Here is a 57,075-nt window from a genome sequence, read left to right on the forward strand (position 1 = left end):
CACCCTGGAAATGGCGCCACTTGAAATCCGTCATCGCTCCATCCGTTCAATCTCCGCCAAGCATGCTCAAGCTTCACGATTTTTGCAACAGAGCCGACCGATCTATGCGGAATGGACGTGGGACGGTGGCATTGGAAGTCCGATGTGGTCGATGTGGCGCACCGGAAGGCCTCTGTGCATTGTAGGGACACGGATTCACGGTAGGCATCGACGTCAGGGGTAGCGAACTATTTGCGCAGGTTCTCGATGCCAAGTTCGCGCCATATCCAAGTGAAGTCGTAGGTGGCCATCGGGTCGTTCGCGTCGAGTTGGCTGCTGCGGTTTTCGAGATGCTTGAGCCACCCGGCTACTCGGTGCCGGCCTGCGGCAGTTTGAACGGCTGCGCGCGGGGTGATGTCGCCGAGCATGCCGACGGGTTCATCGAGCGTCGCGCGGTACTGACGGTCGAGCATGGCATGGATGAGCGGGGTTGCAACCTCTGGCGCAATGGCGGGTGCCGGTGCGGATGATGTCAGCCCCTCGGCCCGCGCCGCCATGGCCTGTTCGACCGTCTCAATCGTGGTCAGCGGCGAGCCGACCAACCCGGCGAGCGCATCGTTGATAAGCGCGGTGCCGCGTTTCGCTCGCTCGGCCGAGGTGACGGCGAGCATCAGGGCGCGGCCTTTCAATTCGACATTGCCGAGCACCGGGGTGCCGTCCGCCATCGTCACACCCCACGCCATGCGCCCGGTGCTTTTCGCTTTTCCGTTCGGTTTCTCGCCCAGCCAGTTCCAAAAGTGCGTGGTTTCCCGCTGAAGCGCAGGGAGAGTATCAAGCCGCTCGCCGACCAGCGCCTGGGTCACGCCGCGTGCGAAGGGAAAGCGCACGCGGTGGAACATCACCTCCTCGCCATCACTGTTGTGCAGCGTGGGGATGGACGCCGGTCCCATGGTCCTGGGAACGACATCGAACAGCCATGCCGTGCTGATGAGGGCCGGAAGTGCAGCCAGATCGTCGGCGTCTAGGTTCAACGCGGTTTGCGGGCTGCGCTTGCCCTTCGAGCGCCGTAGATCGGCGACGATCGCCTCGGCCGCCTCCATAGTGAACGACAGCACGCCCCCCGACAGGAGGTGCTTGCCTCCGACCTGCACGACGCGGGCACCGATCCTGTCCCATTGCTTCAGCGTCTGCGAGGCGCTGCGCTCGGATACTCGAAGCGGCTCGCTGCCCTGGATCAGGTCACGCACAAGGAAGCCGCTCCCGGGCTCGACCTCGCTCACCTCGTGGAGGCTCATCACCGACGATCGGAGGGCACGCAGGTAGATTTTGGTCGGGCCGCTCTCGTTCCAGCCCCGGCGCCGAATATAGTCATCAACGATGTTCCGGTCCCCGGGTTCGATGGTGCGCGTGAGCAGATCCTCGAACGCGCATCCCCACAACACGCCGGCCCAATGATCGCCGACGATGTCCGCCAGCTCGTCCGCTTCGAAGTCGAACTCCTCCATCGCCAGCCCGAGATGATCGCCGAGCGCCTCGCCCAGATGCTCGCCCCAGGCCGGCGAGGTGGCGAACTTCATGACGCCGGACAGATCGTGACCACGCTTCATGCCTGTTCCCTCTGCTGCTGACTGAATTGCTGGCGGTGCGCGGCGACGATGCGCGAGACGGTGGGTTCGCTGACGCCGTAGAGCCGCGCCATCTCGGCACCGGACTTGCGGCCGGACGTGACGGACTCGGCGATTTCGCGGCGCTGCTTGTCGCCGAGCTTGGGCCGACGCCCGCCGATCCGTCCTTCTGCGCGAGCCTGGGCAAGGCCGGCGCTGGTACGCTCGCGGATCATGGCCCGCTCGAACTCGGCGAAGCTTCCCACCATCTGCATCATCATCCGCCCTGCCGCGGTGGTGGTGTCGATCGCCTCGGTCAGTGAGCGGAAGCCCGCGCCTGCCAGCTCGATCCGCTCCATGATGTGCAGCATATCCTTTAGGCTGCGCGACAGCCGGTCAAGCTTCCAGACGACGACGACGTCTCCGTCGCGCAACTGGCCGATCATCTCCAGAAGCTTGGGTCGGTCCCACCGCCCACCGCTGGCGGTCTCCTCGAACACCCGCTTGCAGCCGGCCGCATCGAGCGCGCGCCGCTGCGCGGCGTTCGACTGGTCGTCGCCCTTCGACACGCGGGCATAACCGATCAGATAGGGTTCGCGCGTCATCTGCGTCTCTTTCACAAACGGCCGTATCCGGAGGCCAGTGCGGCATGAACGGATTCCTGCGGCCTCTTGTCTTTCACAATCCTCTTTCAGAATCATGCCGAAAGGCAAGTGGTTTTTGGAGGTTCAAAGATGCCCGGACGGATTCCGATGACGACGCGGCAGCGCGCTGCCCTGCTGATGTTGCCCGACGACGAGGCGGCGATCGTGAAGCACTATAGTCTGTCAGGTGAGGACATGACCGCGATCGACACCGCGCGCACGCCCGCCACCCGACTCGGCTACGCCCTGCAGCTTTGTTGCCTGCGCTACCCGGGCCGGCATCTGCGCCACGGGGAACTGCTGCCTGCGGTCATGCTCGACCATATTGCCGAGCAGGTCGGGGTGGATGCAAAGGTCATAGCTGATTTCGCCAGACGCACGCCCACGCGCTACGATCAGCTCGCCGCGATCAAGACGCGCTTCGGCTTCAGCGATCTGAGCCGCCCGCACCGCGTGGAATTGCGGACATGGCTGACAAACGAGGCGGCGAGCATCATCGACGGACGCGCGCTGCTCGGCCGGCTTCTGGATGAGATGCGCGCGCGTCGGATCGTGATCCCGGGTGTCAGCGTCGTGGAGCGCATGGCGGCCGAGGCGATACATCAGGCGGAAACGGATCTCGTGGCCGCGATCGATGGCGGCCTTGGCCATGAGATGCGTCAGCAACTCGACGCGCTGATCGATGACAAGGTGCATGACCGGCAGAGCCGTCTGTCCTGGCTGCGCGAGCCAGAACCGCGTGTCGCATCCGCTTCGCTTTTGGAAATCGTCGAAAAGATCACGCTGATTCGTGGGACGGGCATATCGGCTTTCTCCCCTGATGTTCGCCACGAACCGCGCCTGGGGCAATTCGCCCGGGAGGGTGTGCGCTACACGGCACAGGCTTTCCAGCAAATGCGCCCGGCCCGCAGGCGGGTCGTGCTGCTCGCGACGCTGCGCGAGCTGGAGGCGACACTGACCGATGCGGCGATCGATATGTTCATTGCGCTCGTGGGGCGGGCCCATCTGCGCGCCCGCAAACGGCTCGAACAGCGCGTGGCCGTTTCCGGCCGCGAGGGCCGCGAACGGATGTTACGCATCGCCAGGGTTCTGGAAGCGATCAGCCAGGCGGCCCGGGCTGGCGGCGATGTCGCCGCGGCGGTCGATGCCGTGGCATCCCTCGACATCATCGACGCCGACGCCGCTATCATCCGACGTACCGCCTCACCGCACCGGAACGAGGTTCTGGACGAGATCGCGGCGGAATATCGCGCCTTCAAGCGGATGGGGCCGTCGTTCGTGCGCGCTTTTGATTTCCAGGGCCGGGCCGGAATGCAGCCGTTGCGCGATGCGATGGCGATCCTCGCCGATCTCGACGGAGACTGGCGCAGGGCGTTGCCCGATGACGTGCCGCTTGGCCATGTCGAGCACCGCTGGCGTCGGCATGTCATGACCGCAGGCGGGATCGATCGCACCCATTGGGAGATGGCGACTTACAGCGCGCTTTCCAATGCTTTGGCATCCGGTGGTATCTGGGTGCCGACCGCGCGCGTCCATCGCGCGCTCAGTGTGCTGCTTGCCCCACCGGCCAGCCCCGTACCGAAGCCCGCTTTCTCGCTCGGCGATCCGCACGCCTGGCTCGACGAGAGGGCGGCAAGGCTTGATAGCGCCCTGCGCGAGGTCGCCCGCGATCTGGACAAACGCGATCCCCCCCTTTTTGCCGGCGAGCGGCTGCGGTTTCCGAAAGACCCCAAAGAAGACCCTGGTCAGGATGAAGGGCGGCAACTTGCGCTCACCTGCTACGGCATGGTGCCTGCCACCCGTATCACGGATGTGCTGTCGCAGGTTCAACGATGGACCGGCTTCATCCAGCATTTCGGCCATGTCTCGACCGGTCTGCCTCCCGCCGACGAACGCGCCTTTCTTGCCACCTTGATCGCGGAGGCGACCAACCTTGGTCTGTCGCGCATGGCCGAAGTTTGCGGTGTCGCCTCGCGTCGCGCACTGTTGCGTATGCAGACGTGGCATATGCGCGAGGAAACGTTTCGCGCCGCGCTCGCCAGCCTGACCGACGCTATCCATGCCGAACCGCTCGCCGCCTGGTTTGGTTCGGGGCATCGCGCATCGGCCGATGGGCAGGCTTATTATCTCGGCGGTGCCGGCGAAGCCGGAGGAACGGTCAACGCACATTACGGTCGCGACCCCGTGGTCAAGATCTACACCACCATCACCGATCGATACGCACCGCTTCATCAGACGGTCATCGCCGGGACGGCGGGCGAGGCGATCCACGCACTCGACGGCATCCTCGGCCACGAAAGCAGCGCGGACATCACCGCCCTCCACACCGATGGTGGCGGCGTCTCCGATATCGTGTTCGCCGTCATGCATTTGCTCGGCCTCGATTTCGAGCCGCGCATTCCGCGCCTGTCGGATCGACAACTCTATGGTTTCGAGCCCGCGCGGCGCTATGGTCGGCTCGCACCGCTGTTCGGGCGCCGCCTCGGTCGGGACCTGATCGTCAGCCATTGGGCCGAAATTGCGGAGGTCATCGCGGCGATGCGCGACCGCACTGTCACACCGTCGCTGATTTTGAAGAAGCTGTCCGCCTATCGTCAACAAAACAGTCTTGCTGCGGCACTTCGGGAGGTCGGACGGATCGAGCGCACACTGTTCACGCTGCGCTGGTTCGACGACACCGATCTGCGCCGGACGGTCACCGCCGAACTCAACAAGGGCGAGGCACGCAACAGCCTGGCCCGCGCTGTCGCCTTCCATCGGCTCGGGCGGTTTCGCGACCGTGGCCTGGAGAACCAGCAGACCCGCGCGGCAGCGCTCAACCTCGTCACGGCCGCCATCATTCTTTTCAACTGCCGCTATCTCGGTCGTGCCGTCGATGAACTGCGGCACCGCGGCACACCTGTCGATCCCGCCATGCTGTCCCGATTGTCGCCGCTGGGATGGGACCGCATCAATCTCACCGGCGATTATATCTGGTCCGAGAGCCTCGACCTCGATGCCGATGGCCTCATGCCGCTGCTCATCAAGCCGCTACCGTGAATCTGTGTCCGAATAATGTACAGAGGCCCGGAAGCGAGCAACTGCCCGCCTTCGACGTCGCGCTGGGCGGCGCTTCCCTGCCGACGGTGTTCTCAGTGCCGCCCATGAAGGTGGGTGTCTCTCCTGACGATATCCTGGCGACGCAACTGCGTTACCGGTTCCCGGGGTCAGAGGCAGCAATCTACAGCCGCGCAGGTCCGTTCCAAACGAGCGCCTGGCAGGACATCGCAATGCACTCGGCCAATCTCGATGGTTTTTTTGCGCACGGTGGCAAGCTGATGGTGCCACACGGTGTGTCGGATCCGGTGTTCTCGGTCATGGACACGCTGGCATGGCGCGACCGCGTCGTGCAGCGCTACGGCGCACGGACCGATGATGGTTTGCGCGTGTTCCCCGTTGCCGGCATGGCCCACTGCATGGGTGGGCCGGCGACGAGCCATTACGATGCCTTGGGTGCGCTGGTCGCCTGGGTGGAACAGCACAAGGCTCCGGACAGCCTGCTCGCCACGGCGGATGCGCACACGCCATGGCCGGGCCGCACGCGCCCTGTCTGCGCCTGGCCAAGGATCGCGCGCTATCGTGGCGGCGACCCCGAGCGTGCCGACAGCTTTGCCTGCGAATGATCGCCGACACGCCCAGACACCACTGCAGGATCAGCGAGTGAAACCGGAAAACGGCGTGAGATAGATCGCGCCGAAGCCGTCAAGCACTGCGCGCACTTCGGGCGTCGTCTCACCGTAGACGTAAAGCTTCTCGATCCGCACCAGCGCCAGGAATTGCTCAGCGAAGGGCGAGAAGGTCTGCTGTACATGAGGCAACAGGCCCTCGATGCGATAGCGCTCAACGATATGGACTTGCGTGCGGGCCTCATTGACCACGTACTCATACGTAAGCGTATCGGCTTCCTTTGCCGTCTCGGCCACGATCTTCGCGACAAGCTCCTTGAAAGCCGGAAAGTCAGCCGGTTCGATCGCGCAGTGATAGATGCTGTAAAGTTCGCCCTGCATCGCGGTTTTCCTTTGAATAACTTGAGATCAGACACGTTCGATAAGCAAAGCCAGCCCCTGGCCTACGCCGATGCACAGGAAAGCCAGACCATAACGCCCGCCGGTGCGCTGCAGCTCCTCCACCGCAGTCATAGTGATGCGTGCACCCGACATTCCGAGCGGATGGCCCAGTGCAATCGCGCCGCCATTGGGGTTGACGCGCGTGTCTGTCAGCGGATCGATCCCAAGATCGCGCAGCGTAGCAATTGCTTGGCTGGCAAAGGCTTCATTGAGTTCGATAACGTCCAGGTCGCCAACACCGAGCCCGGCGCGGGCGAGCACCTTACGCGCGGCTTCGATCGGGCCGGCTCCCATAACGCGCGGAGCAATCCCGGCGGCCGCCATGCCAATGATGCGTGCGCGCGGTGTCAGCCCGTTGGCCTTGGCAGCGGCGTCCGAAGCAATGATCATCGCAGCGGCGCCATCGTTCAGGCCCGAGGCATTGCCCGCCGTCACGGTTCCATCAGCACGCACGACCGGCTTGAGCTTGGCCAGCGCCTCAAGGCTCGTCGCGCGCGGATGCTCGTCACGTTCGAACAGCTTGGGCGGTGCCTTGCCTTGCGGAACCTCGACCGGCTCGATCTCCACGTCGAAACGGCCCGATGCGATGGCCGCAGCAGCCTTTTCCTGGCTTGCCAGCGCAAAGCGATCCTGATCCTCGCGGCTCACCTGCCACTGGTCGGCGACGTTCTCGCCGGTCTGCGGCATCGTGTCGACGCCATAAGCTGCCTTCATCGCCGGATTGATGAAGCGCCAGCCAAGTGTAGTGTCCTCGATCTTCTGGGCCCGGTCGAAGGCACTTCCTGCCTTGCCCATGACGTAAGGCGCGCGAGTCATGCTCTCGACGCCGCCGGCCACCATCAGGTCGGCATCGCCCGAGCGGATTGCCTGCGCAGCAATGCCGACGGCATTCAGCCCCGACGCGCAGAGGCGATTAACGGTGACGCCCGGAACCGTTTCCGGCAGCCCGGCTAGAAGCACAGCCATGCGCGCGACGTTACGGTTGTCTTCTCCCGACTGGTTGGCGCAGCCGAGGATTACATCATCCACCTGTGCCCAATCGAGGTCCGGATTGCGCTTTGCCAATGCGCGAAGGGGCAGCGCGGCCAGGTCGTCGGCGCGCACGCTGGCCAGCGATCCGTTGAGCTTCCCGACAGGGGTGCGGATGGCATCACAGATGAAAGCGTCGGTCATCGAGCGGTTCAATCCTTCAGAAATTCGAGCATGGTCTCGGCCAGAAGCCGCGGCGCCTCAAGCGGCGCGAGGTGCGCAGCGGGCAAGGCCGCGTGGTTTGCTCCGGGAATCTGGGCAAGCAGGTATTCACCGTGGCCTTCAAAGGGCGTGGAGGTGTCACGGTCGCCCGTCACTACCAGCGTCGGACAGCCGATCTGGCCAATCCGTGATGCGAGATCCATATCGCGGATGGCTGCCGCGCATCCGGCGTACCCCGAAGCTGCCATATTCACCAGCTGGCGGCGGATCGTCTGCGCCACTGCAGGCTCGGCGGCAATGAATTCGGGTGAAAGGAACCGCCCCATGGCCAGATCGACGATAGCGGCCATGCCTTCGCCGCGCACCTTTGCCACGCGGTCGCTCCACGCGGTCTTGTCCATCTTAGCCGAAGTGCAGACCAAAGACAGCGCGGCGACGCGATCGGGCCGTGCGAGCGCCATTTCCATCGCAATCATTCCGCCCAGCGATACACCCGCCACCGCTGCAACTGTGATCCCGGCGCCATCCATGGCGCCAAAGATGTCCGCAGCAAGGCCTGCCATGGCGTAGTCCTCGTCTGCGACATCCGATGCACCATGCCCCCGCGTGTCAACGCGCAGGAGCCGGTGGCTTTGCCGCAGCAGCGGTAGCGCGCCGTCCCACAAGTCCATGTCCGTGCCGATGGAATTGAGCAGAACCAGCGCGGGCACATCGTCACGCCCTTCGAGCTTCCAATAGACGCGCTTTCCCTCTTCCCCGCTGAAAGGCATCAGCCCTGCGCCCCTTCGACAAAGGCCGAAACATCGAGCGGTGCGCCGGTCTTGGCGACGACCTCGGCAACTGTAACCCCCGGCGCCAGTTCGACGAGCGTCAGTCCGCCCGCCTTGCGGTCAACCGCAATGACAGCGAGGTCCGAGACGATCAGGTCCACCACCCGCCGCCCGGTCAGCGGCAGGCTGCACGCCTCGAGAATCTTGGGCGCACCGGACTTTGACACGTGGTCCATCACGACGACAATGCGCTTGACCCCGGCGACGAGGTCCATTGCCCCGCCCATGCCCTTCACCATCTTGCCGGGAATGGTCCAGTTGGCGAGGTCGCCGTTTGCGGCAACTTCCATCGCGCCCAATACGGCCATGTCGATATGACCGCCCCGGATCATCGCGAAGCTGTCGGCCGAAGAGAAGAAGCTCGACGTGGGCAGCGCGGTGATGGTCTGCTTGCCCGCGTTGATCAGGTCCGGATCGGCCTCGCCATCATAAGGGAAAGGGCCGATGCCGAGCATGCCATTCTCGCTCTGCAGCGTAACCTTGATGCCTTCGGGCACGTGGTTAGCCACCAGCGTCGGTATGCCGATGCCAAGGTTGACGTAGTCGCCATCGCGCAATTCCTGCGCGGCGCGCGCGGCCATCTGGTCACGATTCCACCGCATCAGGCGCTCTCCCTTTCGCGTACGGTCAGCTTTTCGATGCGCTTTTCATTGATCGTCGAAAGCACGATGCGGTCGACGTAGATGCCGGGTGTATGGATGCAGTCGGGGTCGAATGTACCTGCGGGCACGATCTCCTCGACTTCGACCACCGTTACTTTGGCCGCCGTTGCCATGTTCGGGTTGAAGTTGCGCGCAGTGCGCCGGTACATGAGGTTGCCCTCGGGGTCGGCACGCCACGCCTTGATGATGGCAAGATCGGCGCGCAGCCAATTCTCGCGCACATATTCCTCGCCTTCGAACACCTCGACCGGCTTGCCCTCAGCGACGACCGTGCCTACGCCGGTGCGGGTATAGAACGCCGGAATCCCCGCGCCCCCCGCCCGGATGCGCTCTGCCAGCGTCCCCTGCGGCGTCAGCTCGAGTTCAAGTTCGCCCGACAGGTACTGCTCCTCGAACAGCTTGTTCTCGCCCACATAGGACGAGATCATCTTCTTCACTTGGCGGCTCTTCAACAGCATCCACAGGCCGAAGCCATCGGCGCCAGCATTGTTGGAAATGACCGTTAGGTCCTTCACGCCCGCCGCGCGGATTTCGGGAATCAGGCTTTCCGGATTGCCGGACAGGCCGAACCCGCCAGACATCACGGTCATCCCGTCGAACAGCACGCCGTCCAGCGCCGCCGCGGGACTTGAATAAATCTTGGACATTGGTTGGCCCTTGCGTTCAGCCCAGGTCACCGCCCGCAACGGGCAGGATGGTTCCGGTTATGTAGCTTGCCTCGTCCGAGGCCAGGAAAAGGATTGGTGCGATCTGTTCGTCCAGGGTGCCATAGCGCTTGAAGAACGTTGATCCCGTCACCTGTTCGACCGCCTGCGCCATCCACGCCTGTTCCTGCGCATTGTCGCCGGCGGCATTTCGCGGCACCCTGCGCGGCGGTGCGCTGGTTCCCCCCGGCGCAGTCGCCACGACGCGGATACCTTGTTCGCCATATTCCATCGCCAAGCTCTGCGTCAGCGCGTTGATCCCCCCCTTGGCCGCCGAATAGGGACCGCGCCGGATGCCGCGCGTGGCATTGGACGATACGTTAACAATGGTGCCCGAACCTTGCGCCAGCATCGCGGGCAGCGCCGCATGGCAGCCATAAAGCGTCGGCATGAGCGAGCGGCGGATTTCCGCGTCGATCTGCTCGGGCGTGAACTCGGCAAAGGGCCGCATGCGGATAGCACCGCCGACATTATTGATGAGAATGTCGATCCGGCCGAAATGGGCAACAGCCTCTGCCATGGCCGCTGCTGCGCCTTCATGCGTTTCGAGATCCGTCACGAATGCCCGCGCCGATAGCCCGATTTCGGCGGCCACGTCGGCAACGAATTCGGCCCGGTCGACCAACAGGACCTGCGCGCCCTCTGCCGCGGCCCGCAGCGCCACACCGCGTCCGATGCCCTGCGCAGCGCCAGTCACGACCATCACCCTGCCGGCAAACCGCCCCGCGAAATGCGCCACCGGATCAGACATGATAGACGTCGATCACCTGGTTGATGTAGTCGTTCTTGAGCACGATCTTCTTCGCCGAAATCTTCAGTTCGCCGCCGACCCGGCGCAACGTGCAAAAGGTCGCACCAAAGAACTGGCTGGTCATCTTGAAGCGATGGCTGAGCGTATGCCAGTTGTAACGCACATCAAGCTCGTCGCCGCGATCGTCCATCAGTTCGATGTTGGCGATCATGTGCGTGGTGCGCGGTTCCGGCGTGCTCGCGCTCGAACGCTCGGTCTCGAGCCGGTACACGCGATCTTCCAGACCTTGCCTGTTCGCGTAATAGATCAGCGAAATCTGGCTCTGCGGATCGGTGACGAGTTCGTCGTCGTCGGTCCACGCCGGCATCCAGTAAGTGCAGTCAGGCGTGTAGCATTCGAGCCACGCGTCCCATTGCCGGTCGTCGAGCAGGCGCACCTCGCGATTGAGGAAAGCGGTAACTTCAATGAGCACGCTCACGCCATTTCCTCCGCCCGCTGGTCACTCTGCGCAAGGCCATCAAGCAGGGCCTTGGCCCAGTATTCGTGCTGACGGACGAACAGACCCTCGTCCTCGCTGCGCTCGCTGCTCAGCAGCGGATTCATGCCCATCTCGCGCGCATTCTCGTCGGGTCCGTTGATCCAGCGCTTAGCACCACGACTGAGGTCGTTCCACAATTCGCCCGCGCCCGCATAGGAGGCCTGGCACGTGCGGAACTCCTCCAGATCATCGGGTGTGCCCATGCCGGAGACGTTGAAGAAATCCTCGTACTGGCGGATGCGGATAGCGCGCAGTTCGGCGCTCTCGCCCTTCGGCGCAAAACAGTAGATCGTCACTTCGGTGTGATTGACATCGATCGGTCGCACCACGCGGATCTGCGTGGAGAACTGGTCCATCAGGAAGACGTTGGGATAGAGCGCCAGATTGCGGCTCTGCTCGACGATGAAACGCGTGCGCTCCTTGCCGAGCCGCTTCTCAAGTTCTTCCTTGTGCGACCAGACGGGCCGCACCTCGGGATTGAGCACCTTGGTCCACAGCAGGATATGCCCGTTGTCGAAGCCGTAGACTCCGCTTACGGCCTTGGACCAGCCGTTGGCATCGACCGCCTTGGTGCCGCCTTCGGCGCGCCGCCCCATGGTCTTGGCGTAGTTGTAGTGCACCGAGCTGACGTGGTAGCCGTCGCAACCGTTCTCCATTTGCAGCTTCCAGTTGCCCTCGAAGACGTATGACGAACTTCCCGCCAGAACCTCGATGCCATCTGGTGCTTGGTCGACAATCTGATCGATGATCACTCGCGTCTCGCCGAGGTATTTGTCGAGCGGCCCAACATCGGGATTGACGCTACCGAACAGAAATCCGCGGTAGCTTTCAAAGCGGGCAAGGCGGGCGAGGTCGTGCGACCCGTCCTGATTGAACGAAGCGGGATAGGCGCCCGAGCTCTCGTCCTTGGCCTTCAGCAGCTTGCCGTCATTGGTGAAGCTCCAGCCGTGGAACGGGCAGACCATGACGCGCCCGTTGCCCCGCTTGCGCCGACACAGCATCGCGCCGCGATGCGAGCAGGCGTTGATGAAGGCGTTGAGTGCGCCATCCTTTGTACGAGTGATGACCACGGGGGTCCGTCCAACCGTCACCGAGAACCAGTCGTTTGTCGACGGGATCTGGCTCTCGTGCGCGAGATAGACCCAGTTGCCCTCGAAGATGTGCTTCATTTCGAGTTCATAGAGATCAGGGTCGGTAAAGATGTCGCGGCGGCAGCGGAACTGCCCGGTATCCGCGTCATCGACAACGGCCGTTTCAATGCGATTCCTGATGGCACCGGACATCGTCATTTCTCCCAGATTCTTGCGTCAGACTTCAAGGCGCGCGCGGGTGGAAAACTTCTCATCTTCCTGGTCCACGGCACGCTGCATCTCGAAGTCGAACGTGATCGAGGCACTGTCGCCTTGACGCATGGGCACGGGCAGCAGGCCTGCGCGCGTGCCGAACGCAAAGTCGTCATGCGCGAACGGATCGTCTCCAAAGTTGATCTGCGTGGTCAGCTGGCGGTAGCCCGGCGCTTCGATGAAGAAGTGGACGTGGGCCGGGCGGTTTCCGTGACGGCCAACGGCCTTCATGAGAACGTCGGTCGCCCCACCGGGGGGCACGCTGTAGCCCTTGGGCATCTTCGAACGGAATGCATAGCGACCGTCGTCGCCTAGCTTTATGCGACGGCGATTGTTGAACGGCGTCTGCTCCTTCGTCGGGTCGAAGTGCGAGTACCAGCCCTGCGAGTCCGCATGCCACACGTGCATGATAGCATTCCGCACCGGCTCGCCATCGGGGCCACGCACCTGACCCGTCATGTACAGGCTGGTGGTGTCATCGGGATCAACGGTGAGGTTGACGTCCGGCCCTTCGACCAAAGGCGCGCCTGCAACATAAAGTGGGCCTTCGATGGTCCGCGGCGTACCGCCGGCAAGACCTGCCTCGGCATCCTTGGCGTCCATGTAGAGGTCCATGAAGTGCTCGAGGCCGATGCCCGGAACGATCAGCCCGATCTCGCCGGCGCTGTCCTGCAAGTATTTGACCGCGCCCCAGAACTCGCTCTCGGTCACGTCGTGACGCACGATCACGCGCGCAGTCGCCTCCAGCAGATCGCGCATGATGGCTTTGAGGCGGGCATCGCCACCATCACCGTCAAGGCCTGCCGCACGGTCGAGCAGGTTTCGGATCGGAGCGGAATCAACGAATGATTCTTGCATGACGTCAATCTCCCAAGATACTGTTTCAATTACCTGATTATAAAATGTCCGGTTCAGCGGTCATCGTCGTGAAGCGATGAGGGATGCCGGCAGAGCGCAGTCACCTTCATCGTCATGAAAGGGTAGAGCGGCAGGCCGATAAGGATGTCGTGCAGTTGCGAATTGCTCTCGACATCGAAGATGCTGACGTTGGCGTACTGCCCCGCTACGCGCCAGATGTGTCGCCACGTGCCCGCTGCCTGCAGTTCCTGAAACCGCGCCTTCTCGGCGGCCTTCAGCTGTGCCGCCTCGTCCGCATCGAAGCCGAGCGGAATGTTGACCTGCATTTCAACCATGAACAACATGCGTGCGTCCTCTCAGGCGACGGCGTGAATGACGGGGGCCGCACTGTCGCGGCGGAAGCGGGCGATCTTTTCCTCGTCGAGCGTGACGCCGAGGCCCGGCGCATCGGGGACCGCCAGCTCGAAATCGGCATAGCGCAGCGGCGTTGCCAGAATTTCCTCGGTCAGCAGCAGGGGGCCGAACAGTTCGGTGCCCCACGCCAGTTCAGGGAACGAGGCAAACAGGTGCGCCGAGGCAACGGTGCCGACGCCGCCTTCAAGCATCGTGCCTCCGTAAAGGCCGATCCCCGCAGCCGTCGCGATGGCGGCAACCTCGCTTGCAGGATGCAGCCCGCCCGATTGCGCGATCTTCACCGCGAACACGCCGCCAGCCGCCGCAGAGGCGATGCGGAAGGCCGAACGCGGACCATTGAGCGCTTCGTCGGCCATCAGCGGCACCGCCTGGGTTCCGGACAGCCGCGCCATCGCATCTAGAGCATCGCGCGCCACCGGCTGCTCGACTAGTTCGACGCCGACATCGTGCAGCATTGCCATGCCACGCACGGCCTGCGCTTCGGACCAGTTCTGGTTTACGTCGACACGCACGCTCGCGCGTCCGGCCAGCGCCTTGCAGATTGCCCCCACATGCGCAACGTCGTCCGCGACTTCGCGCTTGCCGATCTTGAGCTTGAAGATGCGATGGCGGCGCTGCTCGAGCATGGCCTCGCCCTCCTCGATGTCGCGTGCGGTGTTTCCGCTGGCGAGCGTCCATGCGACGGGCAGCGAGGACCGTACGCGCCCTCCCCCGATCAGCTCGGAGACCGGCACGCCCAGCCGCTTGCCCGCCATGTCGAGAAGCGCCGTTTCCACCGCGCACTTGGCGAAATGGTTGCCGCGCACGCTGCGGCCGATCCGTGCCATCGTGGCGCGCACACGCGAAAGATCGCAGACCTGAAGGATCGGTGCGATATATGTATCGATTGCAGACTTGATGCTTTCAGGGCTTTCCTCGCCATAGCTGAGGCCGCCTATGGTCGTGCCCTCCCCGATGCCTTCGACGCCGTCGCCGTCGGTCAAACGAACAATGACCATCGACTGCGCACGCATGGTCGCCATCGCGAGGACGTGTGGCCGGATTGTCGGCACATCGACAATGAAGGTATCGATCCGGTCTAAAGCCGCCATTATCACACCTCTCCAACTTCACACTGTTATCAGGAAAAGTAGCGTGTCACCGGAGGGCTTTCAAAGATCATTGCGGTCATGACTCCATACCTGTAAGGTATAGCAATGGACCTGAGGCACCTCCGTCAATTCCTTGCGGTGGCAAGTGCGCGGAGTTTTTCACACGCGGCAGCCACTCTTAACATCGCGCAGCCACCCCTAAGCCGAACGATACGTCAAATGGAGGAGGAAGTAGGAGGCCTGCTTTTCGACAGGACTGCCCGGCCGCTAAGTCTGACCCCTCTTGGTCAATTGCTTTACGAGCAAGCCAGGCAAATCCTTGATCGCATGGATGACATGCAGGCCATGATGAGGACCGCTGCCGCAACGGAACGGCGACGCTTCACGATCGGGTTTGTCGCCTCCACGATCTACGCGAGGCTTCCTGAACTGATCCGCGCCTTTCGCAAACGAGCTCCTGACGTCGAGCTATCCTTGGTGGAAAGCACGACACTTGAACAGATAGCCGCTCTCAAGGACGGGCGAATTGATGTCGGCTTCGGTCGCATTCGTTTTGAAGATCCAGACATCAAGCGGACCATTCTGCGCAACGAGAGACTGGCAGTAGCATTGCCGCGCGGACACACGCTCGCGCAGTCTGAACGCGCTTTGACACTTAAGCAGGTAGCTACACAGCCGCAGATCATCTACCCGCGTGCACCACGTCCTAGTTATGCAGACCAGGTGATATCGCTGTTTCGCGACCATGGACTCGAACCGAAAATCGCGCACGAAGCGAGAGAATTGCAGATCGCGATTGGCCTAGTTGCCGCTGAGGAAGGGCTCGCAATTGTTCCTGAATCGATCAGCCGCTCCAGAAGCCACGATGTCGTTTATCGGGAACTGTCAGAGCAGGCGACATCGCCTATCATCATGAGCCAACGGATGAACGAAATCTCACCCGAGCTGCAGCTGATGGCAGGTGTTATCGCAGATGAATATGCGGGATGGGGTTATCCTGTCCCTGAAGCTTTGAGGACATCTGGTTAAGGTGTTCGAACAGTTTCGCCGCAATCAGCAAAAGAAAAAAATCCGGGGCAGTCGCAGACTCGCCTTGCCCACCCCGCAGAAGTTGCCTGAAGAAATTTGTCTGTCCGGTAACAGACATTGTCTTTTCAGGGAGGATCCGGTGGCCCAAACCTTTCTGGTGCGCTTGCGTAAACTTCACAATGCAGACCACGCCAGAAAGCATCCTGCATGGCCTGAACATTAACGGGTGCTAATCCCGCAAAAATGCCCGTGCTGAGTGTTTATGCGAGCATTTCTTTCAGCGGCACGCTGGCGTCGGCCAGCTGCTCAGGTGCGATCTGGGCCCGGGCTTCGACCAGTTTCTTGCCCTGGACGTAGTCCTTGACCATGTTCACGCAGTCGAGCGCGATGACCTTGCCGTTCTTGAGGTAGACCACCGAGAACGAGCGCGTGACCGGGTCGCCGCGGAGCACGGCGTTGTCATGGCCGGTCGACAGGCCGACGGTCTGCAGGCGCAGGTCATACTGGTTGGACCAGAACCATGGCGTGGCCTTGTAGGGCGCTTCGGTGCCACAGATGCACTTGGCGGCAGTGGTAGCCATGTCGTTGGCATTCTGGACGGATTCGAGGCGGATCACCGCGCCGTCGGCAAAGTCGTTCGAGTGAGCCGCGCAATCGCCGATCGCGTAGACATCGGGCAACGAGGTACGGCACAGTTCGTCGACGTCGACGCCGTTGCCACCCGATGCCCCCGCTGCCAGCAGCGGGCCAACACAGGGCACGATGCCGATGCCGACGATGACAATGTCGGCCGGGATGACCGAGCCGTCCTGCATTTTGACGCTGGTCGCCTTGACGCCATCGCCTTCGATGCAGTCCATCGCCGCGCCGGTGCGCAGATCGACGCCGTGGGCGCGGTGCTCGGCCTGGTAGAATTCGGAAAGGGGTTCACCCGCAACCCTGGCCAGCACGCGCGGCAGGGCTTCCAGCAGGGTGACCGAGACGTCGAACTTGGTCAGCACCGCAGCGGCTTCGAGGCCGATGTAGCCGCCGCCAACGACCACGGCGCGCTTGGCTCCGGCATCGAGTTCGGCCATCAGCCGGTCGGCGTCTTCCTTGGTGCGGACGGCGTGGACGCCCTTGAGGTCTGCGCCCACGCACGAAAGGCGGCGCGGATCGCCGCCGGTGGCCCAGATCAGCTTGCCGTAGCAGAGCTCCGAGCCGTCACCGAGCTTGACCGTGTGCGCGGCGGGATCGAGCGAGACGACTTCGGCGCCGAGCTTCATCTCGATCTGCTTATCTTCCCAGAACTGCGCCGGGCGGATGCAGATGCGGTCGAAGGTCTTGTCGCGGGCGAGGTATTCCTTGGACAGCGGCGGGCGTTCGTAGGGGATCTCCGGCTCCCTGCCGATCACCAGGATGCGGCCTTCGAAGCCATTCTGCCGCAGGGCGATCGCAGCCTGTGCGCCGCCGTGCCCGGCGCCCACGATGATGACGTTTTCTGTTCTCAAACCTGCTTCCCTACTCGAAACCGCAAGACATGTTGTCAGACCGCCGCGCAAGATGTTTTCAACAAATTCTACCCACGCCATCGGTAGCACGCGCAGCCCTTTTTCCATAATATAAAATATACTGCATAATGTGCTAGATATTATATGGCATGCAATCAGCTCGGCAGTATGGATACTAGTGAAGGCAAGGCCACGTAGCGCGATCGATTTAATAGATCACCCAACTCTGGCGAGCGACTGAATTATAGAGAGGACTACCCTAGAACATGAGGAAAATCGACCTCTTTACCGTGTTGGCTGTAGCATTCCTGCGCGCTGGCCAGCCAGCGCTCGCCCAAGCGGATCAGCTGGAAATCAAGCTGGTTCAAGCGCCGCCGGAACCCCACGCCATCCCTCTATCTTCGCCCACCGCGGCAGCCAGTAAGGGGCTTGAAACTTGGATGACGTACGGGCCACATGGCTACGTAGTCCGCAATGTCACTGTTCCCACGATCACCCCGTTTCTTCCAGACCCGTCGAAGGCGACAGGTGCTGCAGTGATCGTCGCCCCTGGCGGAGCTTTCATGCTTTTGGCGATAGAACCAGAGGGCTGGAAGGTTGCCAAAGCCCTCAATGCTCGTGGCATCGCCGCCTTCGTCCTAAAATACCGAGTGATGCCAACGCCGATAGGTATCGATGAAGCGAAGACCTTCATGGACAAAAAGGTGGCTGAGGGCCTGCCTGATCCATCACAGCAGCCATCACTTCAATACCCGCCATCAACTGACGACGCGCTAAGCGCCCTTTCCTTGGTGCGAGCAAATGCCGAGAAGTGGGCAATTGATCCTTCTCGTGTAGGAATGATCGGGTTTTCGGCGGGTGCCATGACGTCTCTCAACGCTGTCATGAGCGCAAAACCCGGGGAAGGGCCCAATTTCTTTGGCTACATCTACGGCCCACAGGCCAAGGTGACTCCGCCCCGAGACGCTCCTCCGATGTTTGCCGCGATTGCGTTCGACGATCCTCTGTTCCCAACTATGGGTTTCCCCATCGTAGAAGCCTGGCACAAGGCCAACCGCCCGGTCGAATTGCACGCCTACGCAAAAGGCGGCCACGGCTTCGGGCTCGGAATTGAGGGTACGACCACTCCGTTGATGCTCGACCAGTTCGTGGCGTGGCTGAATGCAGGAGGCTTTCTAAAATCTCAGAAGTCGGAATAGCAGCCTCATCAGGCCGAGGGTGGATCGCTTACCTCTTAATCTGCTCAAACGGATGCCAAAGCAAAAAGTCTGTTACTCGCGAAACCAACTCGTTGAACGCGTTATCTCCGTACTAAGGCTCCGAGGGGGGAAGCTGTCCGCCTTGCTAACACACTGGCCTTTCAGGCGATCCCCTGCCTGCCGGGCGAGAGGATATGGTTGGGGTCAAGCGCCTGCTTGAGCCGGGCAATAAGGTCGCGATTGGCCTCGCCGTATTGCTTCGCCACCAGGTCCATGGTGTTGACGCCGGTGCGGTAGCTCGCCCAGCCACGCTCGCCGAAGCGGGTTACCATTTCGCGGATGCAGTCGTCCGCCTTCTTCTCTTCAACAAGGTCCTCCTTGTCATACTGGATGAAGACAAGATGGTGCAGTTCGCGCCCGCCGATGGCGTATGCGACCGAGTAGTCGAAGCCGTATTTGCCCAGGATTTCCTTGGCGAGTTCGGTTTGCTGTTGCGTCTCGATACCCTTGGCCGGAGCGACCGGCGCAAAGCAGCACATCCCGCCGCCGCGCCAGCGCATGATGTGGGACAAAGCTGCCGTTCTTTCACAACCTGTTGAACGACTAATCTTGCCAGCAACGGACACCCGGCCGCGGCCGAAAGGAATTGCAAGGAGTTATCTTTAACTTAACAAGATGGCGCCTTCCCGCCTATCTTGATCACTCTGCCTTCTATGGAACCGCTCATGTGCACTGCGTTGATCAAAGCCGAAATAAAGAGGTTTCTGAATGACGACCGCGCCGAGGTGCTTTGCATCAAGGGCAAGTGGGGAGTTGGGAAGACCTTCGCGTGGCGGAAGTGGCTTGCTAAGTCCGGAGCAGATGGATCTTTGAATCCTAGACGCCGGCCCATTACGGCATCTAGGTCGGCTCTGTTGCAAAGATTGGCGGCAGTCACAGGTAGGCTGTCGCTCTGCGCCGATCAGGCGGCTGCTGCGAAATGGTGGTTGAGCATGTCCATGGCCTCCGTCAGTGCCGAGGGCCCAATGCCGAAAGCTCTCTCCACAAGGCGCACCTCTCCCCTGATGCCGGGCTGCAGGCACCAGGGACGAGCCTGTCCTTTGCGCAGGGCTCGCATGACTTCGAATCCCTTGATCGTGGCATAGGCCGTGGGGATCGATTTGAAACCGCGCACCGGCTTGATCAGCATCTTGAGCTTTCCGTGATCGGCCTCGATCACGTTATTGAGATACTTCACCTGCCGGTGGGCCGTCTCCTGGTCCAGCTTTCCTTCGCGCTTCAATTCGGTGATCGCTGCACCATAGCTCGGCGCTTTGTCAGTATTGAGCGTGGCCGGCTTTTCCCAGTGCTTCAGGCCTCGCAGGGCCTTGCCCAGGAACCGCTTCGCTGCCTTGGCGCTGCGGGTCGGCGACAGGTAGAAATCGATCGTGTCGCCCCGCTTGTCGACTGCCCGGTACAGGTAGGTCCACTTGCCCCGCACCTTGACGTAGGTTTCATCCAGGCGCCAGCTCGGATCAAAGCCACGCCGCCAGAACCAGCGCAGCCGCTTCTCCATCTCCGGGGCGTAGCGCTGGACCCAGCGATAGATCGTCGTATGGTCGACCGAAATGCCGCGTTCCGCCAGCATTTCCTCAAGGTCGCGATAGCTGATCGGATAGCGACAATACCAGCGCACCGCCCACAGGATCACATCACCCTGGAAATGGCGCCACTTGAAATCCGTCATCGCTCCATCCGTTCAATCTCCGCCAAGCATGCTCAAGCTTCACGATTTTTGCAACAGAGCCATCTCGCCTGCTATGCCACCTTTTGCGCACGCGCGGGCGGGATCGGCCTGCCCGCGAACGAGGCACGGATCGTCGCCTACCTCGAGGATTGTGAACGGCGCGAGCTCAAGCCGGCGACGGTCGGGCGGCGTCTTGCCAGTCTGGCGGCGGTGCATGGCCTGCTCGGGGTGGCGACACCTACCCAGGGGAGCATCGTGCGCGACGCGCTGCGTGGGTTTCGGCGCCGGGTCGATGTCACGCAGCGTCAGGCCGGGCCGCTGCGGTTTGGAGAGGGGCTGGGCAGCGCTCCGGCAAAAGGGTTTACCCTGAGCGCGCTGTTGCAGGCATGCCCTGGAACATTGCCTGGTTTGCGCGATGGGGCGCTGCTCAGCCTCGCCTACGACACCGGGTTGCGCGTGTCCGAACTGGTGCGGGTGGCGTGCGACCATATCACAGTCGAACGCGATGGTTCGGCAGTCCTGACCGTTCCGCGCTCGAAGACCGATCAGGAAGGGCAGGGGGCCTATGCCTGGCTCTCGCCCGACACGATGCGGCGCGTGTCTGCATGGCGGACAAGCGGCGGGATTGCCGAAGGCCCGCTGTTTCGCCGAATCGGCGTGGTGCGGACCAAGGCTCGCGCTGCCGAGGCCCCTGCCGCCTTGCCTGCCCCGCCGGGGTTCAGGTGGCGGCTGCCCGCAGGATCGCCATCGCCTGCCGAAGCTAAACCCGTGCTGGCATCGACGACCTATGTCATCGGCGAAGAACCGCTGACACCGGCGGCGGTGCGACTGATCATCAAACAAACCGCCCGGCGCGCGGCAGACGAACACATGGTCAATCTGTTCGGAAAGGAGCTCGATGCGGCGATTTCAGCGCTCAGCACGCATTCGCTGAGAGTAGGTCTAACGCAGGATCTGTTCGCCAGCGGAGAAGACGCCGGGCCGATTGCGCAGGCTCTGCGTTGGTCCTCGACATCGACCGCGCTGCGCTATGGCCGCAAGCTGGCCCCGTCGTCCAATGCCACCGCGCGCATGCTGCGCGAAGTGCGGGGATAGAGGAGGTGCTCTTGGCCAGGAGTGTGCGGAAACCGGGAAAACCCGTTGCCATCAATTATGGCAGAGCGGCATCAGTTCGTCTTCGGCGGTGACACTAACTTTGGCAGCCGACAGAAAACGGATCCCCCACCGTTTCGAGGCGAGGCCGCCCGGCCAGATGGAGACCGCATTGCCAGGAAATAATATCGATTTCCTCGATTTCGTAATTCTGTAGGCGTAGCGCGGCGGCGTAACCTGTCCAGCTCGCCCGCAGATTCCAGGCTGGGGCAAAGGAAGTCGCACAAATCCGCGCATCAAGCCGCCCAATCGCCGCGCCAGCATCGGCGATCGCGGCCACCAGATCGGGCGTCCAAGCGATGCCGGTAAGGGGCGGGGGAGGGTGCTTCACGGACAAATTATAGCCTGACGAGTGATGTTTAGTCCATATGCCGGTTGATTAAGTGTTGATAATGGCTGCTTATCGTAACTACGCAAAACTCAGATTAGCGATTGCATGATTGCATTTTACTAGTTTCCGATGTGAATTGCCGCTATATTAGCGGCGATGGCCACCTCGGCCGCCAACATGGAGTCCGCGCATGGCCAGCGTCACGATCCGCAACCTGTCTGAAGAAACCAAGGGTCTGCTTGCCCAGCGTGCTTCACGTAGGCGCCATAGTCTCGAGGAAGAACTGCGCCAGATTCTCGATGAAGCTGCGCGCGCAGAAGTGGGCAACCCCGATGCGCTCGAGCCGCTCGGCAGCTTCATCGTGCGCATCACGCGGCCAGGCTATGACGATGTCGCCGCCGCGATCGATGCGCAGCGCCAGCGCCCTGATCGAGCGTTGCCGGTCTTCGAATGATCTACCTGATCGATTCCAACGTGGTTTCCGAGTCGATGCGGCCAGCACCCTCGGCTCGTGTGGTGACATGGCTCGATCGCCATGCTGGCAACTGTGCTATGCCGACTGTTGCGATCTTCGAGGTACGTGCCGGGATCAACTCCATGCCACCCGGGCGCCGCCGCGACGAACTGATGGGGGCGTTCGAGCGTATCGTTGCCCGATTTGGTCCGCGCGTCGTGTCCTTCGACCGGCCTTCGGCGGAAATGGCGGCCGAACTGGCCAGCGTCAGTGCCAGCGCTGGACGGACCATGACGACTGGCGACGTCCAGATTGCCGGTATCGCAGGGGCTTACGGGCTCACATTGGTGACCCGGAACGTGAAGGATTTTGCAGCTACCGGCATCGACCTGGTCAATCCTTGGGGCGATTGATGCGGCGACCGATCATCGCACCGCCAGCCCGGCTGCTTGCGGCCCAAGCACCCGACGAGAAAAGTCCTGACATGCGCGAACCCGTCCGCCCTCAAAAATCATCGGTCCGTACCCGAAAGATCGTTCCTTTATCTGTCGAACCAGCAGATCTGATCGGAGATGTGCGCGCACTGGCAGGTGCAGGCATTCGCATCGACGAGGCGCTGCTCGATGCAGCCATGCGTGGCTGGTCCGAAAACACACGCCGCGCCTTCCGCTCTGACCTGACCTTGTGGGGGCAATGGTGCCGATTGCGCCGCGTTGAGCCTGCCGTTGCAAGGCCTGCCGACGTTGCTGCCTGGATCCGAGCCCTTTCCGGTACTGAGACTTGTGACCTCAAAACCCGCGCAATGGCGACGATCGAGCGCTACCTCGTCCATGTGGGCTGGGCTTACCGCATGGCGGGTCTCACCGATCCAACGTCGGACCCCTTGGTCAAGTTCGAGCGCAAGGCGGCCCGTAATCATCTAGGCGTGCGGCAGCGGCAGGCGCATGCCATTCGCTTCAAAGGCGACATTGCCGATCTCGACAGCCCTGCCTCGGGGGTGTGCCTCGCGCACCTGCTCAAGGCCTGCCGCCGCGACGAGCTGGGTTTGCGCGATGCCGCGTTGTTACGCATTGCCTATGATACGGCGGCGCGGCGATCTGAACTGGTGGCGATCAATGTTGCGCACATTGAAGGCCCTGATAGTGAGGGCGCAGGGATCCTTCACATTCCCTCGAGCAAGACTGACCGTAAGCAAGCTGGTGCGCAGGCTTACCTTTCTCCAGCAACCATGATGGCCATCACGCGTTGGTGCAAAGCTTCTGAAATCGACCAGGGGCCGCTGCTGCGCCGGGTCACGACGCATTTTGACGGATCAATCGATGGTATCGGTGCAGAGCCGCTACACCCCAACAGTATCACGCTCATTTACAAGCGGCTTATTCGCCAAGCCTGGGAGAAGGGCTTGCTGGGGCAGATGAGCGAGGCCGAGCTTAGTCGCTGGTGCAAGGCGATTTCGTCGCATTCCATTCGTGTCGGCGTAGCGCAGGATAACTTTGCCGCAGGTGAGGGGCTACCAGCGATCATGCAGGCTTACCGCTGGCGCGATGCACGCACGGTGTTGCGCTATGGCTCAAAACTTGCTGCCAAAAGTGGCGCGAGCGCCAGACTGGCAAAGCGGTTCTCCGATCAGTAGCGCGAACAACACGCCGAATGCCGTGCAGATTGAATGCAGCCCAATATGGCGCGACGATTGGAGTTCAGTGCACGCAATTGCGCTCTACTTTGGCGCCCGACAGTTGTCCCCGGCGTGGTCTATACCACCTTTCACCACCCCGAAACGCAGGCCAATCTCGTCACGACCGAGTTCTCCGACTGGGCGACCAATTGCCCGGAATACAAGGTGACCGCAGTGCAGGTATCGGCGTCCAACGGGCCAAGTGACTGGCAGGAAAACTATGCTGCGCTCACCACCCGCGCGCGCCGCATCGAGGCGATCTGATGGACGAACAGCGGCTTGTAAGCATGGCCAACCAGATTGCCCGCAATCTGGCGGCGCAAGGTGAGGATGCCGCCGTTTCGGCAATGGTCCAGCATATCGTGGATTTCTGGGATCCGCGCATGAAAGCTGCGATATTGCTCGCTGACCCGCAGGGCTTGGATCCGATAACTGCGACGGCGATTTCAAGACTGGGTGTTGATTGTGAAGCAGCGTTGGAGTGGGACCCGCTCTGACGGGAGGTAATGCATTGATTTCTATCCTTATACTGGCGCATGCCGGGGTCCCGATCGGCGCCGATCGGGACCCCGGTCAAAACCAACTTTTTACGGCAATTCAAAATGATAGATCGTGAAGTAGGAGGGGCCCGTTCCAGCGCCGATCCACAGGTTTGTGCGAGCGACAGCGTTACCAACTAGTTTGGGGGCCGGCTATCAAGTTGACCAAGCTGTGGAGCGCAGGAATCGCGCCAACCGTGGGTCGTAAGTGCTACCGCCGCACGTACAAGCCATAGCGAGTGGTCTTGTTCGGGTGAGCGTCATATGGCTGCCAACTCGGTCCCGTCTTCTCGGCCTTCACGGCGGCCAATGCCACCTTGGCCTTGAATATGGGGCTGTCGTTCCGGCGCGGTCGTCTGCTCTCCTGTCACGCGGCATGATGGCCGCCATCAGACAGAAAATCCACTAATCGCCCTGTCCAGAATCGCCGCCCAGCATAAGATTACTCGGCTTGCCATTTCTTGAGTCGATAATCGATTTGCGCGCGTGTGACACCGAGCAGCTTTGCTGCCCGAGCCACATTGTCGTTTGTCGCGGCAAGAGCTGCCTTGATCGCCGCGCGCTCCAAGCCTTCAAGGTTGAGGCCTTGAGAGTTCAGTGCGTCTAGGATTGTCGCGGGCAGACCATCCAGATCATCTGAGCTGTGGGCCAGATTGCCTGCTTCATCCAGTTGCATCAGTCTTTTGGCAGCTTCTGCCAATTGGCTTTGGGGGAAATGGCCAACTTCGAGCATTTCCCCTCGCTGGCACATGATAACTGCGCGTTCGATGACATTTTCAAGTTCTCGGATGTTCCCGGGCCAGTTGTGTGCCAGCAGCATCCGGTAGGCTTGCCCCGAAATCCCGGAGACATTTCGATCGTGACGTGTGCTGAACATCTTTAGAAAATGATCGATCAGCACCGGTAGATCATCCGTGCGCTGGCGCAGAGACGGAATCTGTATCGGAAATACGTTCAATCGATAATAGAGGTCGGCGCGGAATCGTTTTTCCTGGACTGCTACTTCAAGATCTTCGTTTGTAGCGGCAATAACTCTGACATCGGCTTGAAGTGTCTTGTTGCTGCCAAGCCGCTCGAATTTATGATTCTGGAGAACCCTAAGAAGCTTGCCCTGCGATGATAGCGAAAGCGTGCCGATTTCGTCGAGAAAGATGGAACCGCCATTCGCTTCTTCAAACCTGCCGGGCCGCGTGGCACCTGCGCCCGTAAAAGCCCCCTTTTCCACGCCAAACAATTCGGCTTCAAGGAGATTTTCTGGAATGGCGGCGCAATTGATCTCCACGAACGGATTCTCGCTACGAGGGCTTCGATCATGGATCTGTCTCGCAAAAACGCTTTTCCCGACGCCGCTTTCACCCAGCAGGAGTACGGTCGCGCGTGTGTCGGCTACCTGATTGACCTTATGCTGGACGGCATTGAACGCGGTGGACCGACCTACAACGATTCCACTTGCATTATGGGCTTGCAGTAAGAGTTCAGGCTGTAAGGAAATCGGACCGGTGGCGGTTGTGGCATCATCTTCGCTCATTTGGAGCGCGGAGTAATAGACCATGTCTTCAGTACTATCACTCCACTGATCGGCAAATTTTGCGATGCCGCTGCAATGATCATGGCCGCCCGAACAGCATGCAAGCTCTCGGAAATGTACTGGCGCGCCATAACATGTGGTCAAAAAACCAGCAGCATAGCCAACTGTCATCCAGCAGCCCGATTCCGAGTTATGGAAGCGCCGCTCGTCATCGCCGATGCGTTCGATACTGTTCTTCCAAACGAACTCGATGTGGCAGCGCCGCCTATTTTCATCGAGGTCGATGTTGATCACGGCAGCGGCAACCATACCGTGGAGGGTATGCATTTGCCCACCGGTCAGCAGCATTTCCTCCCACGATTGTGCCGGACTTCTCTCAAGTGAGGCCTTGGCGTCGCGACAGCCGGCTGAATAACCGAGCCGCGTTATTAGCGCCCGTGCCTGATGGTAGCCAAGCAACGGCAAAAGTTCGGATCGGAGCTGCGCAAGCCAACTGGCGTGCAAGAGGGTGACCCGGCTCTGGTCCAGCCAGATCAATCCCTCGGGAAGATCAAAGTGCAGCCGTTCGATGAGGCCGGCAATATCGCGCTTCGTAGCCGTCAGGCTCACATTCGGAGTCCATTTCACCGATTCTGAATGGTCCACACGATGCTGGTTCAAGACACCCTCCTCGATGTCGGAATATTCCGAGATTGTGATTATTTGACATCGGAATATTCACAGTTTTTGCGATGCCTGCAAGCTGAAACGACCAATGTCAGACGCAGCCGCGACCGTCGGTGTGCAGCAGGATGGCGAATAGCGCCCATCAAACAGCCATTTTCTGTGATCAAGCCAAGCGGCTGAAAGCACGCTGGCGAAATTGGCACGGTCCTTGCTGATCTCGGTCGGGACAGCGCCCAAGTTTCTACCTGGCGCTAAAAAAGAACAATCACTGGGAGAGATCTGATGGAAAATAAGAACGTACGTTCCGGTTGTCAGGCTGCAGGTTTGGCCCTCGCGGTAGGATTGCTATATGCACCTGTCGCATCTGCCCAGGAAGCTAGCACCACAGATCAAGCACCCGATGGAGGCATCGGGGAAATTATCGTCACGGCGCAGAAGCGCAGTGAACGGCTGTCGGATGTGCCTCTTTCCATCACCGCCGCGACGGGAGAACAGTTGCGTTCGCGGGGTGTTACGTCAACGTTCGATTTGGAGCGGGTTGTGCCAGGCTTCACGGCCCAGCAAAGCGCCTATGGCCCACCAGTCTTCACCATTCGCGGCATTGGGTTCTATGACACCTCGACGGGGGTCAGTCCGACCGTCAGTGTCTATGTCGACCAGGTTCCGCTGCCCTATTCGGTAATGACGCCTGGCGCCTCACTCGACCTTGAGCGGGTGGAAGTGCTGAAGGGCCCCCAAGGCACACTTTTCGGGCAAAACTCCACCGGCGGGGCAATCAACTACATTGCTGCGCGGCCGACCGATGAATTCCGCTTCGGCGGAAGCGCCACGTATGGCCGCTTCAATCAGTTCGACGTCGATGGCTATGTGAGCGGCCCGTTGGCGGAAGGTGTCAAGGCCCGGCTTGCTGTTCGCCATGAAGACCGGGGGGACTGGCAGTATAGCCAGACACGCAATGACACGCTCGGTCGCCGTAACTTTACCACGGGGCGCCTGCTGCTCGATGTCGAGCCCAGCGACAAGCTGAAGCTTCAGTTCAACCTGAATGGCTGGATCGACAAGTCCGACAGCCAGGCCGCGCAGTACATTGCCTATGCGCCGACCAACCCGGTGGGCTTTCCCGAAGAAAAGGCCTTTTTCGCCACAGCGGTAAGAGCGCCCAACAACGCACGCGTTGCGGATTGGGACCCCGGTGTCGATTTCCGGCATGACGACCGGTTCTATCAGGGGTCATTGCGGGCGGATCTCGAATTGTCGCCAAGTGTGACGCTAACTTCGATCACGGCTTACACTGACTTCCGCGGTCGTAACCCCAATGATTCCGACGGCGTGGCGTTCAATGATCTGTTTTTCCTGATCAAGTCTGACATCAGCTCCTTTTCGCAGGAACTGCGCCTTTCGGGTGATACGCCCGGCCTGAAATGGATGGTTGGCGGTAATTATCAGCGCGATACTGCGGACGAAGATCAGCTCGGCACAGTTTCGGGCAGCAACTCCGGCATCGCCACGCCGGCGTTTGTCAACCGCTACCGTAACTTCGACATCCGTAACGATCAGAAGATCAAGACTGCCGCCGTGTTCGCGAGCGTCGACTACGAGATCGCACCAAAGGTTACGCTGCAGGGTTCCGTCCGTTATACGGATCAGCGTCGCAGCGCCAATGGCTGCCTGTTGGATGCGGGCGACGGGTCTTTCGGAACAGCCTTCGGCAACCTCTACAGTCTTCTTCAGACGATCGGATCGGGGGTCCCGACCACAATCACCATTCCGAAGGGCGGATGCGTTACTTCCGACGCGAACTTCCTGCCCGTGACCAACGTTCCGGGGACGCTCAACGAGGACAATCTCTCATGGCGCGCGGGGCTGAGCTGGAAGCCCAACAGCGATCTGCTGCTTTATGCCAACGCAACGAAGGGTTTCAAGGCGGGGAGCTTTGCCGGTGTGCCGTCGGCCTCGGTCACCCAGTATATTCCCGTAACGCAAGAGTCCGTCTTGGCTTATGAAGCCGGGTTCAAAACGTCACTGCTTGATCGCCGTGTCACGCTGGAAGGCGCGGCCTTCTACTACGATTATCAGGACAAACAGATCCTGGGCTTCATTAATACCGGCTTCCCCCTGGGCACATTGCCAAAGCTGGTGAACATTCCCAAGTCGCGGGTAGCGGGCTTCGAATTGTCGACGACCATCCGCCCGGTTGCTGGGCTGAGCCTGCGCGGCGCAGCTTCCTACATCAACTCCAAGGTGACGCGGAACTACCAGACACCCGATTCTGGCGGCACCCTTGTCGATCTCAAGGGCGAAGGGTTCCCTAACACGCCCAAGTGGCAGATTTCGGGCGGCTTCGATTACGAGGTGCCTGTCTCAAGCGCGATCAATGGCTTTATTGGGGCGGATGTGAACTATCGTTCCAAGACGGTCGCGGCCTTCGGCAGCGATCCGCGGTTCGCGATTGATAGCTATGCGCTCCTCAACATGCGTGCGGGCATCAAGAGCAACAACGATAGCTGGCGTGCGGAAGTCTGGGGACGCAACATCACCAACAAGTATTATTGGAACGGCGTTTCGCACGTCATCGATTCCTTCTCCAAGGTTGCGGGCATGCCGGCAACCTACGGAGTAACGGTGTCGTTCCGATACTAATGTCCCGGTGAAGGCGGCCCTTGGGTGACCCTCTCCACACCCAGGGGCTGCGCTTTCCCATCCGATGCACACCATTGTTGCTGCGCGGAATAGATTTCTCCTGATCGAGGATTGCATGATGTCAACGGAAGCACAAACCAGCCAATACATCGATACGCCGCGTTGGCGATTGCACTACCACGTGGCTGGCGAGGGGCACCCGCTGATCATGCTGCACGGTTCTGGCCCAGGAGCCAGTGGCTGGAGCAACTTCAATCCCAATTTCGCGAAGCTGGCCCAGCGCTACAAAGTCTATCTGCTCGACTTTCCGGGCTGGGGAAAATCGTCCGAATATGACCCAACCGGGGAGAACCGCTTTCTCGCCAATGTCGAGGCGACCCGCTTGTTCATGGACGGTCTTGGTATCGAAAAAGCAGCGCTAGTCGGCAATTCGATGGGCGGGCTTGCTGCACTGATGATGACCGCACTGCACAACGACCGGGTCACTCATTGCATTACCATGGGCGCACCGGCACCCGGCGGCCCGCAACTGTTCTTTCAACCCGGTGGCCCGACAGAGGGGCTCAAGATTCTCTTCGCGACATATGCTGATCCAAGCCCCGAGAATTTTCGCAGGCTGGTCAATGTAATGGTCTTCGACCCGGCCTATGCGACCGATGAACTGGTGAACCAGCGCTCCGCAAATGCCCTCGCGAACCCTGCGCATTTGTCCAATTTTCTTAAGGGCGCGGCCGCCATGAATATCGATGGTCTGGGCCAGGACGAGGTTTTCGCGGGCCTTGCACGCACAACTACGCCCTCGTTGCTGATCCATGGCCGCGACGATCGGACCGTGGGCGTGGAGCACAGCATGCGCCTGGCGGGTGTCATGCCAAATTCCAGCCTCATCGTCTTCAACCGCTGTGGCCATTGGGCGCAGCTTGAACATGCAGATCGGTTCAATGCCATGCTTGCAGCGTTTATCGACGCCTGACCGGGCCGATTGGCGCCGCTTCAGGACCTGCGTTCCAAACGCTGACCATCCGTGAAGCACTCCGCCTGCCCTAGGCCGATTACCGGACAAGCAATCCAACTTTGAAGGGTAACCCAAGATGACTTCAGCAGTTCAAAAACCGGCGTATGAAACCGAGGTTCTGATCATCGGCACCGGGCCGGCAGGCGGCACCATGGCCTTGGCTCTGGCCAAAGCGGGCATTCGCACGGTGATCGCCAACCGCTATGGCTGGACCTGCCGGACACCCCGCGCTCATATCACCAACCCTCGGGCGATGGAAATTTTTCATGACCTCGGTGTGATCGATGACGTCAATCTCTACGCGTCGCCTAACGAGTTGATGGGCGAAAACGTGATGTGCCAGAGCCTTGCGGGCGAAGAGTTCGGCCGCCTGCGTACCTGGGGCCATGAGCCCGGCCGCCGCTTCAACTATGCCCTTGGGACCCCGGAAGTCTTCGTCGATCTGCCGCAGAACTATCTGGAAAAAATTCTACTGGGTGCCGCTGCACACAAGGGTGCGGAGGTGTTGCTTCACACCGAATTCGTCAAGTTTGATCAGGATGATGAGGGCGTTACCTCGGTCCTGCGCAATCGGCTGACGGGTGAAGAGTACTCGGTGCGATCAAAGTATCTCGTCGGCGCTGACGGCGCGCGGTCGGCGATCGCGAAACAGCTGAATCTGCCCTTCAAGGGCGATATGGATAAGCTGGGCGCGACCAATATCGTTTTCACGGCCGATCTGACTAAGTATGTCGAGCATCGCCCAAGCTCGCTCTACTGGATGTTCACACCCGGAGAAGCACCGGGCGGGTTGATGATGGGGGCCCTGCGGATGGTTCGCCCATGGACCCGCTGGCTGGCAACGACGTTTTTCGACATCAACAATCCGCCCGTGATTGATCATGTCGAAGCACGCCGACTCATGCACAGGTTGATCGGTGACGACAGCATCGACGTTCAGATTGAATCGGTGTCGTTGTGGGCATTCAATGAATGCTGGGCGACCCGGTTTCACCAGGGCCGTGTGTTCTGTGCCGGAGACGCGGTACACCGCCACCCGCCACTGAAGGGTCTGGGTTCGAACACCTCGGTTCAGGACAGCTACAATTTGGCTTGGAAACTCGTCCATGTCCTTAAGGGAATGGCCACTCCGGCGCTGCTGGAAAGCTATTCGCAGGAACGCGTGCCCGTGGCCGAAGAGTTTGTTCCTGCCGCCTTTGGCGCGATGAAATATTACGACCAGGTTGTAGCCGCACTCAATCCTACCTTGTCCGACGATCCCGCCGTGTCCTCTGCCAGCTTTGAAATGCTCAAGGGCGAAAGTGCTGACCTGTCTGCGCGGCGACAACTGCTTCGGGAGGCTGTCGCCGACACCTACCGGACGTATGACTGCCCTGGAATCGAGATGAACCAGCGGTATCAGAGCTGCGCAGTGGTGACGCCTGAAGGCGAGACTGCGCCGCCCTTCTCGCAAGATGCCGAGATTTACTATCAGCCCACCAGCTTCCCGGGCGCTCGCTTGCCCCATGCATGGCTGTTCAAGGACGGATCGAAGATCTCGTCACTCTATGTATGCGGTGGCGGTGAATTTACGTTGCTCACTGGCAACAGCGGGGCCGGATGGCGTGCAATTGCCAAAGCTGTGTCAGACAAACTGGGCGTGCCCATCAAGGTTGTGACCATTGGTCTGGGGCAGGATTATCAGGACCACTATGGCGATTATGCCCGCATCAGCGAGGTCGATGAAAGCGGCGCGCTGCTGGTACGGCCCGACGTCTATATCGGGTGGCGCGCTGGTTCGCTGACGGAAACGGCAGCAGTTGACCTTGAAGCCGCTTTTTCCACCATTCTGGGGCGAGGGGCATCCGGACATGGAGAGCTGAAGGCCAGTGGAGCTATCCAACCCTCGAAGAAATTCGATGAAATGGACAATGCCCTCACGGCAAAATTCACGCCGGCTTCTTAAGGCAATGAGATGAGCGCGAAAGGTGTTGTGGCACGGCAGGTGCCGCGACGCAGGGGCCGGCAATTTTACGCGGCTAGATCAAGACGGGCTTCGGCTTCGGTCAGTTTCTAACAACCCGGCCGCCCCGCGCAACTGTGGCGCAATGCGGGGCGGTCGAGGCTGGATCGAACAGCTGATCGGCGTGGTTCTTCGAAAGGGCCAGCGGTCGATACGCCAAGCAAGCTGAACAACGGGAACTGAAATGCGGACTGCACAGTATGGCGAAATCGGCGAAGCGGCGGATGTCCTCGATATTGTGGACTGCCCGCATCCTGTAACGGGCCCTGGCGAAGTTCGGGTCAGGGTAAAGGCGTCCGGGGTAAATCCGTCCGACGTCAAAATCAGAAGCGGACATATTCCTTCGCCTTGGGGATTTCCACGCACCCCACACAGCGACGGCGCTGGCGTGATTGATGCTGTCGGCGAAGGCGTCGATCCTGCCCGGATTGGCGAGCGTGTGTGGATTTTCAATGCTGCGTGGGGCCGCACCACTGGAACCGCAGGCGAATATGTCGTTGTGCCGGAGAATTTCACCGCACCGCTGCACGACGATATCTCGTTCGAAATCGGCGCTTGCCTAGGCATCCCTGCATCGACAGCTCTGCACGCACTCACCTTAAATGGGGATATTCGGGGGAAAACCGTTCTGGTCGCGGGTGGCGCCGGCGCCGTTGGCCATTACGCCGTCCAGTTTGCGCGGCAACTCGGCGCAGCCAGGATATTGGCCACGGTCAGCAGTTCGGAGAAGGCCGAATTGGCGAGGCTGGCCGGAGCGGATCGGGTTATAAACTATCGCACAGAAGGCACCTTGCAGGTCATCATGGACGCCACAAGCGGCGCGGGTGTTGACCTGATTGTCGAGGTCGATCTCTCGGTCAACGTCGATCTCGATGTTGCGGCATTGGCAAAAGAGGGGCGCCTTGTCGCGTATGGCAGCTCGGAACGGGAGTTCAAGATGCCGTTCTCGAAGTCCATCCTGAAGAATATCGGGTTTGATTTCTTCATCCTCTATCATTTGCCGCAAGCGCGACGTCACGAGATTTGCCAGGGCGTGAATGACCTCATCGCTCAGGGAAATATCGTCCACAATATCGCCGAAGTGTTGCCACTGCATTCGATCGTCAAAGCGCACGAACGGGTCGAGTCTGGCAGTGCCATCGGCAATATCGTTCTTGCGGTCTGAGGGCGGGAGCGCGAGCATGTCAAACTATCGCACAACCTATGATGAGTGGATGGCCGATCCCCTGAGCTTCTGGGCGGCGGCTGCCACTGCAGTGGATTGGATCGCAACGCCAACAGAGAGCGTCGTTGATCCACAAGGATTGGCCAGTTGGTTTGCCGATGGAACGTGCAACGTCTGCTGGAATGCGGTCGATCGGCACGTCGTTGCCGGGCGGGGTGACGAAGCCGCGCTGATTTATGACAGCGCCATTCTCGGCATCAGCAAGACACTGACCTTTTCGCAGTTGCTGGACGCGGTCGAACTGTTTTCGTCGGTGCTGCGCAGCCATGGCGTAGCGAAGGGCGACCGGGTCATCATCTATATGCCGATGATCCCCGAAGCAGTCATCGCGATGCTGGCTTGCGCGCGTCTGGGAGCGGTCCATTCGGTTGTCTTCGGCGGCTTTGCTGCGCACGAATTGACAGTTCGCATCGATGATGCCGAACCCAAAGTTGTCGTTTCGGCATCGTGCGGATTGGAGCCGAACCGGATAATTGCGTACAAACCACTGCTCGACGAAGCCATAGCAAATAGTCGCCATAAGCCCGAGGCGGTAATCGTCCTCCAGCGGCCGCAGCTTTTTTGCGAACTACGCCCTGAACGTGATTACGATTGGAATGCCGAGTGGAGTGCCGCGATTACTCGTGGCGACAGGCCGGAATGTGTCGAAGTGCGAAGCACCGATCCGCTCTATATCCTCTACACGTCCGGTACGACCGGCAAGCCAAAGGGCGTTGTTAGGCAACAGGGCGGCTATATGGTCGCCCTGGTTTGGTCGATGAAGAATGTCTTCGGCATCGGTGCAGGCGATGTCTACTGGGCCGCATCCGATCTCGGCTGGGTCGTGGGACATTCCTATATTACCTACGGCCCGTTGCTTGCCGGATGCGCCACCGTCATCTTTGAAGGAAAGCCTGTCGGCACGCCCGATGCGAGCACCTTCTGGCGCGTGATATCGCAGCACAAGGTGAATTTGCTGTTCACGGCCCCAACGGCCCTGCGCGCAATTCGCAAGGAAGACGCAGGCGGCGTGCTGCCACAGAAATTCGATCTGTCTTCGCTGCGTGCGATTTATATCGGCGGAGAGCGGGGCGATCCAAGCGTCATCAAATGGGCAGAATCTGCGCTGGACGTTCCGGTGCTGGATAACTGGTGGCAGACCGAGACCGGTTGGCCGATGACTGCCAATCCGACCGGATTGGGAACAATCGAAGTCAAGTACGGATCGGCGGCCGTGCCGATGCCTGGCTATGATATCCAGATACTCGATGCAGAAGGCGAACCCGCTCCTATTGGAGAAACCGGATCGATTGCTGTCAAACTGCCCCTGCCGCCTGGTGCCCTGCAGACACTCTGGAACAACCATGGCGGCTTTGAGGAATCATACCTCACTGAATTTCCCGGATATTACAAGACAGGCGATGCTGGTTACATCGATCAAGACGGCTATGTCTTCATCATGAGCCGGACCGACGACATCATCAATGTCGCGGGCCATCGGCTGTCGACCGGTTCGATCGAAGAAGCGATTTCGACGGTCGATCAAATCGCGGAATGTGCTGTTGTCGGAGTTGCCGACGGCATCAAAGGCGAAGTTCCGCTTGTACTCTTCGTTGTTTCAGATGGCGCTTCTGCGAAATCAGCCGAAATTTCCGCCATGGCAACATCTGCTGTTCGAAGCCGAATTGGATCAATCGCTACTCCGAAGATCATTCTGTCGATTTCGCGACTGCCCAAGACCAGATCGGGCAAGATTCTGCGCAGCACGATCCGGAAAATCGCGAATGGCGAACCATGGACCATGCCTCCGACAATCGAGGATCCGTCGGTCCTCGATGAGGTTTCTGCGGCCCTGGCCGGAGTGGGATTGCCAGAGAAATTGGGAACTGAGGGAGAAATCTGATGACTGTTGATCGCCTTGGCTATCTTGGCTTCGACGCGTCCGATGTCGATGCGTGGAGCAGATATGCGAACAATACGCTCGGCATGATGACGGCGGCGAAGGGCAAGGACTCCGACCGCTACAGGCTGGATTCGCGCGCGTGGCGGCTTGCTGTGCACCGCGGTGAAGCGGATGACATTTCCTATGCCGGGTTCGAAGCTGCCGATGCCGCAGCATTCAATTCCACTGCAGAGCGCTTGCGGCAGATGGGCTATCAAGTGACGAACGAACCTGACGATCTCAAAGCGGATCGCGGCGTGATCGACCTGGTGTCGGTCATCGATCCATCGGGTGTAAGGATCGAGGTCTATTATGGCGCCACGGAATTGTTCGAAGTTCCGTTTGTGTCTCCCGTCGGTGTTTCGTCATTTGTTACCGGTGAGCAGGGATTTGGCCATATCGTTCTAGCCACGCCCGACCTCGAAAAATCGATGGAATTCTACGTTGCTGGTCTCGGGATGGAGCTTTCCGACATCATCGACTGGGATCTCGGACCCGGCGGTAAGCACAAGCTTCACTTCTTCAACTGCAACCGACGGCATCACAGCCTGGCTTTGCTGCCTGCCCCGGCCCCCAAACACATTCATCATTTCATGATCGAGTCTGCTTCGCTTGATGATGTTGGTCGAGCGATTGACCGTATGGAGCGCGACTCTCGAATTCTCCTGACATTTGGTCGTCATACGAACGATCACATGTATTCCTTCTATGGGATCACCCCTTCCGGTTTCGCGGTCGAGTTCGGCTGCGGACCGCGCGACGTTGATCGCTCCTGGTCGGTCGTTCGATATGACAGCATCAGCATGTGGGGTCACAAGTTCATTTCCCCTGAGTGACTGTTCCAAACCAAACACATGAATTTTGAGGAATAAATCTCATGGGAAGCATTGCAACTGCAGGGACTGATAACCCTGAAATATCCAAGTCAGTGATCGCCGCTGGCATTCGCACCAATTATCACGATGTGGGAGAAGGCTCTCCGGTCGTATTCATCCACGGGTCTGGTCCGGGTGTTTCTGCCTGGGCAAACTGGCGGATGATATTGCCAAAAATCTCGCAGCAGAACCGTGCAATCGCCCCGGACATGGTCGGCTTCGGCTTCACGGATCGTCCGGAAAACTTCAAATACGGTGTTGAAGCTTGGGTTCAACATCTTCTGGGCTTTCTCGACGCCCTCGGCCTCGATCAGGTTGATCTTGTCGGCAACTCGTTTGGCGGCGCACTATCGCTGGCTGCAGCGATCCGTCATCCTGATCGGTTCCGGCGCTTGGTGCTGATGGGCAGCGGCGGCATCAAAGGGTCAATCTTGCCAGGGCTCGATGAAGTGTGGGGCTACACGCCCTCGCTTGAGAACATGCGCCGCATGCTCGACATTTTCGCATACAACCGCGATCTTGTAACCGACGAACTCGCCCAGATCCGCTATGAGGCGAGTATTCGGCCCGGTTTCCAGGAATCCTACAGTCAGATGTTCCCGGCCCCACGCCAACGCTGGTTTGACTCGTTGGCATGTCAGGAAGACGACCTGCGCAAACTTCCCCATCAGACCCTGATTGTTCACGGCCGTGAGGATCGGGTCATCCGTGTGGAGGATGCCTATCGCATGGCAAGCCTGATCCGGCGCGCGCAACTGCATGTCTTCGGGGAATGCGGACATTGGACTCAGATCGAGCGGTCCAGTCGATTTGTTCAACTGGTTGGCAATTTCCTGGCCGAAGCTGCTTCAAGCGAACCCATTCCGCTGAGCTAAGGCGCGATAGTTCGTTCAATCGGAGACGCCTCAAGGCGGCGTCTCCGATTGAATATGCAGCCTTACGCGCGGCCCGAACGAGACCAGCATCATTGCGGATCGGCACAGCCAGGCAGGCCAGACCGTTGGCGACTAGAAAGAGAGAACCATGCTCAAGCCAGATTATGAAGAGCTCGCAAGGCGACTGCGCGACGCCTACACCGGCGAGACGCTACCGCCGCTGCGCGAGTGGCTGGAGCCGACCGATGCGGCCGGGGCCTATGCGGTCCAGGCGATCAACACAAGTTTCTGGGAAAGCCAGGGCCGCGGCATCGTTGGCCGTAAGGCTGGCCTGACTGCCGAGGCCGTGCAGAAGCAGCTTGGCGTCGACCAGCCCGATTTCGGTGTCCTGTTTGACGACATGCAGATTGCGGACGGCGGTAATCTTGATCCGGCGCGCTGCATCCAGGCCAAGGCCGAAGCGGAAATAGCCTTTGTTCTGGGCGCGGACCTGCCATCGGCTGACACCACGGCAGAGCAGGTCGCGGCGGCGGTCGCCTCGGTCCATGCGGCGATCGAGATTGTCGACAGCCGCATTGCCGACTGGAAGATCACCTTTGCCGATACCGTCGCCGACAACGGCTCTTCGGCGTTCTTCGTCCTGTCCGATCAGGGCCTACCTCTGGCTGGTCTCGATTTGGAGGGTGCGGCCATGACCATGACGCTCAACGGCAACGTGGCCTCGTCCGGGATCGGTTCGGCGGCGCTGGGCAATCCGCTCAACGCGGCGGCCTGGCTGGCCCGCACTCTGGCAGCAGGCGGCGACCCGCTGAAGGCTGGCGACATTCTGCTGGCCGGCGCCCTCGGCCCGATGGTGGTGCTGAACGCCGGAGACGAGGTTCGCACTGATGTCGCCGGCATCGGCACCTGTTCCTTCTCGTTCAACGGAGCCTGATTATGGCCAAGACCAAGGTAGCCATCATCGGTTCGGGCAATATCGGCACCGACCTGATGATCAAGATAATGCGCCTTTCCGGCGTACTGGAAATGGGCGTGATGGTCGGGATCGATCCGGCCTCCGATGGCCTCGCCCGCGCGCAGCGACTGGGTGTTGCAACGACGGCGGAAGGGATCGATGGCCTCATCAGGATGCCCGAGTTTGCGGACGTCGGGATCGTGTTCGACGCTACTTCGGCCGGAGCGCACAAGCGCAACAGCGAACTGGTGCTCGCCGCTGGCAAGCGCATGGTCGACCTTACGCCTGCCGCGATCGGGCCTTACGTGGTGCCGCCGGTCAATGGCGAAGTGTGCCTCGATGCCAAGAACGTGAACATGGTCACTTGCGGCGGCCAGGCGACCATCCCGATCGTGGCGGCGGTGAACCGCGTGGCCAAGGTCCACTATGGCGAGATTGTTGCCTCGATTGCCTCGAAGAGTGCTGGCCCGGGCACCCGCGCCAACATCGACGAGTTCACCGAGACCACCAGCCAGGCGATCATGGACGTCGGCGGCGCGACGCGCGGCAAGGCGATCATTATCCTCAACCCCGCCGAACCGCCTTTGATCATGCGCGATACAGTCTATTGTCTGTGCGAAGATGCCGATCAGGATGCGATCCGCAAGTCGGTGGAAGACATGGTCGCCGAAGTGCAGAGCTATGTCCCCGGCTACCGCATGAAGCAGGCCGTACAGTTTGAGCATATCGGCTCCAACCGTCCGCTGCGCATCCCGGAAATGGACGGCGAATTCACCGGGCTCAAGGTCTCCGTCTTCCTCGAAGTGGAAGGCGCGGCCCATTACCTGCCGGCCTATGCCGGCAACCTCGACATCATGACCTCTGCCGCGCTCAAGACGGCCGAGAAGATCGCGAACCGCATGCACGACAACGAAATACAAGGGGGAGCGGCAGCATGACTTTCGACCCGACCCAGCAAAAGCTCTACATTCAGGACGTCACTCTGCGTGACGGAATGCACGCTATCCGTCACCAGTATGGTCTGGACCACGTCCAGGCGATTGCCCGCGCACTTGACCGGGCCAAGGTCGACGCGATCGAAGTCGCCCACGGCGACGGCCTGCAAGGCTCCAGCTTCAACTACGGCTTTGGCGCCTACACCGATTGGGACTGGATCGGCGCCGTGGCCGAAGTGCTGGAACACTCGGTGCTGACCACCCTCCTTCTGCCCGGCATCGGCACAGTCCACGATCTGAAGCACGCTTATGAGTTGGGTGTGCGTTCGGTGCGCATCGCGACCCACTGCACCGAAGCGGACGTCAGCAAGCAGCACATCGAGGCGGCGCGCAACTTGGGCATGGACGTCTCGGGCTTCCTGATGATGAGCCACATGACCAGCCCGGAAGCGCTGGCCCAACAGGCCCAGTTGATGGAAAGTTACGGCGCGCATTGCGTCTACGTCACCGACAGTGGTGGCGCGATGAGCATGGATGACTACGCGGCGCGCGTTGCCGCCTACGACAAGGTACTGAAGCCCGAAACGCAGCGCGGCGTGCACGCGCACCACAACCTCAGCCTTGGTGTCGCCAACTCCATCGTCGCGGTGCAGAATGGTGCGGTCCGGGTCGATGCGAGCCTTGCCGGCATGGGCGCGGGGGCAGGCAACGCTCCGCTCGAAGTGTTCATCGCCGCTGCCGACCGCATGGGCTGGAACCATGGCTGCGACCTTTATGCCCTGATGGATGCCGCCGAGGATCTGGTGCGTCCGCTGCAGGACCGCCCGGTACGCGTTGACCGCGAAACGCTGACGCTGGGCTATGCCGGTGTCTATTCCTCCTTCCTGCGCCACGCTGAAAAGGCTGCCGGGGAACATGGCATAGATACCCGCGCCATCCTTGTGGAACTGGGTCGCCGCAAGATGGTCGGAGGCCAGGAGGACATGATCGTCGATGTCGCGCTCGATATGATCAAGCAAAGGTCGGCAGCCGATGGGCAATGACTTTGAGAACCTTGCGCAGCAGCGGAGCTCCGCGCGATGAGAAAGATTCTTGTCGCCAACCGCTCCGAGATCGCGATCCGTGTCTTTCGTGCTGCTACGGAACTAGGGATACGAACGGTTGCAATATATGCAGAGGAGGACAAGCTTTCTCTCCATCGGTTCAAGGCGGATGAGGCCTATCATCTGGGTGAGGGTCTTGGACCGATTGCAGCCTATCTGGATGGCCCGCGGATCATCGAAATCGCGAAGGCCGCTGGCGTAGATGCAATCCATCCTGGTTATGGATTTCTGTCCGAGAACCCTGATTTCGCAAAAGCCTGTGCCGACGCAGGTATTACCTTCATTGGTCCGAGCCCTGCGACAATGCACAGCCTGGGCGATAAGGTATCAGCGCGTAACATAGCGGTTAGCGTCAGTGTGCCGGTTATCCCGGCGAGTGAACCGCTGCCCGACGATGAAACTGCGATCAAAATGATCGCGGCAGATATCGGTTATCCTTTGATGCTCAAGGCGAGTTGGGGCGGCGGTGGACGCGGCATGCGCCCGATCGAGGATGAGAGTGGTCTCATTGAGGCCGTGCGCTCGGGCAAGCGCGAAGCGAAGGCTGCCTTCGGCCGGGATGTGAAGCAGCGTTGGAGTGGGACCCGCTCTGACGGGAGGTAATGCATTGATTTCTATCCTTATACTGGCGCATGCCGGGGTCCCGATCGGCGCCGATCGGGACCCCGGTCAAAACCAACTTTTTACGGCAATTCAAAATGATAGATCGTGAAGTAGGAGGGGCCCGTTCCAGCGCCGATCCACACCCTTGTCCGCGAGCAGCGCCGTGGGTGTGGCGACGGGGATCGCCATCAGCGGTTCGGCAGCGGTGTAGTCGGAAGCCTCGCCGCCGGTCAGGATGAAGCCGACAGGCAGTCCCTGATTGTCGCAACGGGCGTGGATCTTGCTCGTAAAGCCGCCGCGTGATCGACCAAGAGCGTTCGCACAAGCCCCCCTTTTCCGCCCGCTGCCGAGACGTGGCCGCGAACGCTGGTGCTGTCGATCATGTGTTGCCAGTCGTCGGTCAGACCCAGGTCGACCAGTGTTTGCAGCAGGGCATCCCAGACACCTTGTTCGGCCCAGCGACGGAAGCGCACATAGACGGAGTTCCACTTGCCGTATCGCTCATGCATGTCGCGCCAGGGACAGCCGACCCGCAGCACGTGAAGCATTCCATTGAGGAAAAGCCGGTTATCGCCCGCCGGCCGCGCCCAACTGATCTGCCTCCTTCTGAGTGGTCCAAAATTGATGATATTTTGGATTTCGAAGGAGATTATGAATGCCGAGCAAGAAGCATCGCCCGGAAGAGATTATCGGCAAGCTGCGTGAAGCGGAGGTTGTTCTGGCGCAGGGTGCGACGACCGCAGAAGCGTGTCGCCGGATCGCGGTCAGCGAGCAGACCTATTATCGGTGGCGCAAGGAATATGGCGGCCTGAAGACCGATCAGGCGCGGCGAATGAAGGACCTGGAGAAAGAGAATGCGCGGCTTCGTCGTGCGATCTCTGACCTGACGCTGGACAAACTGATCCTGCAGGAGGCCGCCCGGGGAAACTTCTGAGCCCCGCGCGCCGAAGGCGCTGTATCGATCACATCAGAATGATGATGCCGGTGTCCGAGCGACGGGTCTGCCGCGTGCTCGGGCAACATCGATCGACACAGCGCAAGGTGCCTCGCGGGGCCGATGACGAAGCAGCTCTCACCGCGGATATCATTGCGCTGGCGCGGCAATATGGTCGTTATGGCTATCGCCGAGTGACGGCGTTGCTGCGCAATGCAGGGTGGCATGTGAACCGCAAACGGGTCGAGCGCATCTGGCGACGCGAGGGGCTCAAGGTGCCGCAAAGGCAGCCGAAGCGCGGGCGGCTCTGGTTGAACGACGGATCGTGCATCCGGCTTCGGCCGGAATATCCCGGGCACGTCTGGTCCTATGACTTCGTCGAGGGTCGCACCCACGATGGTCGCAAATACCGCATCCTGTCGATCATCGACGAGGCGAGCCGGGAGTGCATGGCGTTGCCCGTGGCGCGTAAGCTGAAGAGCGACGATGTGCTGGCGGCGCTGGCCGAACTGTTCGTCACGCGCGGTCCGCCCGCGCATATCCGGTCCGACAATGGCCCGGAATTTATCGCGACGGCGGTGCAGGAATGGCTGGCGAAGGTCGGCGTGAAGACGCTCTACATCGCCCCCGGATCGCCATGGGAGAATGGATACTGCGAGGGCTCTGTTGCAAAGATTGGCGGCAGTCACAGGTAGGCTGTCGCTCTGCGCCGATCAGGCGGCTGCTGCGAAATGGTGGTTGAGCATGTCCATGGCCTCCGTCAGTGCCGAGGGCCCAATGCCGAAAGCTCTCTCCACAAGGCGCACCTCTCCCCTGATGCCGGGCTGCAGGCACCAGGGACGAGCCTGTCCTTTGCGCAGGGCTCGCATGACTTCGAATCCCTTGATCGTGGCATAGGCCGTGGGGATCGATTTGAAACCGCGCACCGGCTTGATCAGCATCTTGAGCTTTCCGTGATCGGCCTCGATCACGTTATTGAGATACTTCACCTGCCGGTGGGCCGTCTCCTGGTCCAGCTTTCCTTCGCGCTTCAATTCGGTGATCGCTGCACCATAGCTCGGCGCTTTGTCAGTATTGAGCGTGGCCGGCTTTTCCCAGTGCTTCAGGCCTCGCAGGGCCTTGCCCAGGAACCGCTTCGCTGCCTTGGCGCTGCGGGTCGGCGACAGGTAGAAATCGATCGTGTCGCCCCGCTTGTCGACTGCCCGGTACAGGTAGGTCCACTTGCCCCGCACCTTGACGTAGGTTTCATCCAGGCGCCAGCTCGGATCAAAGCCACGCCGCCAGAACCAGCGCAGCCGCTTCTCCATCTCCGGGGCGTAGCGCTGGACCCAGCGATAGATCGTCGTATGGTCGACCGAAATGCCGCGTTCCGCCAGCATTTCCTCAAGGTCGCGATAGCTGATCGGATAGCGACAATACCAGCGCACCGCCCACAGGATCACATCACCCTGGAAATGGCGCCACTTGAAATCCGTCATCGCTCCATCCGTTCAATCTCCGCCAAGCATGCTCAAGCTTCACGATTTTTGCAACAGAGCCAGCTGGGTGATAGATCCGGCCCGTCCCTTCGACCCCAAAGACCGCAGCGTGCTGGAAACGCGGGTTCGGGCAGCGATCGGCGATCGCACGACGCCGTTCGAGATCATCGATGCATCGGTATGGAGCGTGAACCGTCTCTATGCCCCTGAATACAGGCAGGGACGGGTGCTCTGCATGGGGGACGCGGTGCATCGGCACCCTCCGACCAACGGCCTCGGCCAGAATACGTCCATCGCCGATGCCTTCAACCTCGCATGGAAGCTCAAGTTCGTGCTGGACGGCAAGGCCGGCTCCTCGCTCCTCGATACTTATAGTGCCGAGCGAGCACCGATCGGCCGCCAGATCGTGGAGCGTGCCAATCGCACCCTGTTTGAGATGGGCGCCATTCCTGCGGCGATCGGGATCGTTCCGGGCCAAAGCACAGAGGATCGTTGGGAGCGGGTTTTAACCCTCAGCGACGATACTGAAGAGGCGAGGGCGCGTCGGGCGGCGTTGGATGAGGCGGTAAAGCTTCAGGACTTCGGCTTCAATGCAATTGGGGTCGAACTTGGCTATCGATATCGTGTGGGCGCCAGGGTTGATGACGGTACGCCCGAGCCGATACCTCCGGGGCCAAGCGATATCTGCTACCAGGCGACCACATGGCCGGGCGCGCGCCTGCCGCACGCGTGGATCGAGCTTGGACGGCGCACCGTATCCACCCTCGACGTCGTGGGCCATGGCCGCTTCGTTCTGCTCACTGGCCCCGGGGGTGGGGCACCTTGGCGTGCGGCGGCCGAGCAGGCGAGGGAGCGCACCGGCGTGCAGATCACGGTGCACGAGATCGGCACGAGCCATGGCATGCTCCGCGACCCATTGCTCCAGTGGCGCGCCGTCAGGGAGGTAAGCGACAACGGCGCGGTGCTCGTGCGGCCGGACGCTCATGTCGCTTGGAGGGCAGCGACGGCGGACCAGGCGTCGAAGCTGCCAGCGGTAATGGCGGAGCTGCTCCGACTTTAGCGGTGCCGATCGTCAGCTACGTAGTGGTCCCTCAGGGAGACCGGCAAGGGGAGGCTGGTCAGGGTCAAGTCGCCAACCGCTTTGGCGATCAACGTCGTTTTCGAGATCGGCTGCCCTGATCTTCCGACCGCCATGTGACGACGTCCGCGCCGATCACGGATAGAAGCATGAACCCCGAGCCGATCGGCTAAACCGGTTTCCACTCGGGTCGAACCGCCGCGATCTCGGCGAGAGACGGGGTTACCTGCAGTCCGACAGCTGCTCATACCGATCAAAGATCCGGCTGAGGGTGTCGCGTGCCACGGGCTTGCCCTGGCGCAGCTTTCGCCAGGTGCTTTCGCTGATCCGATATGTCTCGAACAGCCCTGCAGAGGTCGCCGCAGGAAGGCGGCGTTTGAGGTTCTCAAACTCGTCGGCACTGATCACGACAGTGTCTCGCGGCATGTCCGTTCTCTCTCCTCGTAAACTCTACGACTTCAAGCTGCTGGAATGCCGGCTGCAGCCTCAGTGGAGTGCCTATAAGGTCTCGAAGTGGTGCCACCTGAGTGGTAGCCGCTCTAATACCGGAAGCCCCACAACCCGGCACCCAATAACGGAAAGCATTCAAGCGTGCTGTNCGCCTCAACGGAGGCCGTGCGAGGATCATGTTGCCGGGACGACGGCGTCGCCCCGGCTATCTGGATATAGGCAGCTTGCTTGGCTGCCGTTCGCCTCGAGATCAGGAGCGTTTAAGGAAGAACGACGTTATCTCGGCGAAGAGCTGAGGATGCTCGATCATCGCCCAATGGCCGCAGCGGGGTAGGAAGCAGCCCGTCGAATTTTCCAGCAGTTCAAGGAAGCGGTATCCCTCGCTCATCGGCACGACCTTATCGTCCTTGCCGTTGACGACCAAAGTCTCAACCTTGACGCGGGCCACATCTTCCTCCGGATAGAAGAGGCCGCCGGCCGCTTTGATGGTTCCCATGATCGCCTTGTAGGCTGCCTGCACGTTCGGCCGAACCGAAAGGGCGTGACGATAGGCGACGAACTCGGGAGGCGGCGAATAATCCGAATGGGTCAAGGCCTCGATCACGCGCTGCATGCCCGGCACGGTGAAGTCGTAGTTTAGAATGGCCGACAACGCCCCTGTCGTCTGGTGGCTGAGGCCGGCGCTGCCCATCAGCACCAGCTTCTTGAGCCGCTCGGGACGGCGCATCGCCACACCGAGCGCAGTCGCGCCGCCCATTGAGTTCCCGACGATGTTCGCCCGCTCGAGGCCGAGCGCGTCGAGAAAGGCGATGAGCTGCGTGATCCGCGCGTCCTGATCATAGGTAAAATTCGCCGGATCGGGCGCATCCGAATCGCCGAAGCCGACCATATCATAGGCGATTACCCGAAAGCCCGACTCGGCGAACAGTGGCAGCGATCCCTTCCAGTTGCCGCGCGCGTCGGCACCCGCGCCTCCACCGTGGATCAGGATGAGCGGCTCGCCCTTCCCCGCCTCGATGAAATTGGTGTTGTAGTCTCCGGTTCTGACGGAGTTCCTCGGCAATTCCACACCGGTCACCGCATATCCTTCCATTGTTACATATTGTGCTTGGGATACGAGATATGAGATATGATACAGCAGGCCGTCAAGTGAATTGACCTGAGCTGACAGGAGAGGGATCTTGTGCGGCCGCGTGCAGCGGTCTGGATCAATTAAGGATGGGAGTGTCGATGGATTCGGTTCAAAGTGCGCCGGCGATCGGGGATGTCGTGTATCATCGGATCTTTGATGCGATCGTCGAACATAACCTGGCACCTGGCACACAGATCACGGAACAAGCCCTGGCCGAAAAGCTGAATGTCTCCAAGACTCCCGTCCGCGAGGCTCTGCTGCGGCTGCGCCAGCAAGGCCTCGTCGAACCGAGCGGCAAGCGGGGGTATCGAGTCGTCCTGTTGTCGGCCGAGGCACTTCGGGCCACAATGGAGATCCGCGAAGCGCTCGAGATCCATATTGCCGTCTGTGCCGCGGAACGGGCAAACAACGCCCAGAAGGACCGGATCCTCACCGCCGCCCGAGCCTCCCTGGCCGCCGCGGAGGCAGGAAACTGCGATGCCTTCCATGTCCAGGATCGCGAATTTCATGCAGCGATCGCCGCCGCAGTCGGCAATGTCGCGATGGACGAGCAGATCGCCCGCTGCACCATCCTGATCCATACGGTCGTGGATCAGGAGCTCCTACCTGACGGCGACGAGATGGTTCATTGCGCAAAACGGCATGTGCGGATTGCGGAGGCGATCCGCAGTGGTGATGCACGAGCCGCATCACTCGAGATGATGGATCATCTGCGTAGCTTTCATGCATTGGTGATCGAGCGGCGTGAAGCCGGGTCTGTCATGGGCGTTGCGGCGGAATAGGCGGCACATGCTTCGCTCTCCCCATCGCGGCAGCCTGGAAGGCCTGGCCCCGGGCAAGACAGGGGAGCCGCAGGGAAGCGAGCAGCCTGCGCCCCCCCATCTCATTAGCCTTAAAGGCGGCGGGTCACCGGTCCGTGACATTCTGGGTGAGCTGCACTTCGACAGTTCGGATGGTTCGATCTGGCTGGCCGGGCGCCGGATGCTTCTGCTGCACTCGGATGTGTTCGGAGCGCTGCGCCAGGAACTGGTGGCTTCGCTCGGCATGGACGTCGCGCGCGGCCTTATCACGCGCATGGGATATCTCGCGGGGTCCAAGGACGCGGCGATGGCGCGCGAGTTGCGTCCCGATGACCAGCCAACCCAGGCCTTCATGGTCGGGCCGCAGGTGTTCGCGCTCGAAGGTTTCGGACCGATAGAGACGGTCCGTTTCGAGATGGATCAAGCCAGCGGCCATCATTGGGGCGAATTCATCTGGACCAATTCACCCGAGGCCGACATCCACATCGACGCCTATGGGACTGGTATCCTTCCGGCCTGCTGGATGGAGATCGGATATGCCTCAGGCTACGCCAGTGCGTTCATGGGGAAACGCATTTTGGTTCGGGAGGTCGAGTGCCGAGCCATGGGGCATGCGCAATGCCGTAGTATTGCCCGGCCGGCCGAACATTGGGACGATCCCGAGCAGGACCTTCGATATCTTCTCGCGCACCCAATTTCGACGAACAGCAGTCGTGGGAGCGCTTCGGACCGCGCCAAGGCGGCATCGCGCGCCCGACCTACGCTCGGTGTGCCGGCTTCGTCGACCGCCGCGGTGGGCGCTTCTGTGGCGTTCATCACGACAATGCATAAGATCAACCGCGTTGCCCCAACCGACGCCACCGTGCTCCTCTTGGGCGAAAGCGGGGTAGGCAAGAGCCTGCTCGCACGTGAGGTGCATGGTGCCAGCCGACGAGCGCATGAGCCATTCGTCGAGGTGAACTGCGCCGCCATACCAGAGCAGCTTCTCGAGGCCGAATTGTTCGGGGTGGAGCAAGGCGCCTTTACTGGCGCGACCAAGACTCGGCCAGGTCGCTTCCAGGTCGCCGACAAGGGCACGCTCTTCCTAGATGAGATCGGGCTCCTATCGCTGACGGCGCAAGGCAAGCTCCTGCGCGTCCTGCAGACAGGCGAAATCGAACGTCTGGGGAGCACCACGACGCACAAAGTCGACGTGCGGATGGTCGCGGCAACCAACGAGAACCTGCAGATTGCGATCAAGGAAGGACGTTTCCGCGAAGACCTGTTCTACAGGATAAACGTATTTCCGATCATGGTGCCGCCCTTGCGCGAGCGGCGGGACGATATTCCCGTTCTTCTGGAGCATTGCCTTGCCAAATTCTGTGCCCGACACGACCGGAAGATCGTAGGCATTACGCCCGCCGCACTGCAAGCAATCTACGATTATGCCTGGCCCGGCAACATCAGAGAGTTTGAGAATGTGATCGAGCGCGGGTTGATCCTCGCGGACGAAGGCAGCCCGATCGATGTCGCGCATCTCTTCACGATCAATGACGGCATCGGGCCGGATTTGGCCGGCCCCGAAAGGTCGTCGTTTCACAAGATGGCCAGCGCTCCAGCGGAGGCTGGCGAGCCACCGGCGCCCCGTGATCTCGATGCACTTCTGGCGGACCTTCTCGACCGGAAGATAGCACTCTCGGACGTTGAGGATAGGCTGCTCAAGGCAGCGGTCGAAAGGAGCAACGGAAATATATCGAGAGCGGCAGGGCTTCTCGGTCTCACGAGGCCACAACTGGATTATCGCGTGAGGAAAAGGCTCGCTTCCAAGTCATGATTTCATGAATCTGTTTCTTCAAAACGTGAATATATTTTCCCTCCCGCGGTTAGCATAAATGTTGCGCTGCAAAAATCGTCGCCTCATCTAAGTGGGAGAGCGGCACTCCCGCAATGCACAAAGCCATCCCGCAATGCACAAAGCCATTGCTGATCGTGTTTGGCACGCTCCGTGCTTAACAAGTGGCGTCGTCCCTTGGCCAACGAGTGGGGTAATCAATGTTCCGACAAAAGACTGAAGCCGTGGAGGATGCCGCGCTAAAGCCGAAGAGCTGGCACGAAGCGGATATCAGAGCGCTGATCGACGAAGGCGACGGCACCGTCGACTCCCGTATCTACACTGATCAAGAACTTTATGATCTTGAGATGGAGCGGGTATTCGGTCGTTCCTGGCTGTTTCTCGCCCATGAATCCCAATTGAAGAAGGCGGGTGATTATTTCACCACATATATGGGCGAGGACCCGGTGATCGTCGCCCGACAACGGGACGGCAGCGTCAAAGCCTTTCTCAATCAATGCCGCCACCGCGGCATGCGCATCTGCCGTACAGACGGGGGAAATGCCCGATCCTTCACCTGCAGCTATCACGGCTGGGCCTACGACATCGCCGGAAAGCTGGTCAACGTTCCGTTGGAGCAGGAGGCCTATGGTACGATCGACAAGTGTAAATGGTCCCCCGCTGCCGTGCCGCGGGTGGAAAGCTACAAGGGGCTCATCTTCGGCAATTGGGATGCGGATGCGCCGAGTCTGACGGACTGTCTAGGCGAGGCAACCTTCTACATGGATACGATGCTCGATCGTACCGAAGGTGGCACCGAGATGATCGGCGGTGTCCATAAGTGGGTCATTCCCTGCAATTGGAAGTTCGCTGCGGAGCAGTTCTGCAGCGACATGTATCACGTCCCCGTTTCCCACCTTTCCGGCATGCTGGCGATGACGCCCGAGGATGTTCCGCCCAGCGAGGTGAAAGTCGGGCTGGAAGGGGTGCAGTTTCGCGCCGAATGGGGCGGTCACGGCGCCGGTTTCTTTCTTGGCCCAGGCGGCCCAAAGATCATGGCCAGCACCGTCGGCCCCGAAGCCGCGCATTACTGGTGTGTCGATTCCGCGCCCGATGCCGAGCGGCGGCTGGGACCTCTGCGTGCGCGTGAGATGAGCGGCTCGCACATGACGGTCTTTCCGACACTGTCGTTCCTGCCTGGTGTCAATACGGTACGTGTGTGGCACCCGCGCGGTCCGAACGAGATCGAGGTATGGGCGTTCACGATCGTCGATGCTGCCGCTCCCGAGGACGTGAAGGAGAAAATTCGCGTCGGCTGCCTCCGCGCATTTTCGGCGGCTGGCATCTTTGAACAAGATGACGGCGAGAATTGGATCGAGATCCAGCGCGTTCTTCGCGGACATCAGGCGCGCAAGACGCGCTTCAACGTGCAGATGGGACTTGGCCAAAGCCTTGCGGGCGATCCCCGCTTTCCGGGGCGTGTCGGCTATGTCTTTTCCGAGAATGCAGCGCGCGGCTTCTACGCTCATTGGCTGCGCATGATGACGGAGCCGACCTGGTCGACCCTCAGCCCGAAGCAGGTGGCACATGCAGCCGAATAAGCAGACGCGCGTCGACGCGGGAAGGGTGGGCGTCGAGTTGCAGCACGAAGTCGAGCAGTTCCTCTATCGCGAGGCGGCTCTTCTGGACAACCGCCGCTTCGAAGAGTGGATTGATCTTCTTGCCGATGACATTCGCTATTTCATGCCTCTGCGCACGAACCGTTCGCGGCGGGAGCAGTCGCTTGAATATTCGAACGATCATGAGAGCGCCTATTTCGATGACGACAAGCAGACGATGAAGGCGCGTGTACGAAAGCTCCGCTCCAGCTCGAGTTGGTCGGAGGATCCGCCATCACGGACACGGCATCTGGTCAGCAACGTCCTGATCGAGCCGGGTTCGGACGACATGTCGTTCGTCGTAAGCGCGGCAGTTCTGGTCTATCGGGGTCGTCTGGAGCGACAGGTCGATATCATCTCTGGGGAAAGACGGGACATCTTGCGCCGTGCGGACAATGCCCTGGGCTTCCAGATTGCGGCGAGGACGTTCCTGATCGATCAGGCAACCCTCCTCGCAAACAACATCAGCTTCTTCATTTGAGCTAGCGATGGCATTTACTCACATCTGCATGACTTCCGACATTGCTGTTGGGGAAGGGCTTCGTATCGAGCATGAGGAGCCGGTAGCACTTTTCAACGTCGACGGGACCTTCCTGGCGGTGCAGGACAAATGCACGCATGGCGACTGGTCGCTTGCTGAAGGCTATGTCGACGGTGATATGGTCGAATGCACGCTCCACATGGCGAAGTTTTGCCTGAGGACGGGCAAAGTCTGTGCCCCCCCGGCGACACAACCGCTTAAGCTCTATCCGGTGCGCATCGAGGGGAACAATGTTCTAGTAGACCTTTCGGCTGGCGCCGTCGCGGCATGATCGGGGCGATCGCGATCATCGGCGCCGGGCTCGGCGGCACGCGTGCGGCACAAACGCTGCGGGCAGAGGGGTATGACGGGCGCATCCTGCTGATCGGCGACGAAGGCGTTGCGCCCTATGACCGGCCGTCTCTGTCCAAAGCAGTCCTGGCAGGCGAGCTGGAGCATCCCCTCCCATTGGTTGAAAGCGGCTGGATCGAGGAGGCCGGGGTCGAGCTGCTGCCCTCCAACCCCGTCGTCGATATTGATGCGGCGGAAGGCTGGATCGCTTTCCAGCGCGGTCCAGCCTTCCAGGCGGACCGCATTCTGATCGCGACGGGCGCGCAGGCGCGGACGCTCCCAATCGGCCCGTCGATGGATGGCGTCCATTACCTGCGCAACCTGGCGGACAGCCGTTCACTCGCCGCGGCAATGCGCTCGGCGGAGACCATGGTGGTGGTGGGCGGCGGCCTGATCGGCTGTGAGGTGGCGACGACGGCGCGTAAGCTCGGCTTGAGCGTCACGATAGTCGAAGCCTCGGACGAACTTTTGGCGCGCGCTCTCGGCCCGTCGATTGGTCGGCAATGCCGCACCTGGCTCAACGATGTCGGGGTGGCGACGATAACCGACGCAGCCGTGTCCCGCTTGATCGGCCCCAACCGGGTCGAAGCCGTCGAGTTGAGCAATGGCCTGATCCTTCCCGCCGATATCGTTCTCGTCAGCATCGGTGCGGAGCCGGAGGTCGGACTCGCCCGGCGGGCGGGGCTTCCCTGCCAAAATGGCATCATCGTCGATGCGACCGGCGCCACCTCGTCCCCGCGGATATTCGCGGCGGGGGATGCTGCCGCATGGCCCGTCCGCAATGGGGTGGCCCGATCGTTGGAAACCTATCTCAATACGCAGGAGCAGGCGGCCGTTGCAGCGCGCTCCATGCTCGGCTTTGCACGCCCGACGCCGCAACTGCCGCTCGCATGGACGGAGATCGCCGGACGGCATATCCAGGCCGCCGGCCAATTCACCAGCCCCGGTGAGATAATCCTGCGCAATGATGCCGACGGCCGAGGCGCGATCTCATTCCGGCTTCAGGAGGGGCGGGTCGTTGGCTGCGTGGCCATCGCCGCGCCCGGCAGCTTCGCTTTTGCACGCCGCCTCGTTGAGGCGGAACTGCGGATTGACGCTACGGCACTTGCCGATCCGAACACCAGCCTGCGCGATCTGGTGCGCATGGCAGCCAGGGGGGGATGACGCATGCTGCGGCTTGAAGGGGAAGTGGTGCTCATCACGGGCGGTGCTTCGGGTCTGGGCAAGGCGATCGTGGACCGCTTCGTTGCCGAGGGTGCCAAGGTGGTCGTGCTCGATCGCTCGGCCGACCGCTTGGCGGCATTGGCAGACGAGCATGGTTCGCGGATCCTGGGCGTGACAGGCGACGTGCGCGTACTGGCCGATCAAGAAAATGCGGTGCGGATGTGCGTGGCCCATTTCGGACGCTTGGATTGTCTGATTGCGAACGCCGGCATCTGGGATTATGCGGTTCCTCTTGTTGACCTGCCGCCGCAAAGCATTGATGCCGCCTTCGATGAGATGTTCCAGGTCAATGTCAAAGGCTACATCCTATCTGCGAAGGCTGCTCTCCCGGCACTTGTCAAAACCCGCGGCAGCATCGTGATGACAATATCCAATTCCGGATTCTATCCTGCCGGCGGAGGTCCGCTCTACACCGCCACCAAGCATGCGGTGGTCGGTCTCGTTCGTCAGCTTGCGTATGAGCTTGCGCCCCATGTGCGAGTTAATGGCGTGGCACCAGGCGCGATCGGCACGGATCTGCGAGGCCCGGCCACCCTTGGCCTTGCGGAGAAATCCATCGCGAGCCTCGACCTTGCTGGGATGGCGGGGCCTTCGCTGCCCATCGGGCGCGTTCCCACGGCCGCCGAATATACCGGCGCTTATGTCTTCTTTGCGAGCCGTGGGGATATCGTCCCGGCAACCGGGGCATTGTTGAACTATGATGGCGGGATCGGCATCCGCGGCTTGACGCAGCCAGCCGGGGGGACCGATCTTGCCGACCATCTCGCGGTGCAGCAGGAATCCTTTTCGTGACCAAGAATGAAAATATGGACGAACTGTACCAGGATCTGGCGGGCGAGTTGCGTCGTGCCTATCGATCTGGCCCGATTCCGCCGCTGTCAGCTCGAACTGGCTTGACGGACGTCGACAGCGCCTATGCAGTACAGTCGACGAACACACGCATCTGGGTGGAGCAGGGGCGTCGGATCATCGGCCGCAAGATCGGCCTGACGTCGGAGGCGGTCCAACGCCAACTCGGCGTGGATCAGCCCGATTTCGGCGTCCTGTTTGCCGACATGGCGATCGAGGACGGAGGCGAGTTGCTTGCTTCCCAAGTGCTCCAGCCGCGTGCCGAGGCCGAGGTGGCTCTCGTCATGGCGCGCGACCTCGATAATCCGGAGGCCACCCTCGATGACGTTCTTGCCGCCACCGCTTATGCACTTCCCGCGATCGAGATCGTCGACAGCCGCATAGCAGATTGGAAGATCAGCTTCTTCGACACCGTAGCGGACAATGCCTCCTCAGGTTTCTTCGTTGTCGGGTCCGAGCCGATTCGCCTCGGAGACTTCGATTTGGCGACGTGCGCGATGGTGCTGGAGGTCAACGGCCACGAAGTATCGACCGGAGTGGGCGCCAATTGCCTGGGCCATCCGCTCGCCGCGGCAGCATGGCTCGTACGCACCCTGTCGAGCTTCGGCGAAACTCTGCGTGCCGGGGATATCGTGCTGACGGGTGCCTTGGGCCCCATGAAGCCGATATCGCCGGGAGATGTTGTTCGGACCCACATCACCGGGCTCGGCTCAGCGATGTTCCGGTACACCAACGATCTTTGACTGGCTCATGGCCTTTCCCATTCATTCGCAAGAGGCAGGCTTTCGGGGCGGCGGTATGGCGTCATATCAGCGGCTTTAGGCATTGATCGTCATCCGCGCCCTTGAGGTGACAGATCGGACGACGTCTGGTTGGTCGAGGAAGCGGTTCCAGGCCATGCAGTACGCCTCGACGATTGCGTCGTAGCTGCCGAGGACCGAGTTCGCGAGCCAGTTCTGGCGCAGATATACCCAAATGCCCTCGGCCGAACTGAGCTCGGGGCTGTTGGGAGGCAGGTAGAGCAGCGTCAGGTTGGCGGGCACACCGCGCCGAAGATGATGTAGGCCCAGCTCTAGCGACAGTCTCACGGCGCCTGCGGTTGCGTGCCCTTCTTGGTCCAGTGCCGGGTGAGCGTGCCCTGTTGCCCCACCCGGGCTTCATCCTGCACCCAGATCTCAAGGGGCTTCCCTCTCGCGTTCTCAGGCAGCACGGCGGTGACCTGTAGAGAGTTCGCGGACCGGATCCATTTGAGGGCATAGCGTGGAAGGTACGCTAAACAACGCTAAGGGAGAACAACCGAGGAACGCTTAGGCGGCGCGGCTGTCCGGCGGAAGATTGAGGGCCTTGCGGCCAGCGGAAGCGGCGGCTCGATCCCAGAGGAAATCGCCGGAAAAGGCAATATGCTCCCAGCCAACCGGCGACGTATGGACAAGCAGATCATCGGGGACCGGGGCCGCTGCCGATCGCAGATGCTGGGCGGCGTCGGCCATGTAGATCGTGTTCCAATAGACGATCGCCGCGATGACTAGGTTGAGGCCTGATGCCCGATATTGTTGAGCTTCATGGCTGCGGTCGATGATGCGGCCCTGGCGGAAGGTGTAGATCGCTTGCGTCAGGGCATGGCGCTGCTCGCTGTTGTTAAGGCCGGCATGGCATCGCCGGCGCAGATCGGGATTTTCAAGCCAGTCCAGCATGAACAGGGTCCGTTCGATCTTGCCGATCTCCTGTAGTGCGACGTCGAGCTGGTTCTGCCGTTCGTAGGCGGCGAGCTTTCGCAGCATGACCGACGGCGCGACGTGGCCAGCCTTGATCGACCCCACGAGGCGCAGCACGTCGTCCCATTGTTCATTGATGATGTCGGTGCGGATACGCTTGCCCAACAACGGGGCGATGGACGGATAGGCCGAAACCGGCGCGATCGGCGCAAGCCGCCTGTCCGGAAAGTCGCGCAGGCGCGGGCAGAAGCGAAATCCCAGCATCGCGCACAGGGCGAAGACATGGTCGGTCGCCCCGCCGGTGTCGGTGTAATGCTCGACGATCCTGAGATCGGTGCCATGGCTGGTGAGGCCGTCGAGGACATAGGGCGCTTCATGCGTGGCGGCCGAGATCACATTGACGTGGTAGGGCCCGCGCTGATCGGAAACATGGGTGTAGAAGCTGAAGCCATGATCGACGCCATAGCGGGCGTTGATGTCGCCGCCCGATGCGCCGCGCTTCGCGCCCCTGAAGAACTGACCATCGGAACTGGACGTTGTGCCGTCGCCCCATACCCGCGAGAATGGCAGGCGGTGGTGCGCGTTGATGAGAACGGCGAGCGCCGCGCGGTAGCTCTCGTCGCGGATATAGGCGTCATGGGTCCACAGGAGTTGATCGCGCGTGACTCCCTGGCTCGCGGCGGCCATGCGCGACAGGCCGAGATTGGTGGCGTCGGCGAGGATGGTGGCGAGCAGCGCATTTTCATTGGGACATGGCTCGCCGGTGCGCAGGTTGGTGAACGCCGAAAGAAAGCCAGTTTCCTGCGCCACCTCATGTAGCAGTTCGGTGATACGGATGCGTGGCATCATCGCATCGAGCCGGTCGGCCAGCGCTTCGGCGTCGGGCGTTGCGATCGTGCGAACGGGGGATATCTGGAGGCGGTCGTCGCGGTATCGCACACCCTCCAAAGCGTCGCGCTTCAGGCGCTGGGCGAATTTCTTCAGCCGCCAGTCCAGTTCGCGCCCCCGCTGTTCGAGCCATTCGCTGGCTGTAGGGGGCAGGCCAAGAGCCGATACGACCGGTTTCGCCTTTGCTTCGCTGAGCAGGTAGCTGTCGAACCGGCGGTATCCCGCCGATCGCTCCACCCAGACATCCCCGGAGCGGAGCTTGTTGCGCAGATGCGCGATCGTCGCGATCTCCCAGAGCCGTCGATTGATCTTGCCGTCGTCGCCCACGACGATTTTCCGCCATTCCTTGCGGAAGGGCATCGGAGCGTCGGTAGGCACATCGCGCTTGCCCGACCTGTTGACGTCGCGCAGTATCTCAATGGCGGCGATCGTTTTCGCGCTGCCCTTTCCGGCCCTGAACTGCAGCGCTTCAAGCAGATCAGGGGCGAACTTGCGCAACGTCGCATAGCGGTCGGCCGCGATCGTCAGCGGATCAAGATTGGCGGTTTCCGCGATCGTCGCCACTTCCGGTCTGGCCTTCAGGAGGGTGTGCCATCCTACCGAGGCGTCCAGGACCTCCATCGGGTCTTCGCCGGTATCGACCGCATCGGTCAGCGCGTCGATCGTCCTGCCAAAGATCAGCATCAGCCGCGCCACGTTCTTCGACGTGGTGGCATAGCTGCGTGCCTGAGCGTTTTTCGCGCGGGTGAAGATGCTGCCGATCAGCTTGTCCGCCATTTCCAGGGCGTTGTCGGTCAGTCGTTCTTCAAGATCGAGCAGGAAAGCGACAAGTGTGGCGCGTCGGCGGGAGGGGATATACCGCTCAATCATATAGGCAGGAGAAGCGCGGCCTTCCCTGACATATTGCCGAAAGCGGTCCGCATGGATGCGGCCAGCCACGTCCGGAGAAATGCCGATCTTCCGCACTTGCCGCAGGCGGTCGAGGATCTGGCGGATGTGATCGGGCTTAGCCGCAATGGGAATGGTCTTGAGCAAAGCGAGTTGGCTCGTGCCGCCGGCGTCGTCGAAGAGCTGATCGAGGGCGTTGACCTGTTCGGTGCTGAGATCGGCGATCAGAGCATAGGCAGCTTGCTTGCGCGCACGCGCGCGTCCCGCGCTGCTGGTGCGTTCGATGGTGGAGATGGACGGCAGCAAAATCCGGGCCTCGCGCAGGGCGGTGACCACGCCCATCGCAATCGTCATCCCCTTGTCGGTCGCCCATGCCGCTTTCGCGGCCGCTTCGATCATGAAGGGAATATCCGCACGGGTCGCCCCCCGAAGGCCCAAGCGCACCGCCAACTCACGGGCATGATCCGTCATTGTCTGATCCCGCGCCGCATAGTTGGCCAGGTCGGTTACGTGCAGACCAAGTTGCTCCGCGACGAAAGCGGCGAGATCATGGGGTATTGCTCCCCTGTCCTGTATCAACTGCGCAAGCGTGATACCCGGGTGCCGCAGGAGCGCGAGTTGCAGCGCCACGCCCAACTGGTTCCGTC

The 57,075-nt window shown here is 60.9% G+C and carries 51 protein-coding genes and 4 pseudogenes (1 of these 55 only partly in view); 31 read left to right on the top strand and 24 right to left on the bottom strand.

Features of this window, described 5'->3' with window-relative positions:
* Window positions 1–227: 227 nt before the first annotated feature.
* Window positions 228–1,586, bottom strand: coding sequence for a hypothetical protein (locus tag BHE75_RS22270; RefSeq protein ID WP_070936371.1), 1,359 nt, complete (start codon window positions 1,584–1,586; stop codon window positions 228–230).
* Window positions 1,583–2,188: a recombinase family protein gene (locus tag BHE75_RS22275; RefSeq protein WP_026109404.1), complete on the bottom strand. Its 606-nt coding sequence runs from the start codon at window positions 2,186–2,188 to the stop codon at window positions 1,583–1,585. Before BHE75_RS22275 ends, BHE75_RS22270 begins: the two co-directional genes overlap by 4 nt.
* Before the next feature lie 147 nt (window positions 2,189–2,335).
* Here BHE75_RS22275 and BHE75_RS22280 point away from each other — a divergent pair, with 147 nt between their 5' ends.
* Both BHE75_RS22280 and BHE75_RS22285 read left to right on the top strand, forming a co-directional pair.
* Entirely contained in the window at window positions 2,336–5,266 is a 2,931-nt protein-coding gene (locus BHE75_RS22280) for a Tn3 family transposase (protein WP_007683471.1), read from the top strand.
* 104 nt (window positions 5,267–5,370) lie between these two features.
* Complete coding sequence (locus tag BHE75_RS22285; RefSeq protein WP_084653585.1) at window positions 5,371–5,889, top strand: tannase/feruloyl esterase family alpha/beta hydrolase; 519 nt, start codon at window positions 5,371–5,373, stop codon at window positions 5,887–5,889.
* A gap of 30 nt (window positions 5,890–5,919) precedes the next feature.
* Here BHE75_RS22285 and BHE75_RS22290 read toward each other — a convergent pair whose 3' ends face one another.
* From BHE75_RS22290 to BHE75_RS22340, 11 genes are read right to left on the bottom strand one after another with little or no spacing between them, the layout of a single operon-like run.
* Window positions 5,920–6,273: a hypothetical protein gene (locus BHE75_RS22290; protein ID WP_022676055.1), complete on the bottom strand. Its 354-nt coding sequence runs from the start codon at window positions 6,271–6,273 to the stop codon at window positions 5,920–5,922.
* 27 nt (window positions 6,274–6,300) lie between these two features.
* Window positions 6,301–7,506 carry a 3-oxoadipyl-CoA thiolase gene (gene pcaF, locus BHE75_RS22295; RefSeq protein WP_022676054.1) on the bottom strand — a complete coding sequence of 402 codons (1,206 nt, stop codon included), beginning with the start codon at window positions 7,504–7,506 and terminating at the stop codon, window positions 6,301–6,303.
* 8 nt (window positions 7,507–7,514) lie between these two features.
* Window positions 7,515–8,294: a 3-oxoadipate enol-lactonase gene (gene pcaD, locus BHE75_RS22300; RefSeq protein WP_022676053.1), complete on the bottom strand. Its 780-nt coding sequence runs from the start codon at window positions 8,292–8,294 to the stop codon at window positions 7,515–7,517.
* A complete protein-coding gene (locus tag BHE75_RS22305; RefSeq protein WP_022676052.1) occupies window positions 8,294–8,956 on the bottom strand; it encodes a 3-oxoacid CoA-transferase subunit B in 663 nt (220 codons plus the stop codon). Before BHE75_RS22305 ends, pcaD begins: the two co-directional genes overlap by 1 nt.
* On the bottom strand, window positions 8,956–9,663 hold the full coding sequence (locus tag BHE75_RS22310; protein ID WP_028657796.1) for a CoA transferase subunit A: 708 nt from the start codon (window positions 9,661–9,663) through the stop codon (window positions 8,956–8,958). Before BHE75_RS22310 ends, BHE75_RS22305 begins: the two co-directional genes overlap by 1 nt.
* Before the next feature lie 16 nt (window positions 9,664–9,679).
* A complete protein-coding gene (gene benD / locus BHE75_RS22315; protein WP_022676050.1) occupies window positions 9,680–10,471 on the bottom strand; it encodes a benzoate diol dehydrogenase BenD in 792 nt (263 codons plus the stop codon).
* On the bottom strand, window positions 10,464–10,949 hold the full coding sequence (benB, locus tag BHE75_RS22320) for a benzoate 1,2-dioxygenase small subunit (RefSeq protein ID WP_022676049.1): 486 nt from the start codon (window positions 10,947–10,949) through the stop codon (window positions 10,464–10,466). The genes benD and benB overlap by 8 nt, the downstream gene beginning before the upstream one ends.
* On the bottom strand, window positions 10,946–12,298 hold the full coding sequence (locus BHE75_RS22325) for a Rieske 2Fe-2S domain-containing protein (protein WP_070936375.1): 1,353 nt from the start codon (window positions 12,296–12,298) through the stop codon (window positions 10,946–10,948). Before BHE75_RS22325 ends, benB begins: the two co-directional genes overlap by 4 nt.
* A gap of 18 nt (window positions 12,299–12,316) precedes the next feature.
* Window positions 12,317–13,210 (bottom strand): dioxygenase, encoded by an 894-nt coding sequence (locus BHE75_RS22330; RefSeq protein ID WP_022676047.1) that lies wholly within the window; start codon window positions 13,208–13,210, stop codon window positions 12,317–12,319.
* 53 nt (window positions 13,211–13,263) lie between these two features.
* Complete coding sequence (gene catC, locus BHE75_RS22335) at window positions 13,264–13,554, bottom strand: muconolactone Delta-isomerase (protein WP_022676046.1); 291 nt, start codon at window positions 13,552–13,554, stop codon at window positions 13,264–13,266.
* A gap of 12 nt (window positions 13,555–13,566) precedes the next feature.
* A complete protein-coding gene (locus BHE75_RS22340; protein ID WP_022676045.1) occupies window positions 13,567–14,715 on the bottom strand; it encodes a muconate/chloromuconate family cycloisomerase in 1,149 nt (382 codons plus the stop codon).
* Window positions 14,716–14,820: 105 nt separating this feature from the next.
* On the opposite strand from BHE75_RS22340, the gene BHE75_RS22345 reads away from it, so the two are divergent.
* On the top strand, window positions 14,821–15,744 hold the full coding sequence (locus BHE75_RS22345) for a LysR substrate-binding domain-containing protein (protein ID WP_070936377.1): 924 nt from the start codon (window positions 14,821–14,823) through the stop codon (window positions 15,742–15,744).
* 260 nt (window positions 15,745–16,004) lie between these two features.
* Here the strand turns inward: BHE75_RS22345 and BHE75_RS22350 are convergent, their stop codons facing one another.
* Complete coding sequence (locus BHE75_RS22350) at window positions 16,005–17,234, bottom strand: NAD(P)/FAD-dependent oxidoreductase (protein ID WP_070936379.1); 1,230 nt, start codon at window positions 17,232–17,234, stop codon at window positions 16,005–16,007.
* 266 nt (window positions 17,235–17,500) lie between these two features.
* On the opposite strand from BHE75_RS22350, the gene BHE75_RS22355 reads away from it, so the two are divergent.
* Window positions 17,501–18,433, top strand: coding sequence for an alpha/beta hydrolase (locus BHE75_RS22355; RefSeq protein WP_070936381.1), 933 nt, complete (start codon window positions 17,501–17,503; stop codon window positions 18,431–18,433).
* Window positions 18,434–18,594: 161 nt separating this feature from the next.
* Here BHE75_RS22355 and BHE75_RS22360 read toward each other — a convergent pair whose 3' ends face one another.
* Window positions 18,595–19,005 carry an FAD-linked oxidase C-terminal domain-containing protein gene (locus tag BHE75_RS22360; protein WP_254684574.1) on the bottom strand — a complete coding sequence of 137 codons (411 nt, stop codon included), beginning with the start codon at window positions 19,003–19,005 and terminating at the stop codon, window positions 18,595–18,597.
* Between the two features lie 389 nt (window positions 19,006–19,394).
* Window positions 19,395–20,159, bottom strand: coding sequence for an IS6-like element IS6100 family transposase (locus BHE75_RS22365; RefSeq protein WP_013054031.1), 765 nt, complete (start codon window positions 20,157–20,159; stop codon window positions 19,395–19,397).
* On the opposite strand from BHE75_RS22365, the gene BHE75_RS23735 reads away from it, so the two are divergent.
* Window positions 20,136–21,254: an integrase gene (locus BHE75_RS23735; RefSeq protein ID WP_084653587.1), complete on the top strand. Its 1,119-nt coding sequence runs from the start codon at window positions 20,136–20,138 to the stop codon at window positions 21,252–21,254. The two genes, BHE75_RS22365 and BHE75_RS23735, sit on opposite strands and share 24 nt — an antisense overlap.
* Window positions 21,255–21,348: 94 nt before the next feature.
* Here BHE75_RS23735 and BHE75_RS23740 read toward each other — a convergent pair whose 3' ends face one another.
* Complete coding sequence (locus BHE75_RS23740) at window positions 21,349–21,591, bottom strand: hypothetical protein (RefSeq protein ID WP_176593304.1); 243 nt, start codon at window positions 21,589–21,591, stop codon at window positions 21,349–21,351.
* Window positions 21,592–21,832: 241 nt separating this feature from the next.
* Between BHE75_RS23740 and BHE75_RS22375 the strand changes: the two genes are divergently transcribed.
* From BHE75_RS22375 to BHE75_RS22395, 5 genes and pseudogenes are all read left to right on the top strand, one after another.
* A complete protein-coding gene (locus BHE75_RS22375) occupies window positions 21,833–22,096 on the top strand; it encodes a FitA-like ribbon-helix-helix domain-containing protein (RefSeq protein ID WP_070936387.1) in 264 nt (87 codons plus the stop codon).
* Window positions 22,093–22,509, top strand: coding sequence for a type II toxin-antitoxin system VapC family toxin (locus tag BHE75_RS22380; RefSeq protein ID WP_084653589.1), 417 nt, complete (start codon window positions 22,093–22,095; stop codon window positions 22,507–22,509). Before BHE75_RS22375 ends, BHE75_RS22380 begins: the two co-directional genes overlap by 4 nt.
* Window positions 22,510–22,580: 71 nt before the next feature.
* A complete protein-coding gene (locus tag BHE75_RS22385; protein WP_070936436.1) occupies window positions 22,581–23,729 on the top strand; it encodes a tyrosine-type recombinase/integrase in 1,149 nt (382 codons plus the stop codon).
* A gap of 102 nt (window positions 23,730–23,831) precedes the next feature.
* Window positions 23,832–24,035: pseudogene (locus BHE75_RS22390) on the top strand (hypothetical protein); the annotation flags it as partial.
* Window positions 24,035–24,268: a formate dehydrogenase subunit delta gene (locus BHE75_RS22395; RefSeq protein ID WP_236036586.1), complete on the top strand. Its 234-nt coding sequence runs from the start codon at window positions 24,035–24,037 to the stop codon at window positions 24,266–24,268. The pseudogene BHE75_RS22390 and the gene BHE75_RS22395, both read left to right, overlap by 1 nt.
* A 484-nt stretch (window positions 24,269–24,752) precedes the next feature.
* On the opposite strand, the gene BHE75_RS22400 is transcribed toward BHE75_RS22395, so the two are convergent.
* Window positions 24,753–26,498, bottom strand: a complete 1,746-nt coding sequence (locus tag BHE75_RS22400) for a sigma-54-dependent Fis family transcriptional regulator (RefSeq protein ID WP_084653591.1) — start codon at window positions 26,496–26,498, stop codon at window positions 24,753–24,755.
* Window positions 26,499–26,786: 288 nt separating this feature from the next.
* On the opposite strand from BHE75_RS22400, the gene BHE75_RS22405 reads away from it, so the two are divergent.
* The 11 genes from BHE75_RS22405 to BHE75_RS23745 all read left to right on the top strand — a co-directional run bounded on the left by BHE75_RS22405 (window position 26,787) and on the right by BHE75_RS23745 (window position 40,653).
* Window positions 26,787–29,144 carry a TonB-dependent receptor gene (locus BHE75_RS22405; protein ID WP_070936392.1) on the top strand — a complete coding sequence of 786 codons (2,358 nt, stop codon included), beginning with the start codon at window positions 26,787–26,789 and terminating at the stop codon, window positions 29,142–29,144.
* 118 nt (window positions 29,145–29,262) lie between these two features.
* Window positions 29,263–30,117 carry an alpha/beta fold hydrolase gene (locus BHE75_RS22410; protein ID WP_070936442.1) on the top strand — a complete coding sequence of 285 codons (855 nt, stop codon included), beginning with the start codon at window positions 29,263–29,265 and terminating at the stop codon, window positions 30,115–30,117.
* A 118-nt stretch (window positions 30,118–30,235) separates the two neighbouring features.
* Complete coding sequence (locus BHE75_RS22415) at window positions 30,236–32,104, top strand: FAD-dependent monooxygenase (RefSeq protein ID WP_070936394.1); 1,869 nt, start codon at window positions 30,236–30,238, stop codon at window positions 32,102–32,104.
* A 241-nt stretch (window positions 32,105–32,345) separates the two neighbouring features.
* Complete coding sequence (locus tag BHE75_RS22420) at window positions 32,346–33,326, top strand: NADPH:quinone reductase (RefSeq protein ID WP_070936395.1); 981 nt, start codon at window positions 32,346–32,348, stop codon at window positions 33,324–33,326.
* Window positions 33,327–33,342: 16 nt separating this feature from the next.
* A complete protein-coding gene (locus BHE75_RS22425; RefSeq protein ID WP_070936397.1) occupies window positions 33,343–35,268 on the top strand; it encodes an AMP-binding protein in 1,926 nt (641 codons plus the stop codon).
* Window positions 35,268–36,143: a biphenyl-2,3-diol 1,2-dioxygenase gene (bphC, locus tag BHE75_RS22430; protein ID WP_070936399.1), complete on the top strand. Its 876-nt coding sequence runs from the start codon at window positions 35,268–35,270 to the stop codon at window positions 36,141–36,143. Before BHE75_RS22425 ends, bphC begins: the two co-directional genes overlap by 1 nt.
* Before the next feature lie 41 nt (window positions 36,144–36,184).
* Window positions 36,185–37,057, top strand: a complete 873-nt coding sequence (locus BHE75_RS22435) for an alpha/beta fold hydrolase (protein ID WP_070936401.1) — start codon at window positions 36,185–36,187, stop codon at window positions 37,055–37,057.
* A gap of 148 nt (window positions 37,058–37,205) precedes the next feature.
* Complete coding sequence (locus BHE75_RS22440; protein ID WP_070936403.1) at window positions 37,206–37,991, top strand: 2-keto-4-pentenoate hydratase; 786 nt, start codon at window positions 37,206–37,208, stop codon at window positions 37,989–37,991.
* Between the two features lie 2 nt (window positions 37,992–37,993).
* The gene (locus BHE75_RS22445) at window positions 37,994–38,950 is read left to right on the top strand and encodes an acetaldehyde dehydrogenase (acetylating) (protein ID WP_070936405.1); all 957 of its coding nucleotides are present in this window, start codon (window positions 37,994–37,996) and stop codon (window positions 38,948–38,950) included.
* Complete coding sequence (gene dmpG / locus BHE75_RS22450) at window positions 38,947–39,990, top strand: 4-hydroxy-2-oxovalerate aldolase (protein WP_070936407.1); 1,044 nt, start codon at window positions 38,947–38,949, stop codon at window positions 39,988–39,990. The genes BHE75_RS22445 and dmpG overlap by 4 nt, the downstream gene beginning before the upstream one ends.
* Window positions 39,991–40,026: 36 nt before the next feature.
* Window positions 40,027–40,653 carry a biotin carboxylase N-terminal domain-containing protein gene (locus tag BHE75_RS23745; RefSeq protein ID WP_084653593.1) on the top strand — a complete coding sequence of 209 codons (627 nt, stop codon included), beginning with the start codon at window positions 40,027–40,029 and terminating at the stop codon, window positions 40,651–40,653.
* 135 nt (window positions 40,654–40,788) lie between these two features.
* Here BHE75_RS23745 and BHE75_RS24315 read toward each other — a convergent pair.
* Window positions 40,789–41,240, bottom strand: a pseudogene (locus tag BHE75_RS24315) (IS5 family transposase); the annotation flags it as partial.
* Window positions 41,241–41,308: 68 nt separating this feature from the next.
* Here BHE75_RS24315 and BHE75_RS22465 point away from each other — a divergent pair.
* Window positions 41,309–42,246 (top strand): annotated as a pseudogene (locus BHE75_RS22465) (IS3 family transposase); the annotation flags it as partial.
* Window positions 42,247–42,300: 54 nt separating this feature from the next.
* Here the strand turns inward: BHE75_RS22465 and BHE75_RS22470 are convergent.
* Window positions 42,301–43,065, bottom strand: a complete 765-nt coding sequence (locus tag BHE75_RS22470; protein WP_013054031.1) for an IS6-like element IS6100 family transposase — start codon at window positions 43,063–43,065, stop codon at window positions 42,301–42,303.
* Here BHE75_RS22470 and BHE75_RS22475 point away from each other — a divergent pair.
* The gene (locus BHE75_RS22475; RefSeq protein ID WP_139181865.1) at window positions 43,052–44,125 is read left to right on the top strand and encodes an FAD-dependent monooxygenase; all 1,074 of its coding nucleotides are present in this window, start codon (window positions 43,052–43,054) and stop codon (window positions 44,123–44,125) included. The two genes, BHE75_RS22470 and BHE75_RS22475, sit on opposite strands and share 14 nt — an antisense overlap.
* 240 nt (window positions 44,126–44,365) lie before the next feature.
* Here BHE75_RS22475 and BHE75_RS22480 read toward each other — a convergent pair whose 3' ends face one another.
* Both BHE75_RS22480 and BHE75_RS22485 read right to left on the bottom strand, forming a co-directional pair.
* Window positions 44,366–44,551, bottom strand: coding sequence for a hypothetical protein (locus tag BHE75_RS22480; protein ID WP_137866686.1), 186 nt, complete (start codon window positions 44,549–44,551; stop codon window positions 44,366–44,368).
* Window positions 44,552–44,843: 292 nt separating this feature from the next.
* A complete protein-coding gene (locus BHE75_RS22485; RefSeq protein ID WP_070936444.1) occupies window positions 44,844–45,671 on the bottom strand; it encodes an alpha/beta fold hydrolase in 828 nt (275 codons plus the stop codon).
* A 152-nt stretch (window positions 45,672–45,823) separates the two neighbouring features.
* Between BHE75_RS22485 and BHE75_RS22490 the strand changes: the two genes are divergently transcribed.
* The 8 genes from BHE75_RS22490 to BHE75_RS22525 all read left to right on the top strand — a co-directional run bounded on the left by BHE75_RS22490 (window position 45,824) and on the right by BHE75_RS22525 (window position 53,680).
* Window positions 45,824–46,507 (top strand): GntR family transcriptional regulator, encoded by a 684-nt coding sequence (locus tag BHE75_RS22490; RefSeq protein ID WP_070936414.1) that lies wholly within the window; start codon window positions 45,824–45,826, stop codon window positions 46,505–46,507.
* A gap of 7 nt (window positions 46,508–46,514) precedes the next feature.
* On the top strand, window positions 46,515–48,338 hold the full coding sequence (locus tag BHE75_RS22495) for a sigma-54-dependent Fis family transcriptional regulator (protein WP_084653601.1): 1,824 nt from the start codon (window positions 46,515–46,517) through the stop codon (window positions 48,336–48,338).
* 242 nt (window positions 48,339–48,580) lie between these two features.
* A complete protein-coding gene (locus BHE75_RS22500) occupies window positions 48,581–49,936 on the top strand; it encodes an aromatic ring-hydroxylating oxygenase subunit alpha (RefSeq protein WP_254684575.1) in 1,356 nt (451 codons plus the stop codon).
* Window positions 49,923–50,474: an aromatic-ring-hydroxylating dioxygenase subunit beta gene (locus BHE75_RS22505; RefSeq protein WP_070936421.1), complete on the top strand. Its 552-nt coding sequence runs from the start codon at window positions 49,923–49,925 to the stop codon at window positions 50,472–50,474. Before BHE75_RS22500 ends, BHE75_RS22505 begins: the two co-directional genes overlap by 14 nt.
* Before the next feature lie 7 nt (window positions 50,475–50,481).
* A complete protein-coding gene (locus BHE75_RS22510; RefSeq protein WP_070936424.1) occupies window positions 50,482–50,805 on the top strand; it encodes a bifunctional 3-phenylpropionate/cinnamic acid dioxygenase ferredoxin subunit in 324 nt (107 codons plus the stop codon).
* Window positions 50,802–52,028 (top strand): NAD(P)/FAD-dependent oxidoreductase, encoded by a 1,227-nt coding sequence (locus BHE75_RS22515; protein ID WP_070936426.1) that lies wholly within the window; start codon window positions 50,802–50,804, stop codon window positions 52,026–52,028. Before BHE75_RS22510 ends, BHE75_RS22515 begins: the two co-directional genes overlap by 4 nt.
* Before the next feature lie 3 nt (window positions 52,029–52,031).
* The gene (gene hcaB / locus BHE75_RS22520; protein WP_164546184.1) at window positions 52,032–52,880 is read left to right on the top strand and encodes a 3-(cis-5,6-dihydroxycyclohexa-1,3-dien-1-yl)propanoate dehydrogenase; all 849 of its coding nucleotides are present in this window, start codon (window positions 52,032–52,034) and stop codon (window positions 52,878–52,880) included.
* The gene (locus tag BHE75_RS22525) at window positions 52,877–53,680 is read left to right on the top strand and encodes a 2-keto-4-pentenoate hydratase (protein WP_234832057.1); all 804 of its coding nucleotides are present in this window, start codon (window positions 52,877–52,879) and stop codon (window positions 53,678–53,680) included. Before hcaB ends, BHE75_RS22525 begins: the two co-directional genes overlap by 4 nt.
* A gap of 144 nt (window positions 53,681–53,824) precedes the next feature.
* On the opposite strand, the pseudogene BHE75_RS25135 reads toward BHE75_RS22525, so the two are convergent.
* Both BHE75_RS25135 and BHE75_RS22535 read right to left on the bottom strand, forming a co-directional pair.
* Window positions 53,825–54,156: pseudogene (locus tag BHE75_RS25135) on the bottom strand (IS630-like element ISAli3 family transposase); the annotation flags it as partial.
* Between the two features lie 88 nt (window positions 54,157–54,244).
* Window positions 54,245–57,075 carry the 3' portion of a Tn3 family transposase gene (locus BHE75_RS22535; protein WP_070936429.1) on the bottom strand. It continues 139 nt past the right edge of the window, so only the last 2,831 of its 2,970 coding nucleotides appear in the window; its start codon lies off the right edge, out of view; the stop codon is at window positions 54,245–54,247.

The sequence above is a fragment of the Edaphosphingomonas haloaromaticamans genome (genome assembly GCF_001853345.1).
Lineage (GTDB): Bacteria > Pseudomonadota > Alphaproteobacteria > Sphingomonadales > Sphingomonadaceae > Sphingomonas_E > Sphingomonas_E fennica.

Bases quoted from the DNA above. Each gene is read 5' to 3' on its own strand.
- BHE75_RS22270 (WP_070936371.1), bottom strand. From the start codon at position 1,586: ATGAAGCGTGGTCACGATCTGTCCGGCGTCATGAAGTTCGCCACCTCG.
- BHE75_RS22275 (WP_026109404.1), bottom strand. From the start codon at position 2,188: ATGACGCGCGAACCCTATCTGATCGGTTATGCCCGCGTGTCGAAGGGC.
- BHE75_RS22280 (WP_007683471.1), top strand. From the start codon at position 2,336: ATGACGACGCGGCAGCGCGCTGCCCTGCTGATGTTGCCCGACGACGAG.
- BHE75_RS22285 (WP_084653585.1), top strand. From the start codon at position 5,371: ATGAAGGTGGGTGTCTCTCCTGACGATATCCTGGCGACGCAACTGCGT.
- BHE75_RS22290 (WP_022676055.1), bottom strand. From the start codon at position 6,273: ATGCAGGGCGAACTTTACAGCATCTATCACTGCGCGATCGAACCGGCT.
- pcaF (WP_022676054.1), bottom strand. From the start codon at position 7,506: ATGACCGACGCTTTCATCTGTGATGCCATCCGCACCCCTGTCGGGAAG.
- pcaD (WP_022676053.1), bottom strand. From the start codon at position 8,294: ATGCCTTTCAGCGGGGAAGAGGGAAAGCGCGTCTATTGGAAGCTCGAA.
- BHE75_RS22305 (WP_022676052.1), bottom strand. From the start codon at position 8,956: ATGCGGTGGAATCGTGACCAGATGGCCGCGCGCGCCGCGCAGGAATTG.
- BHE75_RS22310 (WP_028657796.1), bottom strand. From the start codon at position 9,663: ATGTCCAAGATTTATTCAAGTCCCGCGGCGGCGCTGGACGGCGTGCTG.
- benD (WP_022676050.1), bottom strand. From the start codon at position 10,471: ATGTCTGATCCGGTGGCGCATTTCGCGGGGCGGTTTGCCGGCAGGGTG.
- BHE75_RS22325 (WP_070936375.1), bottom strand. From the start codon at position 12,298: ATGACGATGTCCGGTGCCATCAGGAATCGCATTGAAACGGCCGTTGTC.
- BHE75_RS22330 (WP_022676047.1), bottom strand. From the start codon at position 13,210: ATGCAAGAATCATTCGTTGATTCCGCTCCGATCCGAAACCTGCTCGAC.
- catC (WP_022676046.1), bottom strand. From the start codon at position 13,554: ATGTTGTTCATGGTTGAAATGCAGGTCAACATTCCGCTCGGCTTCGAT.
- BHE75_RS22340 (WP_022676045.1), bottom strand. From the start codon at position 14,715: ATGGCGGCTTTAGACCGGATCGATACCTTCATTGTCGATGTGCCGACA.
- BHE75_RS22345 (WP_070936377.1), top strand. From the start codon at position 14,821: ATGGACCTGAGGCACCTCCGTCAATTCCTTGCGGTGGCAAGTGCGCGG.
- BHE75_RS22355 (WP_070936381.1), top strand. From the start codon at position 17,501: ATGAGGAAAATCGACCTCTTTACCGTGTTGGCTGTAGCATTCCTGCGC.
- BHE75_RS23735 (WP_084653587.1), top strand. From the start codon at position 20,136: ATGGCGCCACTTGAAATCCGTCATCGCTCCATCCGTTCAATCTCCGCC.
- BHE75_RS22365 (WP_013054031.1), bottom strand. From the start codon at position 20,159: ATGACGGATTTCAAGTGGCGCCATTTCCAGGGTGATGTGATCCTGTGG.
- BHE75_RS22375 (WP_070936387.1), top strand. From the start codon at position 21,833: ATGGCCAGCGTCACGATCCGCAACCTGTCTGAAGAAACCAAGGGTCTG.
- BHE75_RS22380 (WP_084653589.1), top strand. From the start codon at position 22,093: ATGATCTACCTGATCGATTCCAACGTGGTTTCCGAGTCGATGCGGCCA.
- BHE75_RS22385 (WP_070936436.1), top strand. From the start codon at position 22,581: ATGCGCGAACCCGTCCGCCCTCAAAAATCATCGGTCCGTACCCGAAAG.
- BHE75_RS22395 (WP_236036586.1), top strand. From the start codon at position 24,035: ATGGACGAACAGCGGCTTGTAAGCATGGCCAACCAGATTGCCCGCAAT.
- BHE75_RS22405 (WP_070936392.1), top strand. From the start codon at position 26,787: ATGGAAAATAAGAACGTACGTTCCGGTTGTCAGGCTGCAGGTTTGGCC.
- BHE75_RS22410 (WP_070936442.1), top strand. From the start codon at position 29,263: ATGTCAACGGAAGCACAAACCAGCCAATACATCGATACGCCGCGTTGG.
- BHE75_RS22415 (WP_070936394.1), top strand. From the start codon at position 30,236: ATGACTTCAGCAGTTCAAAAACCGGCGTATGAAACCGAGGTTCTGATC.
- BHE75_RS22420 (WP_070936395.1), top strand. From the start codon at position 32,346: ATGCGGACTGCACAGTATGGCGAAATCGGCGAAGCGGCGGATGTCCTC.
- BHE75_RS22425 (WP_070936397.1), top strand. From the start codon at position 33,343: ATGTCAAACTATCGCACAACCTATGATGAGTGGATGGCCGATCCCCTG.
- bphC (WP_070936399.1), top strand. From the start codon at position 35,268: ATGACTGTTGATCGCCTTGGCTATCTTGGCTTCGACGCGTCCGATGTC.
- BHE75_RS22435 (WP_070936401.1), top strand. From the start codon at position 36,185: ATGGGAAGCATTGCAACTGCAGGGACTGATAACCCTGAAATATCCAAG.
- BHE75_RS22440 (WP_070936403.1), top strand. From the start codon at position 37,206: ATGCTCAAGCCAGATTATGAAGAGCTCGCAAGGCGACTGCGCGACGCC.
- BHE75_RS22445 (WP_070936405.1), top strand. From the start codon at position 37,994: ATGGCCAAGACCAAGGTAGCCATCATCGGTTCGGGCAATATCGGCACC.
- dmpG (WP_070936407.1), top strand. From the start codon at position 38,947: ATGACTTTCGACCCGACCCAGCAAAAGCTCTACATTCAGGACGTCACT.
- BHE75_RS23745 (WP_084653593.1), top strand. From the start codon at position 40,027: ATGAGAAAGATTCTTGTCGCCAACCGCTCCGAGATCGCGATCCGTGTC.
- BHE75_RS22470 (WP_013054031.1), bottom strand. From the start codon at position 43,065: ATGACGGATTTCAAGTGGCGCCATTTCCAGGGTGATGTGATCCTGTGG.
- BHE75_RS22490 (WP_070936414.1), top strand. From the start codon at position 45,824: ATGGATTCGGTTCAAAGTGCGCCGGCGATCGGGGATGTCGTGTATCAT.
- BHE75_RS22495 (WP_084653601.1), top strand. From the start codon at position 46,515: ATGCTTCGCTCTCCCCATCGCGGCAGCCTGGAAGGCCTGGCCCCGGGC.
- BHE75_RS22505 (WP_070936421.1), top strand. From the start codon at position 49,923: ATGCAGCCGAATAAGCAGACGCGCGTCGACGCGGGAAGGGTGGGCGTC.
- BHE75_RS22510 (WP_070936424.1), top strand. From the start codon at position 50,482: ATGGCATTTACTCACATCTGCATGACTTCCGACATTGCTGTTGGGGAA.
- BHE75_RS22515 (WP_070936426.1), top strand. From the start codon at position 50,802: ATGATCGGGGCGATCGCGATCATCGGCGCCGGGCTCGGCGGCACGCGT.
- hcaB (WP_164546184.1), top strand. From the start codon at position 52,032: ATGCTGCGGCTTGAAGGGGAAGTGGTGCTCATCACGGGCGGTGCTTCG.